This window comes from Zoogloea sp., from assembly GCF_028689785.1.
Taxonomy (GTDB): domain Bacteria; phylum Pseudomonadota; class Gammaproteobacteria; order Burkholderiales; family Rhodocyclaceae; genus Zoogloea.
This window is the reverse complement of record NZ_JAQVCN010000018.1, coordinates 1-57,361: the sequence shown is the minus strand read 5'-3', so window position 1 is coordinate 57,361 and position 57,361 is coordinate 1. Positions and strand designations below refer to the sequence as shown.

50 protein-coding genes, 1 tRNA gene and 1 pseudogene (1 of these 52 cut by a window edge) are annotated in these 57,361 nt (G+C 65.5%); 29 read left to right on the top strand and 23 right to left on the bottom strand.

Going from position 1 to position 57,361, the window contains the following annotated elements; all coding sequences use genetic code 11:
- Positions 1–5,888, top strand: the 3' portion of a protein-coding gene (locus tag PHI64_RS10310; RefSeq protein WP_299882294.1) for a CHAT domain-containing protein. Its footprint begins 151 nt before the window's first position; the window shows 5,888 of its 6,039 coding nt (coding positions 152–6,039); its start codon lies beyond the left edge, outside the window; it ends in the stop codon at positions 5,886–5,888.
- A gap of 177 nt (positions 5,889–6,065) precedes the next feature.
- Positions 6,066–8,798: a nitrate reductase gene (locus PHI64_RS10305; protein WP_299882292.1), complete on the top strand. Its 2,733-nt coding sequence runs from the start codon at positions 6,066–6,068 to the stop codon at positions 8,796–8,798.
- A 47-nt stretch (positions 8,799–8,845) separates the two neighbouring features.
- Here the strand turns inward: PHI64_RS10305 and PHI64_RS10300 are convergent, their stop codons facing one another.
- The 3 genes from PHI64_RS10300 to PHI64_RS10290 are packed head-to-tail and all read right to left on the bottom strand — an operon-like array spanning position 8,846 to position 10,851.
- Positions 8,846–9,733: a hydrolase 1, exosortase A system-associated gene (locus PHI64_RS10300; protein WP_299882290.1), complete on the bottom strand. Its 888-nt coding sequence runs from the start codon at positions 9,731–9,733 to the stop codon at positions 8,846–8,848.
- Entirely contained in the window at positions 9,730–10,575 is an 846-nt protein-coding gene (locus PHI64_RS10295; RefSeq protein WP_299882288.1) for a hydrolase 2, exosortase A system-associated, read from the bottom strand. The genes PHI64_RS10300 and PHI64_RS10295 overlap by 4 nt, the downstream gene beginning before the upstream one ends.
- Complete coding sequence (locus PHI64_RS10290) at positions 10,576–10,851, bottom strand: acyl carrier protein (protein WP_299882286.1); 276 nt, start codon at positions 10,849–10,851, stop codon at positions 10,576–10,578. It lies immediately after the preceding gene.
- 237 nt (positions 10,852–11,088) lie between these two features.
- Between PHI64_RS10290 and PHI64_RS10285 the strand changes: the two genes are divergently transcribed.
- From PHI64_RS10285 to PHI64_RS10260, 6 genes are all read left to right on the top strand, one after another.
- Positions 11,089–11,784, top strand: a complete 696-nt coding sequence (locus tag PHI64_RS10285; protein ID WP_299882284.1) for a GNAT family N-acetyltransferase — start codon at positions 11,089–11,091, stop codon at positions 11,782–11,784.
- Positions 11,785–11,916: 132 nt separating this feature from the next.
- Positions 11,917–13,167 carry a glycosyltransferase gene (locus tag PHI64_RS10280; RefSeq protein ID WP_299882282.1) on the top strand — a complete coding sequence of 417 codons (1,251 nt, stop codon included), beginning with the start codon at positions 11,917–11,919 and terminating at the stop codon, positions 13,165–13,167.
- A 125-nt stretch (positions 13,168–13,292) separates the two neighbouring features.
- Entirely contained in the window at positions 13,293–14,897 is a 1,605-nt protein-coding gene (locus PHI64_RS10275) for an acyl-CoA ligase (AMP-forming), exosortase A system-associated (RefSeq protein ID WP_299882280.1), read from the top strand.
- On the top strand, positions 14,894–16,138 hold the full coding sequence (locus PHI64_RS10270) for a pyridoxal-dependent decarboxylase, exosortase A system-associated (protein WP_299882278.1): 1,245 nt from the start codon (positions 14,894–14,896) through the stop codon (positions 16,136–16,138). The genes PHI64_RS10275 and PHI64_RS10270 overlap by 4 nt, the downstream gene beginning before the upstream one ends.
- A gap of 103 nt (positions 16,139–16,241) precedes the next feature.
- Positions 16,242–17,729 (top strand): lipopolysaccharide biosynthesis protein, encoded by a 1,488-nt coding sequence (locus tag PHI64_RS10265; RefSeq protein ID WP_299882276.1) that lies wholly within the window; start codon positions 16,242–16,244, stop codon positions 17,727–17,729.
- Between the two features lie 25 nt (positions 17,730–17,754).
- Positions 17,755–19,557 (top strand): asparagine synthetase B, encoded by a 1,803-nt coding sequence (locus tag PHI64_RS10260; protein WP_299882275.1) that lies wholly within the window; start codon positions 17,755–17,757, stop codon positions 19,555–19,557.
- Between the two features lie 299 nt (positions 19,558–19,856).
- On the opposite strand, the pseudogene PHI64_RS10255 reads toward PHI64_RS10260, so the two are convergent.
- From PHI64_RS10255 to serS, 8 genes and pseudogenes are all read right to left on the bottom strand, one after another.
- A pseudogene (locus tag PHI64_RS10255) lies at positions 19,857–20,204 on the bottom strand (transposase); the annotation flags it as partial.
- Positions 20,205–20,314: 110 nt separating this feature from the next.
- Positions 20,315–22,060 carry a flotillin domain-containing protein gene (locus PHI64_RS10250; RefSeq protein WP_299882274.1) on the bottom strand — a complete coding sequence of 582 codons (1,746 nt, stop codon included), beginning with the start codon at positions 22,058–22,060 and terminating at the stop codon, positions 20,315–20,317.
- Positions 22,061–22,110: 50 nt separating this feature from the next.
- Complete coding sequence (locus PHI64_RS10245) at positions 22,111–22,737, bottom strand: YqiJ family protein (RefSeq protein WP_299882272.1); 627 nt, start codon at positions 22,735–22,737, stop codon at positions 22,111–22,113.
- Complete coding sequence (locus PHI64_RS10240) at positions 22,734–23,402, bottom strand: PspA/IM30 family protein (protein WP_299882271.1); 669 nt, start codon at positions 23,400–23,402, stop codon at positions 22,734–22,736. Before PHI64_RS10240 ends, PHI64_RS10245 begins: the two co-directional genes overlap by 4 nt.
- 1 nt (position 23,403) lies before the next feature.
- Positions 23,404–23,904 carry a hypothetical protein gene (locus tag PHI64_RS10235; RefSeq protein ID WP_299882269.1) on the bottom strand — a complete coding sequence of 167 codons (501 nt, stop codon included), beginning with the start codon at positions 23,902–23,904 and terminating at the stop codon, positions 23,404–23,406.
- Positions 23,905–24,159: 255 nt separating this feature from the next.
- Positions 24,160–24,249: transfer RNA gene (locus PHI64_RS10230), tRNA-Ser, on the bottom strand.
- Between the two features lie 75 nt (positions 24,250–24,324).
- Positions 24,325–24,687 carry a carboxymuconolactone decarboxylase family protein gene (locus tag PHI64_RS10225; RefSeq protein ID WP_299882267.1) on the bottom strand — a complete coding sequence of 121 codons (363 nt, stop codon included), beginning with the start codon at positions 24,685–24,687 and terminating at the stop codon, positions 24,325–24,327.
- A 94-nt stretch (positions 24,688–24,781) separates the two neighbouring features.
- Positions 24,782–26,068: a serine--tRNA ligase gene (gene serS / locus PHI64_RS10220; RefSeq protein ID WP_299882265.1), complete on the bottom strand. Its 1,287-nt coding sequence runs from the start codon at positions 26,066–26,068 to the stop codon at positions 24,782–24,784.
- Positions 26,069–26,329: 261 nt separating this feature from the next.
- On the opposite strand from serS, the gene PHI64_RS10215 reads away from it, so the two are divergent.
- Positions 26,330–26,602, top strand: a complete 273-nt coding sequence (locus PHI64_RS10215) for a hypothetical protein (RefSeq protein WP_299882263.1) — start codon at positions 26,330–26,332, stop codon at positions 26,600–26,602.
- A 2-nt stretch (positions 26,603–26,604) separates the two neighbouring features.
- On the opposite strand, the gene PHI64_RS10210 is transcribed toward PHI64_RS10215, so the two are convergent.
- The 4 genes from PHI64_RS10210 to PHI64_RS10195 all read right to left on the bottom strand — a co-directional run bounded on the left by PHI64_RS10210 (position 26,605) and on the right by PHI64_RS10195 (position 31,682).
- On the bottom strand, positions 26,605–27,939 hold the full coding sequence (locus tag PHI64_RS10210) for a replication-associated recombination protein A (RefSeq protein WP_299882261.1): 1,335 nt from the start codon (positions 27,937–27,939) through the stop codon (positions 26,605–26,607).
- Positions 27,940–27,954: 15 nt separating this feature from the next.
- Complete coding sequence (lolA, locus tag PHI64_RS10205) at positions 27,955–28,578, bottom strand: outer membrane lipoprotein chaperone LolA (protein WP_299882258.1); 624 nt, start codon at positions 28,576–28,578, stop codon at positions 27,955–27,957.
- Positions 28,578–30,872 carry a DNA translocase FtsK gene (locus PHI64_RS10200; protein WP_299882256.1) on the bottom strand — a complete coding sequence of 765 codons (2,295 nt, stop codon included), beginning with the start codon at positions 30,870–30,872 and terminating at the stop codon, positions 28,578–28,580. Before PHI64_RS10200 ends, lolA begins: the two co-directional genes overlap by 1 nt.
- 138 nt (positions 30,873–31,010) lie before the next feature.
- Entirely contained in the window at positions 31,011–31,682 is a 672-nt protein-coding gene (locus tag PHI64_RS10195; RefSeq protein WP_296573677.1) for a cyclic nucleotide-binding domain-containing protein, read from the bottom strand.
- A gap of 234 nt (positions 31,683–31,916) precedes the next feature.
- Between PHI64_RS10195 and trxB the strand changes: the two genes are divergently transcribed.
- From trxB to PHI64_RS10170, 5 genes are all read left to right on the top strand, one after another.
- A complete protein-coding gene (gene trxB, locus PHI64_RS10190; RefSeq protein ID WP_299882253.1) occupies positions 31,917–32,876 on the top strand; it encodes a thioredoxin-disulfide reductase in 960 nt (319 codons plus the stop codon).
- 71 nt (positions 32,877–32,947) lie between these two features.
- Positions 32,948–33,946, top strand: a complete 999-nt coding sequence (locus tag PHI64_RS10185) for a Smr/MutS family protein (protein ID WP_299882251.1) — start codon at positions 32,948–32,950, stop codon at positions 33,944–33,946.
- A 296-nt stretch (positions 33,947–34,242) separates the two neighbouring features.
- Complete coding sequence (nosZ, locus tag PHI64_RS10180; protein WP_299882249.1) at positions 34,243–36,195, top strand: TAT-dependent nitrous-oxide reductase; 1,953 nt, start codon at positions 34,243–34,245, stop codon at positions 36,193–36,195.
- A gap of 178 nt (positions 36,196–36,373) precedes the next feature.
- Entirely contained in the window at positions 36,374–38,566 is a 2,193-nt protein-coding gene (locus tag PHI64_RS10175) for a 4Fe-4S binding protein (protein WP_299882247.1), read from the top strand.
- Positions 38,563–38,985: a transcription regulator gene (locus PHI64_RS10170; RefSeq protein ID WP_299882245.1), complete on the top strand. Its 423-nt coding sequence runs from the start codon at positions 38,563–38,565 to the stop codon at positions 38,983–38,985. The genes PHI64_RS10175 and PHI64_RS10170 overlap by 4 nt, the downstream gene beginning before the upstream one ends.
- Before the next feature lie 30 nt (positions 38,986–39,015).
- Here the strand turns inward: PHI64_RS10170 and PHI64_RS10165 are convergent, their stop codons facing one another.
- Positions 39,016–39,294 carry a type II toxin-antitoxin system HicA family toxin gene (locus PHI64_RS10165; protein ID WP_299882243.1) on the bottom strand — a complete coding sequence of 93 codons (279 nt, stop codon included), beginning with the start codon at positions 39,292–39,294 and terminating at the stop codon, positions 39,016–39,018.
- A 238-nt stretch (positions 39,295–39,532) separates the two neighbouring features.
- On the opposite strand from PHI64_RS10165, the gene PHI64_RS10160 reads away from it, so the two are divergent.
- The 7 genes from PHI64_RS10160 to PHI64_RS10130 are packed head-to-tail and all read left to right on the top strand — an operon-like array spanning position 39,533 to position 44,155.
- Entirely contained in the window at positions 39,533–40,765 is a 1,233-nt protein-coding gene (locus PHI64_RS10160; protein WP_299882326.1) for a nitrous oxide reductase family maturation protein NosD, read from the top strand.
- Positions 40,746–41,657, top strand: coding sequence for an ABC transporter ATP-binding protein (locus PHI64_RS10155; protein ID WP_299882241.1), 912 nt, complete (start codon positions 40,746–40,748; stop codon positions 41,655–41,657). The genes PHI64_RS10160 and PHI64_RS10155 overlap by 20 nt, the downstream gene beginning before the upstream one ends.
- Positions 41,658–41,670: 13 nt before the next feature.
- Positions 41,671–42,486 carry an ABC transporter permease subunit gene (locus tag PHI64_RS10150; RefSeq protein ID WP_366945174.1) on the top strand — a complete coding sequence of 272 codons (816 nt, stop codon included), beginning with the start codon at positions 41,671–41,673 and terminating at the stop codon, positions 42,484–42,486.
- Positions 42,483–43,007, top strand: coding sequence for a nitrous oxide reductase accessory protein NosL (locus PHI64_RS10145; protein WP_299882237.1), 525 nt, complete (start codon positions 42,483–42,485; stop codon positions 43,005–43,007). The genes PHI64_RS10150 and PHI64_RS10145 overlap by 4 nt, the downstream gene beginning before the upstream one ends.
- A 4-nt stretch (positions 43,008–43,011) precedes the next feature.
- A complete protein-coding gene (locus PHI64_RS10140) occupies positions 43,012–43,284 on the top strand; it encodes a hypothetical protein (RefSeq protein WP_299882235.1) in 273 nt (90 codons plus the stop codon).
- Positions 43,281–43,655, top strand: a complete 375-nt coding sequence (locus PHI64_RS10135; RefSeq protein ID WP_299882233.1) for a hypothetical protein — start codon at positions 43,281–43,283, stop codon at positions 43,653–43,655. The genes PHI64_RS10140 and PHI64_RS10135 overlap by 4 nt, the downstream gene beginning before the upstream one ends.
- Complete coding sequence (locus PHI64_RS10130; RefSeq protein WP_299882231.1) at positions 43,652–44,155, top strand: nitrous oxide reductase accessory protein NosL; 504 nt, start codon at positions 43,652–43,654, stop codon at positions 44,153–44,155. The genes PHI64_RS10135 and PHI64_RS10130 overlap by 4 nt, the downstream gene beginning before the upstream one ends.
- A 28-nt stretch (positions 44,156–44,183) precedes the next feature.
- On the opposite strand, the gene PHI64_RS10125 is transcribed toward PHI64_RS10130, so the two are convergent.
- From PHI64_RS10125 to PHI64_RS10100, 6 genes are all read right to left on the bottom strand, one after another.
- Positions 44,184–45,329: a hypothetical protein gene (locus PHI64_RS10125; protein WP_299882229.1), complete on the bottom strand. Its 1,146-nt coding sequence runs from the start codon at positions 45,327–45,329 to the stop codon at positions 44,184–44,186.
- A 26-nt stretch (positions 45,330–45,355) separates the two neighbouring features.
- A complete protein-coding gene (locus PHI64_RS10120; protein WP_299882227.1) occupies positions 45,356–45,856 on the bottom strand; it encodes a hypothetical protein in 501 nt (166 codons plus the stop codon).
- Entirely contained in the window at positions 45,853–46,656 is an 804-nt protein-coding gene (locus tag PHI64_RS10115) for a peptidoglycan DD-metalloendopeptidase family protein (protein ID WP_299882225.1), read from the bottom strand. The genes PHI64_RS10120 and PHI64_RS10115 overlap by 4 nt, the downstream gene beginning before the upstream one ends.
- Positions 46,657–46,852: 196 nt before the next feature.
- Positions 46,853–47,251, bottom strand: a complete 399-nt coding sequence (locus PHI64_RS10110; RefSeq protein WP_299882223.1) for a c-type cytochrome — start codon at positions 47,249–47,251, stop codon at positions 46,853–46,855.
- 120 nt (positions 47,252–47,371) lie between these two features.
- Complete coding sequence (locus PHI64_RS10105) at positions 47,372–48,718, bottom strand: fused MFS/spermidine synthase (protein ID WP_299882221.1); 1,347 nt, start codon at positions 48,716–48,718, stop codon at positions 47,372–47,374.
- 4 nt (positions 48,719–48,722) lie between these two features.
- Positions 48,723–49,574, bottom strand: coding sequence for an alpha/beta fold hydrolase (locus tag PHI64_RS10100; RefSeq protein WP_299882219.1), 852 nt, complete (start codon positions 49,572–49,574; stop codon positions 48,723–48,725).
- Between the two features lie 137 nt (positions 49,575–49,711).
- Between PHI64_RS10100 and pqqA the strand changes: the two genes are divergently transcribed.
- From pqqA to PHI64_RS10065, 8 genes are all read left to right on the top strand, one after another.
- The gene (gene pqqA / locus PHI64_RS23600) at positions 49,712–49,786 is read left to right on the top strand and encodes a pyrroloquinoline quinone precursor peptide PqqA (RefSeq protein WP_139379539.1); all 75 of its coding nucleotides are present in this window, start codon (positions 49,712–49,714) and stop codon (positions 49,784–49,786) included.
- Positions 49,787–49,852: 66 nt separating this feature from the next.
- Complete coding sequence (gene pqqB, locus PHI64_RS10095; RefSeq protein ID WP_299882217.1) at positions 49,853–50,770, top strand: pyrroloquinoline quinone biosynthesis protein PqqB; 918 nt, start codon at positions 49,853–49,855, stop codon at positions 50,768–50,770.
- Complete coding sequence (gene pqqC, locus PHI64_RS10090; RefSeq protein WP_299882215.1) at positions 50,767–51,480, top strand: pyrroloquinoline-quinone synthase PqqC; 714 nt, start codon at positions 50,767–50,769, stop codon at positions 51,478–51,480. The genes pqqB and pqqC overlap by 4 nt, the downstream gene beginning before the upstream one ends.
- An 84-nt stretch (positions 51,481–51,564) precedes the next feature.
- Entirely contained in the window at positions 51,565–51,840 is a 276-nt protein-coding gene (gene pqqD / locus PHI64_RS10085; RefSeq protein ID WP_299882213.1) for a pyrroloquinoline quinone biosynthesis peptide chaperone PqqD, read from the top strand.
- Complete coding sequence (gene pqqE, locus PHI64_RS10080; protein WP_299882211.1) at positions 51,840–52,982, top strand: pyrroloquinoline quinone biosynthesis protein PqqE; 1,143 nt, start codon at positions 51,840–51,842, stop codon at positions 52,980–52,982. Before pqqD ends, pqqE begins: the two co-directional genes overlap by 1 nt.
- 97 nt (positions 52,983–53,079) lie before the next feature.
- Positions 53,080–53,577, top strand: a complete 498-nt coding sequence (locus PHI64_RS10075; protein ID WP_299882209.1) for a hypothetical protein — start codon at positions 53,080–53,082, stop codon at positions 53,575–53,577.
- Between the two features lie 216 nt (positions 53,578–53,793).
- Positions 53,794–54,138 carry a GNAT family N-acetyltransferase gene (locus tag PHI64_RS10070; protein WP_299882207.1) on the top strand — a complete coding sequence of 115 codons (345 nt, stop codon included), beginning with the start codon at positions 53,794–53,796 and terminating at the stop codon, positions 54,136–54,138.
- 211 nt (positions 54,139–54,349) lie between these two features.
- The gene (locus tag PHI64_RS10065; RefSeq protein ID WP_299882205.1) at positions 54,350–55,921 is read left to right on the top strand and encodes a peptide chain release factor 3; all 1,572 of its coding nucleotides are present in this window, start codon (positions 54,350–54,352) and stop codon (positions 55,919–55,921) included.
- A gap of 206 nt (positions 55,922–56,127) precedes the next feature.
- Here PHI64_RS10065 and PHI64_RS10060 read toward each other — a convergent pair whose 3' ends face one another.
- Positions 56,128–57,123 carry an integron integrase gene (locus PHI64_RS10060; RefSeq protein ID WP_299882203.1) on the bottom strand — a complete coding sequence of 332 codons (996 nt, stop codon included), beginning with the start codon at positions 57,121–57,123 and terminating at the stop codon, positions 56,128–56,130.
- Between the last annotated feature and the right edge of the window lie 238 nt (positions 57,124–57,361).

The window sequence follows — 57,361 nt, the reverse complement described above, 5'->3', positions numbered from 1 at the left end:
AACGCAGCTGGACTCTCGCCCCCGCCAGCCGCAGCAGTGACGCCCCCGGGAGTGGAGCCCTGAGCGACGACACCGGCCTGCTGGCCCTCGAAGCCCAGGATGGCAGCACCGTCTTCATGCGCGCCGACGTACTCGCCGCCCAGCTCAGGCGCACCCGGCCTGAGCTGCTCGACCCGGACGGCGCCATCGATTTCGCCCGCTTTCGCGACACCACCACCACCCGTGGCGCCATGGACTGGATCTGGCGCAAGGTCAGCGAACTGGAGATCGGCCGGGACGAGATCATCGATGCTGCGCTGGAGCAGCTCCGCGACAAGCTTGAGGATAAAGCCGTCGACTGGGCCTCGCGCAAGGGCGCGAAAGCACTGATGGAGGCCATCGAGAGCCGCCTCGCCGGCCCGCCTGGCGTTTACGCCTGGCGCGGCGGCGAGCTGACTCCCGCCGACCGCTGCGCCGAGGGCAGCCCGCTGCTGGCTGCGGCCCTGGCCACCGGCCCGGCCCTGCTATTCATCCACGGTACAGGCTCCCACACCCTGAGCGGCTTTGGCGCGCTGCCGAGCAGCAAGGCCTGGCGGGAGATCGACGCCGCCTTCGGCGGCCGCATCTTCGGCTTCGAACACCGGACCTTTTCGGAAAGCCCCATCGACAACGCCTTGCGCCTGCTGCGCACCCTTCCCGACGACGCCCGCCTGCATCTCGTCACCCACTCCCGCGGGGGGCTGGTGGGCGACCTGCTGGCCCTCGACCCCCACGACCCGCAGTTGGACGACCTGATCGACCAATACACCCGCCCACCCCGCCCCGACGACGCCGAAGCCGAACGCCAGGACCCCGCCCTGAAGGCCGAACGCCTCAAGGGCGAAGCCCTCGAACAGGCCGCCCTGCGCGAGCTCGTCGGGCTGTTGAAGCAAAAGCGGCTGCGCATCGAACGCTACGTGCGGGTGGCCTGCCCGGCCCGGGGTACCGCCCTGCTCTCCGACAACCTCGATCTCTTCCTCAGCGGCCTGCTCAACGGCGTGCGCCGCTTCGGCGCCTGGGGTGCAGGGGCCCTGGTGGGGAGTGCCGCATCACCCATTGCCGGAGAGACGGCCAAACGCATCACCAACGAGGCTCTTCGCTTTCTCACCCGTGTTGTCCTGGAGATTGCCGACAAGCGCATCCAGCCCGGCGTGGTGCCGGGTATCGAAGCCATGCTGCCGGAAGCCCCCATCGGCACCCTGCTTGGCCGCGCCGCACTGGCACCCACGGTCCGGGTGGCTCTGATCACCGGGGACGTGGAGGGTGACCCCAACAGCTTCTTCCACCGGATCGGGGTGATGTTCGTGGACTGGGCCCTCTTCGACCGGGCCCGCAACGACCTGGTGGTGGACACCGACTCCATGTACGGCGGGCTGGCCAACCGGGCCCGCGATGTCCGCGCCATCTACGTACACGGCCCCCAGGTCAATCACTTCCGCTACTTCCGGGACGACGTGAAAAGCCGCAACGTGCCGCTGCCCACGGCCCTGCACCAGTGGCTGGTGGCCCCCGATCCGGACAAGCTCGAACCCTGGCAAGCCCTCGGCCTGCCTGAACTCGATACCGTGCGCCCGCGCCGGATAGGCCGGGGCGGCGGCGAAAGCCCCGCCGACAGCCTGCCGGTGGTGCTGTATGTGCCGGGCATCATGGGCTCCCACCTCAAGGCCGACAACCAGCGCGTGTGGCTCGCCCCCTTGGCCCTGGCCAGCGGCAAACTGACTCGCATCGCCATGGACAGCCGCCGCAGCGTCAGCCCTGACGGGCTGGTGGACCTGGCCTATGGCGAGCTGGCCGACTGGCTGGAAAGCAGTCACCGGGTCATCCGTTTCGACTACGACTGGCGCCAACCCATCCTGGATCTTGGCAAAACCCTGGCCGTCACCCTGCGCGAAGCCCTGTCAAAACACCCCAACCAACCGGTGCGCATCCTCGCCCACAGCATGGGCGGGCTGGTGACGCGCGCCGCCTTTGCCGCCGACCCCACCCTGTGGCGTGACATCGTCGCCCGCCCGGGCGGCCGCCTGCTGATGCTCGGCACCCCCAACAACGGTTCCCACCTCTTCGTCGAAACCTTGCTCGGACAGTCAGACACCATCCGCACCCTGGCCCGGGCCGACCTGCAGCACGACATGCAGGCCGTCCTCGATGTGGTGGCGGGCTTTCCCGGTGCGGTGCACCTGCTGCCTGCCCCGGGCTTCGTGGATACCGCCGGGGTTGCGGAACACGATTTCTACGCCGAGCAGACCTGGGCAGAGCTGGCCGCCCTCAACAACGACTTCTGGTTCGGCCGGCACCTGGCCGGGCGCCCGGCAAAGGCCACGCTCGAGAGCGCCGTCCACTTCTGGCAGGTGGTCTCCGACACCCGCTGGGTGCAAGAGGCACCGGAACGCATCGCCTACGTTTTCGGCCAGGCCGACAACACCCCCTGCGGCATCCTCATCCAGCGTGACGGCGACACGCCGGTAGGCGTCGCCCTGCGCGGCACCCCCAGCGGAGATGGCTCCGTCACCTGGAAATCCGGGCGCCTGACCGGCCTGCCCGAAGATCGCTACTGGTACATGCCCGCTGACCACATGGGCCTGACCAGCACCGAAAAGTACTTCAGCGAGATCCAGTCCCTGCTCGTCCAGGGCAGCGCCAGTCGCCTGGGGCGCCTGCCCGTCAGCCGCGGTGAGGCAGCGGCCGGGCGTCTCACCCGCTACCGGGGTGGTCCGCCGCCGGCCTACCCGACGCCCCTGGAACTCACCACCCGGGCCCTCGGCGGCCGGCCCAGGGTGCAAACCCGTGGCAGCCGTCGGGCGCTGGCCGTGTCGGTGCGGGCCATGGACCTGCGCTTCGTGCAGGTGCCGCTGATGTGCGGCCACTACCGGGGCGACCCGATCTCCGGCGCCGAGGCGGTCATCGATCGCTGGCTGGTGGGTGGCGCCCTGAGCCACCGCCAGCGCCTGGGCATCCACACCGGGGATCTGGGCAACGCCACCGTGGCCCTGGCACCGCGCAGCCGCGAAGAACGCCTGCGCGGCACCGGGCGCGGCGCGGTGGTAGTCGGGCTCGGCGAGATGGGCAAACTGTCGGCCGAAGGCGTCACCGAAGCCGTCCGCGCCGGTGCCCTGCGCTACCTGCTCCACGCCGCAGATCGCTACACCGAAGAAGCCATGGCCGACGGCACCCCCCAGGCCGACACGGAAATCGAGCTGAGCCTCGCCAGCCTGCTGATCGGCACTAACTCCGCCGCCCAGCTCGACGGCGCCGATGCGCTCAAGGCCATCGTACTGGGCGTGCTGCGGGCCAACCGGGAGTTCGCCGAAGGGGCCGTGGGCCGCGACGGCGCCCGCCGGGCGGTGATCACCCGGCTTGAGCTGGTCGAGGTTTACCGAGACGCCGCCCTCTCCGCCGCCCACGCCCTGCGCCGCCTCGACGAGGTGCTGGAGAGCGAGCTACAACGCCTCGAAACACGCCTGGACATCGCCGAAGAGCTTCAGACCGGCGAGGGCCTACGCCAACGCCTCAGCCTGACCCCCTTCGGCGACTACTGGCCGCGCCTGGCGGTCAGCGACGCCGACCGGGACGACGATGACTGCGGCAGCGCTGCGTTCGCGCCCACCCTGCGCAGCCCTGTTCCGCCGGAAACCCTGCGCCGCCTGCTCACCCTGTACGGCCGCCCGCCGCTGCCCGAAGACGCCCCGCTACCAGCCCTGGCAGGGCTTGACGGCGCCCCCGCGGTGCGCCACGCCCGGCGCCTGCGCTTCGTTTATATGGGGGAGAAGGCCCGCGCCGAATCCGTCATCCAGCAACGCCAGCCAGGCCTGGTGGAAACCCTGGTAGACACGACCCTGCGCGGCCCGGGCAGTACCCACTACTCACCGGACACCCGCTTTGGCAACACCCTCTTCCAACTGCTCGTACCCCTTGAGTTCAAGGCCGTCGCCCGCAAGACCAGCAACCTGATCCTGGTGGTGGATGAAGGCACCGCCAACCTGCCCTGGGAAATGCTGGAGGCCGACGGCAGACCCCTCATCCGCAGCATCCGGATGGTGCGTCAGTTCGCCACCACTGCCTTCCGCCGTGAGGTGATCCGCACCGACACCCTGAGTGCCTGCGTGATCGCCAATCCGAGCAGCGAGGGCTTTCATGCGCAGTTCGGCCCGCCGGGCTGGACGGCTACACCCAAGCCCGACGGCAGCGCGGGCTGTGACGAGCTCCCCAGTCTCGAGGAGGCCGCCCGGGAAGGCGAAGCCGTGGTCGCCGTGCTGGAAACCGCTGGCTACGACGTCAACCACGTCCCACCCGACGCCATGGCCACCCAGGTGTTCACCGGCCTCTTTGCCCGCCCCTGGCGGATCGTGGTGATCTGCGCCCACGGCATCTACGCCCGGCAGGCCCGGGACGGCAGCTGGCGCAGCGGCGTGGTGCTGTCCGACGGGCTGCTGCTGTCGGCCACCGAGATCGGCCTGATGGAGAACGTGCCCGACCTCGTCTATCTGAGCTGCTGCAACCTGGGCAAGGCCGGCATCCATGAGGGCGGTGGCAACCGCCTCGCCGCCAGTCTGGCCCGGGAGCTCATCGACATGGGCGTGCGCTGCGTGGTCGCCGCCGGCTGGGAGGTGCGCGACGACGCCGCCCGGACCTTCTCCGAGACCTTCTTCGGGCAGATGACGATTCACGGCGCGCGCTTCGGCGATGCCATCTTCAAGGCCCGCAACGCCACCTTCGACGCCCACCCGGACTGCAACACCTGGGGCGCCTACCAAGCCTACGGCGACCCTGCCTTCCAGCTGCGGCAGGCGCCCCGGGCAGAGCGGGACGACGCGCCCCTGCAGGCACCGGACGAGCTCATCGACTGGCTGGAGCAACGCCGGCTGGACTGCAGGCTGCCCGGTGGTGGCGGTGATTTCAAGACCCTGACTCGTCGGCTCAACGCCCGCCTGAACGCCGTTCCGTCCGCCTGGCAGGCCCGGCCCGACGTCCAGGCGGCCCTAGGGCGCCTCTACGCCGAGTACCAGGGCGCCGGCTTCGAGGCCGCCCGCAGCGCCCTGCTGCAGGCCGTCACCGCAGATTCGTCCCTGCACGCTGTTCCCATTGCCTGCATCGAGCTGCTCGCCAACATCGAGGCCCGGGAAGCTGTCCGCCGCAGCGAGACAGGTTCCCCCTCCGATCCGCAGCGCCTGGCCGAGGCCCGCACCTTGCTCGACACCGCCATCGGGCGACTCGAAGCCCTGCTGACCCACCTCGCCCCATCTACCCCCAACCCCGAACGTCAGTTCCTCCTCGGCAGCGCCCTCAAACGCAAGGCCCTGCTCGCCGCCCGCGGCAAGCAGGGCTGGGCAGAAGTTGCCCGACTGCTGGGCGAGGCCCGGCAAGCCTACGCCACCGGCGAGGGCGACCCGGCCACCCCCGGCTGGAACCCCTACGGGCGGATCAACCGCCTGCAGCTCGACGCCCTGCTCGGCCAGCCCGGCGCCATCGACGCTGACGTGGATATCTGCGTTACCGCCACGCGGGCACGCTTCCGGCAGAGCTTCGACTTCTTCGATGCCGTGATGCAGGCCGATGCCGCCCTCGCCCTGTGGCTGGGGGCAGATCACCCGCCCCCCGGCGCAGGCACCCCGGCCGACTACCTGCTGGGCATCTACCGGAATGCCATCCAACCCCTGGCCCCCCTGCCACGTGCCATCGATTCGGTCGTGTGCCAGCTCGACCTGCTATGCGAATTTCTTGCATGCCGGAAGCAGACCGGTGACACGGACAAGGCTGCGGTGTTGCGGGCGGTGGCAGAAGGCCTGAGCGGCCGACCCGGCACGGCCGAAGACAACACGGCTGTCACCAGAAAGCCGCGGCGACGCTCGGCAAGCACCAAGGCAAGCTCCTGAAAGCCGGGCCGGCCCCACCCCGGCCCATGCCCGCAGATGGTGCGTGCCCACCAGGCATGCACCATCCCCGCGCCGGCACACCCCGCCTTGGTGCAGTCAAAGCCCCAAAGGACGCCCGAACGGCCCTTCTGCTGCATGGCACAAGCCTTGCTAATTCCTGCCATCAGAGGAGTCGTGATGGCAGAAACCAAATCTACCTGTTGTTACTGCGGCGTCGGCTGTGGTGTTTTGATCGAACATGAAGCCGGGCGCATCATCGGCGTCAAGGGCGACCCGGACCATCCGGCCAACTTCGGCCGTTTGTGCACCAAGGGTTCGACCCTGCATCTGACCAGTGCCCCGGAAACCCTGATCGCCCGGGCGCTGCACCCCGAACTGCGCGATGACCGGGCCCAACCCCGCGAGCAGGTGAGCTGGGACGCGGCCCTGGACGCCGCCGCCGAGCGTTTCGCCGCCATCATTGCCCAGCACGGCCCCGATGCCGTCGCCGTGTATGGCGCCGGCCAGTTGCTGACCGAGGACTACTACGTCTTCAACAAGCTGGTGAAGGGCCTGATCGGCACCAACAACCTCGACACCAATTCCCGCCTGTGCATGTCCAGCGCCGTGGCCGGCTACAAGCTGAGCCTGGGTGCCGATGCGCCGCCTTGCAGCTATGAGGACATCGCCCACACCAGCGCCCTCTTCATCTCGGGGAGCAATACCGCCTTTGCCCACCCCATTGCCTTCCGCCGCATAGAGGACGCCCGCAAGGCCAATCCGGACATGCAACTGGTGGTCATCGACCCTCGCCGCACCGACACGGCCGAGGCCGCCGACCTGCACCTGCCCCTGCTGCCCGGCACCGACATCGCCCTCTATAACGCGATGCTCCATGTAATGCTGTGGGAAGGCTGGGTGAACCGGGACTATGTGGAAGCCCATACCGAGGGATTCGATGCCCTGAAGAGAACCGTCCGCGAATACACGCCGAGCATGGCGGCGGCGATCTGCGGCCTGGAGCGCAAGGCCATTGAGCAGGCGGCGCAGATCTTCGCCACCTCCCCGGCCACCCTGTCCATGTACTGCCAGGGGCTGAATCAGTACAGCTTCGGCACCCACAACAACTCGGCGCTGATCAACCTGCACCTGGCCACCGGCCAGATCGGGCGCCCCGGCGCCGGCCCTTTCTCCCTCACCGGCCAGCCCAACGCCATGGGGGGGCGCGAAGTGGGTGGCCTCGCCAATCTGCTCTCCGCCCACCGGGACATGGCCAACCCCCAGCACCGGGCCGAAGTCGCCGCCTTGTGGGGCGTGGAACAAGTCCCCGAGAAGCCGGGCAAGAGCGCCGTCGAGCTGTTCGAGGCGCTGCAGTCCGGCGAGGTCAAGGCGGTGTGGATCGCCTGCACCAACCCGGCCCAGTCCATGCCCGACCAGGCCCTGATCCACGACGCCCTGCAGAAGGCCGAGTTCGTCGTCGTTCAGGAAGCCTTCGGCCATACCGAAACCTGCGCTTACGCCGACCTGCTGCTCCCCGCCACCACCTGGGGCGAGAAGGAAGGCACCGTCACCAACTCGGAGCGAGCCATCAGCCGCGTCCGAGCCGCCGTGTCCGCGCCGGGTGAAGCCCGCCACGATTGGGCGATCGTGGTGGATTTCGCCCGGCGTCTGGGCATCCGCCTGGGCAAGGGCGAACTTGCCGCGCGGATGTTCCCCTATACCACCCCCGAGCAGATCTGGAACGAGCACCGGGAATCCACCCGCGGCCGCGATCTGGACATCACCGGCCTCAGCTACGCCCTGCTCGAAAACGCCGGCCCCCAGCAGTGGCCCTTCCCCGAAGGCGCCAGCCGGGGCAAGGTCCGGCTCTACGAAGACGGCATCTTCCCGACGCCTTCCGGCCGGGCCCGCTTCGTCGTCACCGAGCACCGCATCACCGCCGAATCGCCAAACGCCCGCTACCCCCTGCACCTCAACACCGGCCGCCTGCGTGACCAGTGGCATGGCATGAGCCGCACCGGCCTGGTCGCCCGCCTCTACAGCCACGAAGCCGAACCCCTGCTGCACATGCACAAGGACGACATGGAGCGGCGCGGCCTGGTGAGTGGTGATCTGGTGCAGGTGAAGAGCAAGCGCGGCGCCGTGGTGCTGAAGGTGGTCGAATCCGCCACCCTGCGCCCCGGCCAGACCTTCCTTCCCATGCACTGGGGGGGCAACACCATGGGCGGCCAGGGCGTCAACGTGCTGCTGCCACGCAATTTCGACCCCTCTTCCAAGCAGCCCGAACTCAAACACGCAGCCGTGCAGGTCGCCAAGTACACCGCCGGCAAGGCGCTGGTGGCCATGCGCCGCTCGGAGCCGGACGCTGACGGCCGCCTGCAACCCAACCCCCTGGATGTGATGGACAAGCTGCGCCGCTGGCTGCCGCACTTTCCCTACGCCAGCCTGACCCTGTCAGGACGCAATTCACCCGTGGTGGTGCTGAAGGCCCGCGGCGAGGAGCTCGCTCCTGCCCTGCTCGAAGCCCTGGACCGGGATCTGGCCCTGGACGACCCCACCCAGGTACTGTCCTATCAGGACAGCCGCAAGGACGTGGCCAAACGGGCGCGGGTGACGGGCGACTCCCTGAGTGCCGTGCGTCTGGCCGGAGAAACCAAGGCCGCCGAATGGCTGGCCGACATGATGGTACAAGGCCACTCCGCCGCTGCGGTGCGCCCCTGGCTGCTTGCCCCGCTGACCCAGCCACCCGCCGGGCAGGCGGCACGGGGCAAGGTGATCTGCAACTGCTTCGATGTGGCCGAAGACGACATCCTCGCCGCCTTCCGCAGCGGTGAATCCCTCGAAGCCCTGCAGACCCGCACCAAGTGCGGCACCAACTGCGGCTCCTGCCTGCCCGAGCTGAAGCGGCTTGGGCAAAGCGCGAAGCACTGAGAAGGAAGGGCACCGGGGCGAGTGCTTACTCGCCCCCGCGGATAGAATCAGCGGGCCAGGCCCCTGGCCTGCAGCCAGGCATGGGTGGCCTCAGCAACGGCCTGGGCCTCTCCGGGGCCGGAGAAGGTATGGTCGGCTTCCGCAAAGCGGGTGATGTCCAGGTCGGAACGCGCCAACGCCTTACGCCACTCGGCATTCGACTTGCACGCATCATCGAACTCCCGTGCCACGTAGTCACGTCCACTCAGAAAAATGGCCAGCGGGCCCTTGCGTGCCAACAGCCCCCGGGCCATACGCTCGGGAAAAGCACCGCCCGCGTCACTGACAACATCAGTGGCGGTGTCGGCCGGCGCCTTGCGTGCCGCACGGAAAAAGGAAAACAGGCTGCCGAAGGATTTCAGAAAACTCACCTGACCGCTGCCGAGCTTCTTCCAGAAGGAAGGATCGGTGATGCGCTGCAGGTAGTAGTGCTTGAGGAAGACCTTGGCCTGGCCCGCCTGGGTATGCACCCAGGGGTTCAGCAACACCGCCGCGGCCACCCGCACATCCTGCTGGGCGGGGTACAGGCACACGGCGCTGGCCCCGTCACACAGGCCCCACAACACCACCTGGCGCAAACCCGGACACGCCTTCAGGAAAGCGCCGATGGCGGCATCCACGTCTTCGCTGACAGATTCGAAATCCCGAGCCGGGCCGGTGGAGTCGCCCATGCCCCGGTAATCGAAGCGCATGCAGGGCACCCCCTGCGCGGCCAGGTAACGCGCCAGCAGCACGAACTGACGGTGGGAACCGGCACGGTACTGCGGCCCGCCCACGATAACGAGCACACCGGTTTCCGTCGCCGCTTCGGGCACCGAGACGATGCCCACCAGGGATTCCCCGGCGCAATCGAAAAGCACGGCACGATCCTGCCAGCTGCGCGGTGCGGCCGTCATGAAAAATCCTCCAGCACCCTCACGGATGCCTCGATCAGCCCCGGGCACAGCTCGATCTCCTGGGTTTGCCAGAAAGCCGGGCCCGCCACCGCCTCGGCGCGCACCTGTACGCCCGCCTTCGACCAACGCTCCACCAGCACCCGCAGGGCCGGAGAAACCTCGGTACGATCAGGGGGGCCGACTTCGAAAGCAGCCACCGGCGCCCCGTAGGCAGCCGGCAGACTCAGCGTTGCTGCCTCCATGCCGCTCGCCAGAGCTGCAGACAGGCTGTAACCGGCGATCTCCACTGCATCGCCAGCCTGCAGGCTGGCGCGGATGGCCTCCATGGACGCCTTGGCATCTGCATCGGCAAGCATCTCGCCAGCCGCCTTGAGACGCAGGAACTGGGTAAGGTGCTGACGGCCATTGGCCACGGGTTGCCACAGCAGCAAGGGGGCTACAACCCCGCTCGCACGCAGCCAGTCGGACAGCACCAGCGCACCGCTGCGCAGGCTCCACAGGACCAGCGGACCGGAAAGGTGCTCTGCGGCCCAAGCCCAGGCATCCTGAAGATCCCCTTTCCAGGCCGCCCAACTGGCATCGCCAAAATCACCGTCGCTGTCACCACAACCGGTGAGGTCCACCTGCAGGGTATTCCAGCCACATCCGGCAAACGCAGCCGCCGCGAGGGCCACCATCCGCCGGGACTTGTTCATCTCCTCGGCGAAGGCATGGACGAATATGACAGTGCCTCGGGGTGCTTCAGCGCGGGTCAACAGACAGAAACGCGGGCAGAAGCGACCTCCTGCCGTCGCCCCGCCCGGGAGGAAGAACGCCTCCCGCCGGGGCAGGATAGCTGTCACTCAGGCAAGCTTTCCGTTCACGAAATCGACGAGAGAGCCAACCGTTGCAAAGGTTGACCCGTCAATCTCGTCGTCTTCCACGACGAAGCCGAAGCGCTCTTCCATCATGTTGATCAAACCGACGACCGCCATGGAGTCAAGATCGGGCAGGGCACCCAGCAGCGGGGTATCGAGCTCGAATTTGGCAGCAGCGCCACCCAGACTCAGGACTTCGTCGAGAATCGACAACACTTCGTTCTTCGTATCCAAAAGCAGACTCCAGTCGGAAAAATCCATTTATGCAGACACAAGTCCAAGGCCGGCAAAGCCGGAAACAGCAGGCTTGATATCATCGCATTATATGCGACAGGCCCCTCCGGGGCACCGTGAAGTAGGTTGCAGAGCAGCAAGCTCGGTAACAATCAGGACAAATTATCCTTGTTTTGCATTTTTCCACAGTCCCTGGCAGGCATTGCGGTTACCTTTCGCGCCAGCCAGCTCCCGGCACCCTCGCTTCATTGATCTCGCCCGATAATGCCCTTTCAACGCATCCGCACCACCTACAAGCAGTTGGGCGCCCTTGATGGCAGCCTCTACTACCTGAGCCTGCTGCTGGACAAGGGCAGCCTCGGTCATGTCCGCCTGGTCCGCTACTACCTGGTTGCCCAGCCGATTCACGGAGAGGCTGCATGCCGCCCGTCGGTGAAGAACCCGATTGTCGAACTCACCCCGGACAATCCTTTGATTCCTCGCTTTCCCCGCCCGCCCGAAGTCATCGCCCGGCGCATGCGGGACAAGGCCCAGTGCTTCGTAGCACGCTCCGGCGACGAGTTCGCCGGCTTTCTGTGGCTCGCCTACGGGGCCTATGACGAAGATGAAGTGCGCTGCCGTTACGAGCTGGCAGACACCGCCACCTGCGTCTGGGACTATGACGTTCATGTGGAACCCAAGCACCGCATCGGGCGCACCTTTGCGCGCCTCTGGGACGCCGCCAACAGCCACCTGGACAAGCGCGGCATCCGCTGGAGCATGTCGCGCATATCGGCCTACAACCCGACCTCCCTCGCCGCCCACGGCAGACTGGGCATCCACAAGCTGTGCAGTGCCACCTTCCTGTGCATCGGTCCGCTGCAGATCAGCTTCATAGGCACGGCGCCGTGGTTCCACATCAGTCTTTCGGCCGCGTCCCGCCCCACCGTCAAGCTCGCGCCACCACAACACGGACAATGACCGACGGAAGCACTATTTGGCAAAATTTGTGAAGGGTGTCGGTTACACTCCGCGCCTCAATTCAAAGTAAATTTTCCGGCATCCGTCGAAGCCCAGGCCTGGCCGGGCGGGCGCTCCGGATGCACAGTATTCATGACCGACAAGCGTGTGCTGATGATTGCCTACCACTACCCGCCCGTACGGACGAGCAGTGGTATCCAGCGAACCCTGAAGTTCTCGGAATACCTGCGGGACCACCACTGGGAACCGATGATTCTCACCGTATCCCCGCGGGCCTATGAAGCAGTCAGCAACGACCAGATGGGCGAGATCCCGGCCGGCATGGTGGTGGAACGGGCCTTCGGCCTGGACACCGCGCGGCACCTGTCCCTCAAGGGGCGCTACCTGCGCTGGATGGCCCAGCCCGACCGCTGGGTCAGCTGGTGGCCGATGGGGGTGATCCGGGGCATGCAACTGATCCGCCGTTACCGGCCCAAAGCCATCTTCGCAACCTTCCCCATCGCCACCGCGCCGATGATCGGCCTGACCCTGCACCGGCTGTCGGGCCTGCCCCTGGTCCTCGACTTCCGGGACGGCATGACCGAGCCCGGCTACCCGGTCAACCCCAGCACCTGGAAGATCCATCGGCGCCTCGAATCCCGACTCATTGCCGCCTGCAGCCGTGCCATTTTCACCACCCGGGCCACCCGGGACATGTACGCCGAGCGCTATCCTGACAAGCCGGCCAGCTGCTGGGCAGTGATCGAGAACGGCTTTGACGAGGACAACTTCCGCGACGCCGAACAAGGCCTCGACACCCGCCGCCTCGGCCCCGAGGGCCAGATGGTGCTGGTGCATAGCGGCGTGCTCTACCCCGCCGAACGCGATCCGCGGGCCTTCTTTGCAGCCCTCCAGGCCATGAAGCGCGCCGGCGAGATCTCCGCAGCAAGCCTGCGCATCGTCCTGCGGGCCACCGGCACCGACGATTACTACAGCAAGCTGCTGGCCGAATACGGCATCGACGACATCGTGGTGATCGAACCTGTGGTGGCCTACCGCAGCGCCCTCCAGGAAATGATGCGCGCCGACGGCCTCCTGCTTTTCCAGGCCGCCGCCTGCAACAAGCAGATCCCGGCCAAGCTCTACGAATACGCCCGCGCCGGCAAGCCCATCATCGCCCTCACCGACTTTGCCGGCAACACGGCGGGCACCCTGAACACGCTCCAGGCCCCGTGGATAGCCGACATCACCGATGCAGCGCAGATCCGCGAGATGCTCGGCACCATCATCGCCCGCTGGAAGGCCGGCACCCTGCAAGGGGTCGAACGCCAGCTTGCCGACACCTGCTCCCGCCGCTCGCGCACCGCCGAGCTGGCCAGGCTGCTCGACAGCCTGCCCGCCTGAGCCACTGAATCACCCCGGCTGTGATCCATCACGCGTATTCGGTCATGAAGCTCAGATAGACTGACAGCCGCAGTCCAACGGTGGCTTTGCCCGCTCAACCGGTTCGCAGAATTCACTCCACACCCATGCACACGACGACTCTCCTCCACGAACTGATCTCCGCCTCGGCGGAGCGTGCCCCCGCCTCCGCCGCCCTCACGGCGGGCGCAATCACCCTCAGCTACCAGGAACTCGACACCCAGGTGGCCGGCTTTGCCGCCGGGCTGATGGCCCTTGGTCTGGACCGGGGCGAGCGGGTCGGCATCTTCCTGGACAAACGCATCGAGATGGTGGTGGCGAGCTTTGGTACGGCCCGGGCGGGTGGCGCCTTCGTGCCGGTCAATCCCATCCTCAAGGGCGAGCAGATCGGCCACATCCTGCGTGACTGCAACGCCCGCGTGCTGGTGACCTCCCCCGAGCGCCTGCCCCTCCTGGCCGACACCCTCAATCACTGCCACGACCTGCGCCAGGTGATCCTCACCGGCCCGCTCACCAAGCCCGTCGAGCTGCAGTCGGCCAGCCTGCACCAGTGGTCCGAGGTGCTGGCCAGCGCACCCTGTACCGGCCACCGGGTTGTTGACAGCGACATCCTCTCCATCCTGTACACCTCCGGCAGCACCGGCCGCCCCAAGGGCGTGGTGCTGTCCCACCGCAACATGGTGGCCGGCGCCAAGAGCGTCGCTTCCTACCTGGGCAACAACCAGGGCGACACCCTGCTGGCCGCCCTGCCCCTGTCCTTCGACGCGGGCTTCTCCCAGCTCACCACCGCCTTTCACTCCGGCGCCCGGGTCGTGCTGCTCAACTACCTGCTGCCTCAGGACGTGCTCAAGGCCATGGTCAAGGAGAAGGTCACCGGCCTCACCGCCGTACCGCCCCTGTACATCCAGTTGGCCCAGCTCAAGTGGCCAGAAACCGTCACTGACCACCTGCGCTACTTCGCCAATACCGGCGGCCGCATGCCCCTGGAAACCCTCAAGGCCCTGCGCGCCCACCTGCCACGCACCCAGCCCTTCCTCATGTACGGCCTCACCGAGGCCTTCCGCGCCACCTACCTGCCCCCCGACCAGGTGGACACCCGCCCCGACTCCATTGGCAAGGCCATCCCCAATGCCGAAGTGCTGGTGCTGCGCGATGACGGTACCGAATGTGCCCCCAACGAACCGGGCGAGCTGGTCCAGCGGGGCGCCCACGTGGCCATGGGCTACTGGAACGATGCGGAGAAGACCGCCGAACGCTTCAAGCCCCTGCCCGCCACCGCACCAGGCCGCCAGAGCGGCTTCGTGCTGCCCGAGATCGCCGTGTTCTCCGGCGACACCGTGCGCCGTGACGAGGAAGGCTACCTGTACTTCATCGGGCGCCGCGACGAGATGATGAAAACCTCCGGCTACCGGGTCAGCCCCACCGAGGTCGAGGAGATCCTCTACAGCACCCAGATGGTGGGCGAATGCGTCGCCTTCGGCGTGCCCCACCCGGCCCTTGGTCACTCCATCTGCGTGATCGCCACCGGCAAGGACGGCGCCGCCCTCGACAGCGCGGCCCTGCTGGCCGAATGCAAACAGCGCATGCCCGCCTACATGGTGCCCTCGGTGATCGAAGTGCGGGACGGCCCCCTTCCTCGCAACCCCAACGGCAAGATCGACCGCAAGACCCTTTCCACCGAATTCGAGAACACGCACAAGGTGCAGCAATGAGCGATACCCCCCGCGAAAAGCCGGTCCATGCCCCCACCGACCAGTTTCCCGTCCAGGGCAACGAGCTGCTGGTGGGTGGCATCCCCCTGACCCGCCTCGCCGCCCGGGTTGGCCAGACCCCTTTCTACGCCTACGACCGCGCCCTGCTGACCCGCCGCGCCACCGAGCTGCGCGCCGCCCTGCCGGCCGGCATCAAGCTGCACTACGCCATGAAGGCCAACCCCATGCCCGCCGTGGTCAACCACATGGCCGGCCTGGTGGACGGCATCGACGTAGCCTCCGGCCTTGAGCTCAACGTCGCCCTCGACAGTGGCGCCGACCCCCGCGAGATCAGCTTCGCCGGCCCCGGCAAAAGCGACGCAGAGCTGCACAAGGCGGTGGCCGCGGGCATCCTCATCAACATCGAATCCTTCCGCGAAGTCGGCGTGCTTGCCGCCATCCAGCAGCAAACGGGCTGGACGGCCCGGGTGGCGGTGCGCGTCAACCCCGACTTCGAGCTGAAGAGCTCCGGCATGAAGATGGGCGGCGGCCCCAAGCAGTTCGGCGTAGACGCCGAACAGGTGCCCGAGCTGCTGGCCGAGATCGGCAAGGCCGGCCTGGGCTTCGAAGGCTTCCACCTGTTTGCCGGCTCCCAGAACCTGCGCCCCGAGTCCATCGTAGAGGCCCAGCGCAAGTGTTTCGACCTGGCCCTGCGCCTGGCCGAATCGGCCCCCGGGCCAGTCAAGTTCCTAAACCTGGGCGGCGGCCTCGGCATTCCCTACTTCCCGGGTGAGCAGCGCCTCGACCTCACCAGCATCAGCGCCAACCTGGCCGCCATCCAGGAAGACGCCCGCCAGAAGATGCCCCAGGCCGAGATCGTCATCGAGCTGGGCCGCTATTTCGTTGGCGAGGCCGGCATCTACGTCTGCCAGGTGGTGGACCGCAAGGTCTCCCGCGGCCACACCTACCTGGTCACCAACGGCGGTCTGCACCACCACCTGTCCGCCTCCGGCAACTTCGGCCAGGTGATCCGCAAAAACTACCCGGTGGCCATCGGTAACCGCGTGGATGCGCCGGCTGGTGAGGCCGTGTCCGTGGTCGGCCCCCTGTGCACGCCCCTCGACATCCTGGGCGACCGCATGAACCTCCCCGAGGCCCAACCCGGCGACCTGGTGGTTGTTTTCCAGTCCGGAGCCTACGGCGCCAGTGCCAGCCCCCACGGCTTCCTGAGCCACCCGGATCTGGTCGAGGTCCTGGTCTGAGCGACCGGAGCTCAAACCGCGGCATCACCAGGCCTGGCCCGATGCCGCAGCTGTCCGCCCTCACCTGCGCCCCTCCCGGACGTCCCCTTTCCTCTCCGAGTTCATGCCACCTCCCCAGAGAAGCCTCTTTGCCAACGCCCTGATTGTGGTGGCCATGCGCTGGACCGATCGCCTGATCGGGCTGATCAGCACCCTGATCCTGGCGCGCATCCTCACCCCCGAGGATTTCGGCATCATCGCCATGGCTTCGGTGCTGGTCGGCCTGGTGGACGTACTGCTGGACCTGGGCGTCAACATGGCGCTGATCCAGAACGCCAACGCCGACGACGAGGACTACCACACGGCCTGGACCATCCGCCTGATCCAGTCGGCAGCGGTGGGCGCCATCATCTTCGCCCTCGCGCCGCTGGCCGCCGACTACTACCGCGACCCGCGGGTGGCCGACGTGACCCGCCTGATGGCCGTGGGCATGCTGGTGGGCGGCTTCGAGAACATCGGCGTGGTGTGCTTCCAGAAGAGCATGGCTTTCGGGCAGGACTTCCGCTTCTTCTTCATCCGGCGCCTGGCGGGCTTTCTGGTCACCATCGCCCTTGCCGTCACCCTCGAATCCTACTGGGCCATGCCCCTCGGCGCTCTGGCCGGTCGTTTCACCGGGGTGGTACTGAGCTACACCATGCACCCCTTCCGGCCGCGCTTCTCCCTGTCCCGCGTCCGGCACCTGTGGTCCTTCTCCCAGTGGGCCCTGATCCGCAGCATCGGCGTGTATTTCGACACCCAGTTCGACCGCTTCCTGGTCGGCCGCATCTCTGGTGCGTCCACCATGGGGGCCTACACTCTGGCCACCGAAATCGCCCAGATGCCCTCCACCGAGTTGCTGCAGCCCCTCGGCCGGGTGCTCTTTCCGGCCTTTGTTGCCACCAAGCACGACCCGGCGCGGCTGCGTGAAGCCTATCTGGTTGCCCTGGCCGTCCAGGCGCTGCTGGCGATTCCGGCCGGGGTGGGCCTGGCCTGTGTGGCCGACCGGGCCGTGATGATCATGCTCGGTACCCAATGGGCGAGCGCCATCCCCTTCGTCCAGACCCTGGCCCTGGTGTTTTCCCTGGCGGCCCTGTCCCACGCGGCGGGCTACCTGCTCATCACCATCGGCAAGATCCGCACCCTCAGCCTCTTCGTGTGGGTCCAGAACATTGTCTTCCTGTCGATCACCGGCCTGATGTTCTCGTCCCTCAGTGCCCTCGACATCGCCCACCTGCGCCTGGGCGTGGCAACCCTCGGCCTCGGCCTCTTTCTCGGCGTGATCCTGCTGGAAGTACGGGAGCTGCGCGCCACCGACCTGCTGCGCGCCATCTGGCGCCCGGCCACGGCCGCCGGCCTGATGGCTCTGACCGACACGCTCGTCAGCTTTCCCGACAGTCTGCCCCTGTTGCTCGCCTTCCTGCTGGAGGTGGCCCTGGGCGCCCTGTCCTATTCGCTCGCCCTGCTCGGGCTATGGGCCCTGAGTGGCCGCCCCCAGGGCGCCGAAGCTTACATCCTCGCCAAACTGAAGCTGTCCCGCTTTCTGCCGGCCGCCCAGCGCAGCGATGTGCAGTAAATCCACGATTTGAACGGAGTCAGAGTTGGAAAGCAAAACCTTGATCCACGCCCGCCTGACGGCACCCCGCAGCGGCATTGCCCCCGATCTGGCCATCCAGCCCTCGCCCGAAGGGTGGTCCTGCAGTTGGGCCGGCGGACGGATGAACGTGAGCAAGCCGGCCACCCTGGCCGAGCGTAACGGCATCCTGTGCGTCAGCCGGGGCGCGCCGCGCTTTGCCGAGGCCGGCAACAATGCCGCCGAGCTCTGGCTGACCCGCTTCGAACAGCGGGGCGCCAAGGCCGTGGACGGCGTGAAGGGCCGCTACGCGGTGGCCTTCATCGACACCCGCAGCAACACCGTCACCCTCTTCAACGACAAGTTCGACACCGAACCCTGGTGCTACGGCGTCGAGAACGGCGAGCTGGGCCTGGCCGACCGGGCCGACGGCGTGCCTCTCGAAAAGCGCACCATCAGCGCCCAGACGATCTTTGACTACCTGTACTTCCACGTCATCCCGTCGCCGCTGACCATATTCAACGAGGTCCATCGCCTGCCTCCCGCCAGCCAGCTCCAGTGGAGCGGCGGCAAGGCCAAGATCAGCAAGCACTGGCTCCCCGAGTTCGGCGAGACCCCGGGCATCAGCCTGGCCGAGGCCAAGGGCCGCTTCCTCGACATCGTCCGCGAATCCGTGCGCAACGAATACGCCGGTCCCGACACCGGCTCCTTCCTGTCCGGCGGCACCGACAGCTCCACCGTGTCCGGCATGCTGTGCCAGGTGGGCGGCGCCCCGGCCCGTACCTACTCCATGGGCTTCAACGCCACCGGCTACGACGAGATGGAGTACGCCCGGATCGCCGCCAAGCACTTCAAGACCGACCACCACGAGTACTACGTCACCCCCGAAGACCTGCTCGAAGGCATCCCCCTCGTGGCCCGCAGCTACGACCAGCCCTTCGGCAACTCGTCCGCCGTGCCCGCCTGGATCTGCGCCAGCCGCGCCCGCGCCGACGGCATCACCAAGCTGCTGGCCGGCGACGGTGGTGACGAGCTCTTCGGCGGCAATTCCCGCTACGCCAAGCAGAAGGTCTTCGGCTGGTACGACACCATTCCGTCCCTGCTGCGCAGCACCCTGGTGGAGCCCCTCTCCGGCCTGCCCGGCTTGGGCAGCATCCCGCTGGTCAAGAAGGGTGTGAGCTATGTGGAACAGGCCCGTGTGCCCATGCCCGACCGCATGGAAATGTACAACCTGCTCCACCGCCTGGGCATCGACACCGTCTTCGAGCCCGGCTTCTGCCGCCGCGTTGACCTCGACTCCCCGGGCAAGCTGCAACGCGCCACCTGGGGTGAAGTAAAAAACGCCAGCCTGGTCAATCGCATGCTGGCCTTCGACTGGAAGTACACCCTGGCCGACAACGACCTGCCCAAGGTCATCGGCACCACCCGCCTGGCCGGCGTGGACGTAGGCTTCCCCTTCCTGTCAGACGAGCTGCTGGACTTCTCGCTCACCCTCCCCACCGAGTGGAAGCTCAAGGGCCTCAAGCTGCGCTGGCTGTTCAAGGAAGCCCTGCGCGGCTTCCTGCCCGACGAGATCATCACCAAGAAGAAGCACGGCTTCGGCCTGCCCTTCGGCATCTGGGCGGTCAAGCACCCGGGCCTCAGCAAGCTGGCCACCGAAAACCTCGAAGCCTTTGCCGCCCGCGGCGTGATCCGCCCGGGCTTCATCCGCGAGCTGCACGAAAAGTGGCTGCCCGAGAGCCCGGGCTACTACGGCGAGATGGTGTGGATCATCATGATGCTGGAGCAGTGGCTGCAGGCCTATGCGCCGGACTGGAAGATGGACAAGTAAGCCCGAAATCATAAGCCCGCGTCAGCGGGCTCAGACTGCTGACGAACCCCCGGTTTTTCCGGGGGTTCGTGCTTTCTGACGCCCTCTCGGACGACAGGAAACGCCCGGTAGCGGCCTGAGCCCGTGGCGCTCATCTGGAGAAAGAGGAGATGTTGGCCGCGTAGAGCGCTTGTGAGGGCGTGGTAAAGCCGGAATTTCGGGCCAAAAAGGGCGGCGGCCCGGTGGCTGGGGCGGCCGTAGCCCATCTCCCCATACAGGCCGCGCCCGCCGATGAGCTTGTGCTCGATCCCCGTCCCGGCAAAGCGACGCCGGCGGTTCTGGCTCAGCGTGGATGCGTCGGGAACCTTGTAGGTCAGGCGCAGCCCGAGAAACCAGCGGTAGGCCACATTGACCTCGATCTCGCGCACCAGCCGACGCTCGGAGTGCACCTCGACCAGCTAGCCGACGAACAGCATCTTGAACAACACCACCGGGTCGATTGCCGGGCGGCCGTTGTTGGCACAGTAGAGACCTTCGGTCTTCTCGCGGATGAAGTCGAAGCGGATGTGAGTGTCGATCAGGCGAAGCAGGTGATCACGCAGAACCAGTTGGTCCAGCGTCACCCTCTCCAGTTCGGTCTGAGCGGTGGCGGCAGCAGGCTTGAGCATGCCGATATTATGAAAAACAAGCCCCCGGCGGGCGGGGGCTTGGGGCTTTGTCAGCAGTCTGAAGACCCCGCCTCGGCGGGCTTTGGATTTATCTGGCGCTCAGGCGCAGATCAGGCATTCGCGGCCTGCATCGCACCGTCCGCCTCCTCCGGCTTCACCAGCATCCCGCCCAGGGCCTGGGCGATCCCGGTGATGCCTTCATTGGAAAGGCCAGCATCCTTCATAACCGCATCCACAATCGGCTTGGCCAGTTGGTACTGCAGCGCCGAGTTCATCACCTGCTCCGGAAACGTGGCCCCACCTGCGCCGCCGACGCCCGGGCTGCCGGACGTGCTGCCCGGTGCGCCGGGCACGCCGCTGACCTGGAGGATGCGGATCGAGTCGATTTTCTCCATCGGCCGCACTGCCTGCTCAAGGATGTCAGGCAGTTGCTGGAGCAGCAGGGTGCGCACCTGCAGATCCACCTGCGCCGCCGACAGGGTGTTGAGCGCTTCGTTGATGGCCCGCTTGCCGGCGGCTTCCGCCAGGGCTGCGGCCTGACGCGCCGTGGCTTCGATGGTGATGGCATCGGCCCGGTCGAGGGCCGCTTCCTTTTCGGCAGAGGCCGACACCTTGATGGCAATGGCGCTCTGCTCGGCCTCCTTGGATGCCTCGATCAGCTGGATGCTCTTTTCCCGCTCTGCCACCGCCACCTGACGGGCGGTATTGACCAGTTCCTCCGCCTTCACCGCCTCGGCCCGGGCCAGGTTGGCGGCCGCGTCGGCATCGGACTGCTCGCGGGACTTGGTGGCGATGGCGATCTGGGTGTCCTGCCGGGCAATCTCCACCTGCTTGCGCTGCTCGGCCCTCTGCATCTCGGTCTTGCGTTCGAGCTCGATCTCCCGGGTCTGGACAGCCAGATTCTTGTCGATCTCCCGCGTCTGGATGGCCAGGTTCTTGTCGATCTCGGCGGCCTTGATCTCCCGCTCCGACTCAATGCGCTTCTGGCTGACCTGCAGCTCCGCATTGATCTTGGCGGCCTCGGCCTCCCGGTTGCGCTCGGCCTGCTGGGTGGCGATCAGGGCCGCCTGTTCGGCGCGGCTGTTCTCGATTTCGCGCCTCTGCGACAGGGACGCAAACTCCTCATCCTTCTCGATGGTGAGCTTCAGGCGCGTCGCTTCCAGGTTCTTGGTGCGGACCAGGACTTCCGTGTCCTGCTCCACGTCATTACGCTGCTTGCGCCGTGCCTCGGTCTGCTCGGTAAGGCGGGTCAGGCCCTCGGCATCAAAGGCGTTGTTGGGGTTGAAGAACTGCTTGTCTGTCTGATCCAGGCTGGTCAGGGATACAGACTCCAGCTCAAGGCCATTCTTCTCCAGGTCTTCCGCCACCGCATTCTGGACCGCCTGTACAAAATCCCGGCGCTTGTCCTGGAGCTCCTGGATGGTCATGGTAGCCGCCGTGGCCCGCAGAGAATCCACGAACTTGTCCTCCACCAGAGTCTTCAGCTCGTCAGGGCTCATAGTGCGTGCACCCAACGTTTGCGCGGCAATGCTGATCGACTCTTCGGTCTGCTTGACCCGCACGAAGAAGGCGGCCGTCACATCCACCCGCATCCGGTCCTTGGTGATCAGACTCTCCCGTTCCCGTCGCAACACCTCAAGCTTCAGGGTGTTCATATTGACGAGCACCCGCTCATGAAACACCGGTAGCACGATGGCGCCGCCATCCATGATGACTTTCTGCCCACCCAGGCCGGTGCGCACAAAGGCGGTTTCCTTGGTTGAGCGTTTGTAGAGGCGTGCAAACACGATGCCGACAGCCAGCAACGCGATCAGCACGATGCCTGCCAGACCCAGCATTTCGATCAAGTTGGTCATTCGAAGATCTTTCTTGGAGGTTTGAAAAGGTGCAGCGCCAGCGGCGGCGCCTAGATCAGGGTGGGATGAGGGTTGGCGATGCAGCGATGGAAGGCACCCACCTTGCTCACGATAAGCACCTGCGTCCCGTCTTCGAGCACAGCGTCATCCAGGTCGGGTTCGACCATCAGGTAGTGGGAGCGCCCAAGGCCATCCCTGACGCGGGCCTGGGCGGCGAGCCCGCGGCGGGCCGTACCACCCACGATCACGCCAACACGCCCGATCAGGGTCTGCTCGCTGACACTGCTGGTCTCGTCCCGGGGGATGATGTGGGCCACCAGCGCGCCCAGGCCGCGCACGGTTGCCAGCCCGGACGGCACCGCCAGCACGCCCGCGATCCAGGCCGGCAGGTAGCCCCCGAAGAGCCCCCGGGCCACAATCTGCAGGCCGTAGCCGAAGAGCGTGTAACCGGCCAGAAACAGCAGTAGCAGGACCAGCGCCGGCACCTTGCCCAGGTGCAGCCAGCCCAGCACCCGATCCAGCCCGCTGTCACCGTCGATCTCGGGAATGAGGTCGTCCAGCATGTTGCTCGGGCTGAGGGAGATCAGCATGCCGATTCCCTCAAGCAAGCCAATGCCGATGATCAGGGCAAAGGCGATCCCAAAAGGCAGGGTTTGCTCCGCAGCGAAAAGACTCACCCCCGGCCTGCCTTGAGCTGGGCGATACGCTCGGCGATCTTGTTGTCACGCACAAGCTCGTCGAGCTCCCTGAGCTGCGCGGCCTGCTGCAGCGTGCTGCCCCAAGTGGAGGCGGTGAGCCCTGTCTGGCGCTCGTAGAGGCGGTCAAAGGCGTCGCTGACCACACCAATGCGCTGCTCCGCGCCGGCAGCCCCCGTCTTGACGCCTGTTTGCGCCACCGCGGCACGGCTCTTGCGGAATTCCGAGAGCGCCTCCGCCATCTCGCGCTTCTTGGCCAGCAGGGCAGCAACGAAGCCCTGCAGCTCGCGCTCCTGGAGGGCGTGCTCGGACAAGGTATTTTCAAGCACCGGGAGCTGGGCCTCGATATCGAGCTGCCGCGCCACCCCGGCGCGCACCAGCTCGTCGCGGCCCTCGGCCATGGCCTGCTCGATCTGTTCAGCGAGGCGGGCATGCTGGGCGTTCAGGCTGGCATGTTGCTGCTGGGACAGATGGCGGTTGGCCGCGACGATTCCGAGCTCATGGCGCACGTCCTCGATCACCTTGTCGGCCTCGCGCAAGGTCTGCTCCATCACAGCTTCCGGAGCCTGATCCTCCAGGCGATCCAGCAAGGCATGCACACCCCCGGCAATCACGCGACCAACACGGGTTTTCAGGGAATCCGCCATTTCAGGCTCCTTTCTTGAGGGGAAGACTCGTAGCAATCTCGACAGTAGCGGCCACATGGCGCCGGATGACCTCGCGGTCGTGCGCAGCAGCCGAGGCTGTGAGGGCCTGTCGCAGCAAGGTTTCGCACAGGGCAAAGCTCCTCCGGACGAGCGTGTCCTCAAGCCTGGCAGCCTGGCTGGCGTCTTTCGGGGCCTGACTGACGATGGCGGCCAAGGCAGCCGTCGTGAAATCCAGGATGGCGCCCAGCACTTCCGAGTGCGTCTCCCCCTGCCCTTCAAGCACAACCAGAGATTCCCGCAGCTGCCCCGTCAGCTCCCGCGCCCAGGCATGGGCCGCGGCATAGTCAAGGGCACCGTCATGCTGGCGCTTGAGCTGGCCGAGCAGGACACGCAGTTTGTCGCTGTTGGTGGACGCACCATCGACACGCAGCTGGGCCAGCCACAGATACAAATCGCCGGGTATGCGTGCGGAGATCGGCTCCATGCCACCTGCCTGACTCATACGCCTCTCCATGCACATGTCACATTGAACACAATTGTATTCACATGAACACAAAAGTCAATTCAGATATTCCGAATGGAAAATTCGAAAAACCTCTGCGTGCAAGCAGGTGACGGATCGGCAAGCCGCTGTCCAAAATACGAGGCAAACGGATTCAAGTCGATTGGAGAAGCGCCACGCCGGGTGGCAGACGGCGCAAAACAGAGAGGCCGGCCAAATGCAAAAAAGCCCTTGATTTCTCAAGGGCTTTTTATCTGGCGGAGAAGGAGGGATTCGAACCCTCGATACGGAGAACCGTATACCGGATTTCGAGTCCGGCGCATTCGACCACTCTGCCACCTCTCCTGGTGCCTGGCTTTCAGCAGACGCTGTCGGCTGATCGAAGGCAGAGATTATATATCAAATCGCAGGAAATACCAGTCATTCGGCGGGTTTGGCCGCGGCGGTAAATTCGTCGTAGGCGCGTACGGCCTCTGCCGCATACATCAGGCTCGGGCCGCCGCCCATGTAGGTACAGATGCCCAGAGTTTCCATGAGCTGCTCGCGGGTCATGCCGAGGCGAATCAGGGCCTTGACGTGAAAGCCGATGCAGCCATCGCAGCGTGCCGACACGCCGATAGCCAGGGCGATGAGCTCTTTCTGTAAGGCCGACAAGGCGCCTTCCTTCATCGCCTCCTTGGCCATGCCGGAAAAGCCCTTCATGGTATCGGGGATCTCGGCATGGAGGGCCTTGAGGCCCTTGTTCAGGTCTCCGGTGATCTGGACGAAGGACTTGCTGCTCATGGTGAAAGCTCCAAACAAATTAGAGCTTTCTAATATACAGAAAATCTGATGCTCCGAAAACCGGAAAGCGAGGCTTCCCGGCTAGCGGATCACGTCACAGAGGCGCGGCGAGCACAGTGAGACCGCCCATGTAAGGCTGCAACGCGGTGGGGATACGCACCGAGCCGTCGGCCTGCTGGTAGTTCTCCAGCACTGCCACAAGGGTCCGCCCCACCGCCAGACCGGAGCCGTTGAGGGTGGCTAGCGCCTCGTTCTTGCCCTGAGCGTTCTTGAAACGAGCCTGCATGCGGCGGGCCTGGAAGCTCTCGAAGCACGAGCAGGAGGAGATCTCCCGGTAGGTGTTCTGAGCCGGCAGCCACACCTCCAGATCGTAGGTTTTGGCCGCGCCAAAGCCCATGTCGCCGGAGCACAGCACGATCTTGCGGTAAGGGAGCTCAAGCTTCTGCAGGATGGCCTCAGCGTGGCTGGTAAGCTCCTCCAGCGCGTCCCAGGCGTTCTCGGGGCGCTCGATGCGGACGAGTTCGACCTTGTCGAACTGGTGCTGGCGGATCATGCCGCGGGTATCGCGGCCATAGCTGCCGGCCTCTGAGCGAAAGCACGGCGTGTGGCAGACGAACTTCATGGGCAGGGATTCGGCCGGGACGATTTCATCACGGACGATGTTGGTCACCGGCACTTCGGCGGTGGGGATGAGATAGAACTTGCCGCCATCGGCCTTGGGCACCGAAAAGAGGTCTTCCTCGAACTTGGGCAGCTGGCCGGTACCGTACATACTGTCGGCGTTGACCAGGTAGGGCGCGTAGAGCTCGGTGTAGCCGTGCTCGGCGGTGTGGGTGTCCACCATGAACTGGGCCAGGGCCCGGTGCAGGCGCGCCAGACCGCCCTTCATCAGGGTGAAGCGGGCACCGGAGATCTTGACTGCAGTTTCAAAGTCGAGTCCGCCCAGGCGGGTGCCGATATCCACGTGGTCACGCACTTCGAAATCAAAGCTGGGCACGGCACCCCAGCGGCTCACCTCGACGTTGTCGGCTTCCGACTTGCCTACCGGCACACTGTCGTGGGGCAGATTGGGCAGGCCGGCCACGAAGGCGTTGAAGCGCTCCAGCAGCTCGGCCAGGGCGGCTTCGTTGGCCTTGAGTTCGTCTCCGATGCCGGCCACCTGAGCCAGCACGGCGGAGGCGTCCTCACCCTTGCTCTTGAGTTGCCCCACCTGCTTGGACAGGGTGTTGCGCTGCGACTGGAGTTCCTGGGTGCGAGTCTGACGGGACTTGCGCTCATCTTCCAGGGCCTGAAAGGCGGCCACGTCGAGGCTCATGCCCCGGGTGGCCAGCCGCTCTGCAACAAAGTCCAGACGGGTGCGTAGCAGTTGTACGTCAAGCATGAGAATCCCTATTCAAATCAGAAAATTAGCCTATCAAAACAGCAGCGGCCCGGAAATTGCTCAAACACTACCACTATTTTTCGGTTATATTGCGCCGCAGCATGCATTTAACGCATGACGCGTTAGAAACAATAGAAATCAAGAAGTTAATAGCAGCGAAAGCCGGAAACTTTTCTTGATTTCACAAACTCAAATGTCACAATTGTAGAGAGGCGTGCAAAAGACTGCGCCATTCCAATGCGACCACCGAAGGAGACCCCGATGTTGTCCATTCGAGACTGCCTGGATTACTGCGACCTGACCGACGAAGATGTCGCCATCATTGCCGAACACCATGACATCCCCGATGCTGCAGCAGCCCAGATCGCCTGTGGGCTTGTCCAGACCCGCGAAGGCACCTTGATGCTCACCCAGTTCATGCTCGACCTGGTGGATGCCGCCGAAGAGCGCGGTGATCGGGCCAAAGCCAAGCGCTTCCGGGATGCCTGCGCCCGCTTCATTGCGGCGCACCCCCTTCCCTACGAGCAACACTGAGATCACTTCCCGCCTGACGGGTTTCCTTTCCGGGCTTCGTACTCCCGGTCGAGTTCCCGCAGGCGCTCCAGTTTCTCGGCGATCTTTGCTTCCAGCCCGCGGCCCGTCGGTTCATACCAGCCAGGCCTCTGCATGCCTTCAGGCAGATACGATTCGCCGGCCGCGTAGGCCCCCGGTTCATCATGGGCGTAGCGATAGGCCTTGCCGTAGCCCAGTTTCTTCATGAGCTTTGTCGGCGCGTTGCGCAGGTGTATCGGCACGGGCCGGGAAACATCCTGCTTCACAAATTGACGCGCCGCATTATACGCCTTGTAAACCGCATTCGATTTGGCGGCACAAGCCAGAAAGACTGCCGCCTGGCCCAGGGCCAACTCCCCTTCCGGTGAGCCCAGGCGCTCGAAGGTCGCACAGGCATTGAGGCAGATATCCAGCGCCCGGGGGTCCGCCAGGCCGATATCCTCGATCGCCATACGCACCAGCCGCCGCCCCATGTACAAGGGCTCGGCACCGCCGTCGAGCATGCGGCACAGCCAGTAAAGAGCCGCGTCCGGGTCCGATCCGCGGATGGACTTGTGGAGTGCCGAGATCTGGTCGTAGAAAGCCTCGCCCCCCTTGTCAAAACGCCTCAGGTTGCGCGACAGGGCTTCGTCGATGAAGGCCGGCGTCACTGGGTTGACCCCGGCGGTAGTGGCCGCCGTGGTCACCTGCTCCACCAAATTGAGCAGGCGGCGGGCATCGCCATCGGCAAAGCCCGTCAAGCGGTCACGGGCATCGTCCTCGAAGGCCAGCGCAGGGCAGGCCACATGCCGCGCACGCTCGAACAGTTCGGCCAACTCCGCCTGGCTGAGGGATTCCAGCACATACACAGCAGCCCGGGACAGCAGCGCCGAGTTCACCTCAAAGGAAGGGTTCTCGGTCGTTGCTCCGATCAAGGTGACCAGGCCCTGCTCCACATAGGGCAGAAAGGCATCCTGTTGCGCCTTGTTGAAGCGATGCACTTCATCCACGAAGAGGATGGTATGACGCCCCCGACTACGCTGGGCCTCGGCACGGGCGATAGCCTCGCGGATATCCTTGACGCCCGAGAACACGGCGGAGAGAGACTCAAACTCTGCATCGAAGGCGCGCGCCATCAGCCGCGCCAGGGTGGTCTTGCCCACCCCCGGCGGCCCCCACAGGATCATGGAATGGGGTTTTCCTGACTGAAAGGCCAGGGCCAGGGGCTTGCCCGGGCCGAGCAGGTGCTTCTGCCCGATCACGTCGGCGATGGTCTGCGGACGCATGGCCTCGGCCAGGGGCTGACGCGGCGGATCGAGGGTGTCGAACAGGTCGGCCATGGGCAGCGGTGCAGCCTAGTCGCCGATCACGTCGGCGCCCTTGGGCGGCACGAAGCGGAACAGCCCGGCATCAAGGGACGGATTGCGCTCCATCTGCAGGAAGTTCAGGGAGGTGGTCTGACCGAAGTTGTCGTGCAGCACCATGGCTTTGAGCTGACCACCGGAGAAACCCATGCGGATGCGCTCGAAGCTGCTGTCATCGGCCTTGGGCCGGGCCTCGACCCATTCCATGCCATCGGCGGCACCATCATCCTGCAGGGTGAAATTCTTTTCCAGCGAATTGTCACCGGCCAGGATGGCCGCCGGGGTACTACCCAGGGCCTGGCCCAGCTTTTTGGTGGTGACCTGGTTCAGCTCCTGGTCCCAGGCCCACAGTTTGCTGCCATCCCCCACCAGCAACTGGGCATAGGGCTTCTCGTAAGTCCAGCGGAACTTGCCCGGCCGCGAGAAAGCAAAAGTGCCGCTGGCCTGCTGGGGCTTGCGCCCCGATTTGGAGAACACCTGTTGGGTGAAGCTGCCCCGCGCCGAGCGGGTACCATCCATGAACTGCTTGAGCTGTGCCAGGGCATCGGCGTGGGCGGTGCCGACGGCGAAAAGCAGCGAAGCCAGCAGGACGCCTAGCGTGCGGGTACGAATCATCACTCTCCTTCACGGGGCGGCGTCACCACCTCCCGGTTGCCATTGCTGCCCATGGCCGAAATCAGGCCCGAGCGTTCCATCTGTTCGATCAGCCGGGCCGCCCGGTTGTAGCCGATGCGCAGGTGGCGCTGTACCAGCGAAATGGACGGCCGGCGAGTTTTGAGGACGATCTCCACGGCCTGATCGTAAAGGGGATCGGCCTCGCTGCCCTCACCACCGCCTTCTCCGCCACCCAGCAGGTCCCCCCCCTCTTCATCCGAAGGCGAGAGGATGCCGTCGATGTAGTCGGGTTCGCCCAGCGCCTTGAGATGTTCGACCACCCGATGCACTTCATTGTCGGCCACAAAGGCGCCATGGACGCGAATGGGCAATCCGGTACCGGGAGCCAGGTAGAGCATGTCGCCCATGCCCAGCAGGGCCTCAGCCCCCATCTGGTCGAGAATGGTGCGGGAGTCGATCTTGCTGGATACCTGGAAGGCCATGCGGGTCGGGATGTTGGCCTTGATCAGGCCGGTGATCACGTCGACGCTGGGACGCTGGGTAGCCAAAACCAGGTGAATGCCGGCTGCCCGGGCTTTCTGGGCCAGACGGGCAATGAGCTCCTCGATTTTCTTGCCGACCACCATCATCAGGTCGGCAAGCTCGTCGATGATGACCACGATGTAGGGCAGCTTGTCGAGGGGCTCGGGATTATCAGGGGTGATGGAGAACGGATTCTTGAGGGGCGAACCGACCTTTGCCGCCTCCGCCACCGCCTTGTTGTAGCCAGCAAGGTTGCGCACGCCCAGGGCCGACATCAACTTGTAGCGCTTCTCCATCTCGGCCACACACCAGTTGAGCGCGTTGGCCGCATGCTTCATGTCGGTCACCACCGGCGCCAGCAGGTGCGGAATGCCCTCGTAGATGGACAGTTCCAGCATCTTCGGGTCGACAAGGATCAGGCGCACATCCTCGGGTTCTGACTTGTAAAGCAGCGACAGGATCATCGCGTTGATACCCACCGATTTGCCCGAACCGGTAGTACCGGCCACCAGAAGGTGGGGCGTCTTCGCGATGTCGGCCACCACCGGCTGGCCGCCGATGTCCTTGCCCAGGGCCACGGTGAGAGGCGAATGCATGTCGTGGTAGGCCTTGGAACCGAGGATCTCGGACAGGCGCACCGTCTGGCGCTTGGGGTTGGGCAGTTCAAGGGCCATGCAGGTCTTGCCGGGCACCGTTTCCACCACACGGATGCTCACCACCGACAGGGCCCGGGCCAGATCCTTGACCAGGTTCATCACCTGACTCCCCTTCACACCTACCGCTGGCTCGATCTCGAAGCGGGTGATGACCGGCCCCGGATAGGCCGCCAGCACCTTCACCTCAACGCCGAAGTCAGCCAGCTTGCGTTCGATCAGGCGGGAGGTGAACTCCAGCACTTCGGCAGACGGCGGCTCCACATCGTGGGCAGGCTCGTCAAGCAGGGCCAGGGGCGGCAGTGCGCCGCCGGGAAGCTCGGTAAAGAGGGGCGTCTGGCGTTCCTTCTCGACCCGCTGGGACTTCTCGACCTCCACAATGGCCGGCTCGATGCGCACCGGCGGCGGGGGAGCAACGCCCTCCTTCTTGCGCTTGGTCTCAACCACGGCTTCGCGTTTCTGGGCCACCTCGCGGCCGACACGGCGGTCCTCCCAGGTCTGGACCCCCTGCGTGGCAAACAACCAGACCCTCTCCAGGCCGGCGCCCAGGGCTTCGGAAGCTTCGAGCCAGCTGACACCAGAGAAGAGGCTGAGGCCGCCGGCAATCAGGGCAAGCAGCAGCAGGGTTCCACCCGTGAAACCCAGGTATTGCAGCACCAGGTTGCCCAGCTCAATACCAATCACCCCCCCCGGCTCCATCGGCAAGCTGGCCTTGAGGGAATAGAAACGCATGGCCTCCAGGCCACTGCTGGCCAGCAGCACGACCAGGAAACCGATGACAACCACTAGAAAGGAGCGCCGGTCGGCACCAAAGACGAGCTGCAGACGGCGAAAACCGATGGCCAGGCCAAGGCCGAGAAAGACCACCCACCACCAGGCCGACAAGCCGAAGAGATACAAGAGCAAATCCGACAACCATGCCCCGAAGCGCCCCCCCGGGTTGCTCACGTGCTCTACCTGCACAGCGTGAGACCAGCCCGGATCAGCCTTGGAATAGCCGAACAGGACCATCGCAACATACAGAGCCAGCACGCCCAGCAGCATCCAGCGCGCCTCCTGCAGCAGGCTGGCAATTTTTTCAGGGAGGGGGAGCGGTCTGGTGGAAGGACGATTGAGCATGGATGGGTGTTGCCAAATACGGATGGAGCCTGAAACGCAAAAGCGCGGCAAGAGGCCGCGCTTTGATTATAAACCAGGGTCTCTGGTCGGCTCTTCCTCCCCTGGCTCCAAATGGGTAAGGAAGGATTTCCGGACCACTCACAAATCGTAGATTTTCTCGCGCAGGATCACGCCGCCATCGGTTTCCTCGATCAGGCCCCGCAGACCCAGATCCTTCATCACCCGGCTGACCATCTCGCGGGAGGCGCCGATCATCTTGGCGATATCCTGCTTGGAGATCTTCTTCTTCACCACCTTCAGACCGTCCACCTCTTCGGACATCTCGAGCAACAGGCGAGCCACCCGGCCGTAAACGTCCATCAACGCCAGGCTTTCGATCTTGCGGTCGGCGTCGCGGAGGCGGCGGGTGAGGTTGCACATGACGTGCCAGGAAAGCTCGAAGTTCTCCTGCATGAGGCGCTTGAAGTCGGTCTTGGCGATGGTCACCAGGTCGGACGGGGACACGGCGACCACCGATGCGGAACGGGGGCTGTCATCGAGGACGCCCATTTCACCAAACATCTCGCCCTGGCCAAGAATGGTCAGGATGACTTCGCGTCCATCCTCGTCACTGACCATGACCTTCAGATTACCGGTAAGCACGAAATAGACGAAATCAGTGCGGTCGCCCTCATGGACTACCGCAGAGCCTCGGGGTACGCGGCGCATCATTGCACAGCGCGCAACAGCCGCCAGCCGGTCATCGCCCAGGCCCTGGAAGATCGGGAAGGTCCGCAGGGCAATCGTGGACACGGAGCTGGTAACGGTCATAAGGCCTCTCCTAAGCAGGATGCAGATTAATTGGCAAGCGGCACAAGCTGGCCGTCATGCGCAGACAACGGCAAAGTATAAATCAAACTTGAGGCGCATCTAAGGACATGGGTACATAGCGCCCCGGCCGGAAGCAGCGAAGCCCGTCCCTTTCCCGGGCCGGACTGCCCCCCGGGGAACGGAGCGCCTTATAATCTGTCTCCCTTGCTCCAGACACTCGAAAGACCCATCAAGATGGCCACACGTCACATCAAGCTGCTCATCCTCGGTTCCGGCCCCGCCGGCTATAGCGCTGCTGTCTACGCCGCCCGCGCCAACCTGAACCCCGTGCTCATCACCGGCATCGCCCAGGGCGGCCAGCTGATGACCACCACCGAAGTGGACAACTGGCCCGCCGATGCGGACGGTGTGCAAGGCCCGGAGCTGATGGCGCGCTTTGAAAAGCACGCCCTGCGCTTCAACACCGAAATGATCTTCGACCACATCCACACCACGCATCTGGCCGAAAAGCCGATCCGTCTGGTGGGCGACGCGGGCGAATACACCTGCGACGCGCTGATCATCGCCACCGGCGCCAGCGCCCAGTACCTCGGCCTGCCCTCCGAAGAGGCCTTTTCCGGCAAGGGCGTATCCGCCTGCGCCACCTGCGACGGTTTCTTCTACCGCAACCAGGAGGTCTCCGTTATCGGTGGCGGTAACACCGCCGTCGAAGAGGCGCTGTACCTGGCCAATATTGCCAGCAAGGTGACCCTGGTGCATCGCCGCGACAAGTTCAAGGCCGAGCGCATCCTGATCGACAAGGTCATGGAGAAGGTTGCCGCCGGCAAGATCGTGCTGGAGCTGGACTCCACCCTGGATGAAGTGCTGGGCGACAAGACCGGCGTGACGGGCATGCGCATCAAGAGCACCAAAACCGGCGCCACCAAGGACATCGACCTGAAGGGCGTGTTCATTGCCATCGGCCACAAGCCCAACACCGACATCTTCGAAGGCCAGCTGGAGATGGAAGGCGGCTACATCGTCACCCAGAGCGGCCGCAAGGGCAACGCCACCGCCACCAGCGTCCCCGGCGTGTTTGCCGCCGGCGACGTGCAGGATCACATCTACCGTCAGGCCGTCACCAGCGCCGGCACCGGCTGCATGGCCGCACTGGACGCCGAGCGCTACCTGGACAGCCTCGGCCTCGCCAGCTGAAGCCATCACCCCACATGACGGACCGGGCCTCCCGGTCCGTTTCCATTTTCCGGACCCCCTTTTCGCAAGCCATGGGCAAGGACAAGCACAACCCCGGACTCGACGCTCTCAAGGCCATCAGAAAACAGGTGCCCAGCAAGGCCGTCGTCAAGGCCCTTGCCGGCAAGCCGCGCCGCGTGCCGGAAGCAGCCCGCCCGCCCGCAGAAGCGGACGACGCCAGCCTCTTCCGTCAGCAGGTGGGAGCCGTCCAACCGGTGCGAGGGGGTGGTCAGGCTGATCTGGCCCGACCCAAGCCGGCTCCCGTGCCGCGCCCCCGGCTTGCAGAACCCGAACCCGAGGCCTCCCAGCGCCCCCCCCGAGTCGACGAGAGCGACCCGATAGCCGTGTTCCGCGCCAGCCTCGGTGAAGTCGCCCCGATCAAGGACTTCAACCGGGTAGACCTGAGCCTGCAACGCCAGCGGGCCAACCCTCAGGTCCGCGCCGTTGACAGCTGGGTGCCGCCACCCAGCCTGCTCGACGAGCAGCTCACCCACGACCCTGCCGAACTTTTCCGCCAGGTGGCCGGGGCCGTTGCCCCGTTGAAGGACCGTAACCTGGCCGACGTTGAGCGCCCGGCGCCCGCCCCGCGGCCACGCCAACGCGAGGAGGACGAGCGTGAAGTACTGCGTGAGGCCATCGAAGCCCCGCTGAGCTTCGAAGACCGCCTCGATACCGGCGACGAGGCTGCCTATCTGCGCACCGGCCTGCCCCGCCGGGTGCTCACCGACCTGCGCCGGGGCCGCTGGGTCGTCCAGGGTGAGCTGGATTTACACGGGCTGACCCGCGACGAGGCCCGCGCCAGCCTGGCCCAATTCATCGCCCTGGCTCTGCAGCAGGGACGGCGCTGCCTGCGTGTCATCCATGGCAAAGGGCACGGCTCACCAGGCCGCATGCCCGTGCTCAAACACCTGTCCCGGGGCTGGCTGGCCCAGCGGGAAGACATCCTCGCCTTCTGCCAGGCCAGGCCCCACGACGGTGGCGACGGTGCATTGCTGGTCCTGCTGCAGGCCGGCAGCACCAGCCGTAGCTGACGGCTCCTTCCCTGCTACAGGCATGGCGAAGCACCTTTCTGCGGCAAAATTATCCTTATATTTCAGCATTTTCTAATAGAGATCCGGAAAATTCGCTGATTTCCGGTGGTCATTCGCGATTCTTGCCCAGCGTCAATTTCTTTCGGGTCTCCCACACCTAGAGTGCGCTGCGACGGATTGTCGCAGGGGCAAAACACCGCACCCCGGCTCCACCTCTCCTGCGCCGTCCATCCAGCAACGCCCGCCCCGCGGCGCGGCCTATTCGCCCTCGGCTTAGGGGCACACGGAGACCCGCAATGAGCACACAAGACATCAAGCACGACGACCAAGACATGGTTCCGGGACGCCGCAAGTTCCTGAATACCGCCGCCCTCGCCGGCCTCACCGGCGCCGGCCTCTCTGTGGGACTGTCGGCGTGCAAGCAGGAGTCTGCTCCGGTTGCCCCCCAGCCGGGCGCCGCGGCAGCACCTGCCGCCCACGCTGGGGCTGCCGGCGAACTCAACCTTCACCCGGCACCAGGCCAGCTGGACACCTACTACGGCGTCTGGTCAGGCGGCCACTCCGGCGAAGTGCGCATCCTCGGCCTTCCGTCCGGCCGCGAGATCAAGCGGGTACCGACCTTCAACATCGACTGCATGAGCGGCTGGGGCATCACCAATGAATCGAAGGCCATCATCGGAACCCGAGCCGACGGCAACCTGAGATACAAGACCGGCGACACCCATCACGTCCATGGTTCCTATACCGATGGCACCTATGACGGCCGGTATTTCTGGGTTAACGACAAGATCCACGGCCGGGTCGCCCGCATCCGTGGCGACATTTTCGAGTGCGACAGAATTACCGAGATCCCCAACATCCAGGGTTTCCACGGCATCTTCCCGGACAAGCGCGATCCGGTGGATCAGTCTGTAAACCGCACCACCCGGGTGTTCTGTGGCAACGAGTTCCACATCCCACACCCCAACGACGGGCGGGACATGGACGATACCTCCAAGTACGGCACCTTGTTCACCTGCGTCGACGCGGAAACCATGGAGGTGCGCTGGCAATGCCGCGTCGATGGCAACATGGACCTGGTCGCAACCTCGTACAACGGCCGCCTGGCCGCCGCCAACCAATACAACGTCGAGGGCGGCGCCCACTACGAGGACATGATGTCCGCCGAGAAGGACGCCTGCGTGTTCTTCGATGTAGCGCGCATCGAAAAAGCCATCAAGGACGGCCGCTTCACCACCATAGGCGACAGCAAGGTGCCGGTGGTCGATGGCACTCGGGGCGCCAACAAGGACCCGAAGACTGCGCTCACCTGCTATGTCCCGGTCCCGAAAAACCCCCACGGCGTCAATGCCAGCCCGGACGGCAAGTATTTCATCTGCTCCGGCAAGCTCTCGCCCACCGGCACGGTCATCGAACTGGCCAAGGTGGAAGCGTTTCTGGACGGAACGCTCGACGACATCAACAAGAGCATCGTTGCCGAGATCGAGCTCGGCCTTGGCCCTCTCCATACCACCTTCGACGGCCGCGGCAACGCATTCACCACCCTCTTCCTCGACAGCCAGATCGTCAAATGGAACGTGGATGCCGCCATCAAGTTCCACGCGGGCGACAAGAACATCAAATACGTGGTTGACCGCATCGATGTGCAGTACCAGCCGGGACACATCAGCGCCGACATGGGCGAGACCAAGGAAGCCGGTGGCCAGTTCCTCGCCGTGGGTTGCAAGTTCTCCAAGGATCGCTTCTTGCCCGTCGGCCCCCTGCACCCGGAGAACGAGCAACTCATCGACATCCGCGGTGAGAAGATGACGATGCTGGCTGACCACCCGGTTTACCCCGAACCCCACGACTTCGTGATCGTCAAGCGCGAAAAGATCAAGACCCGCCAGGTATTCAACGTCGATGACTTCCCCAATGCCGTCAAGGACCCCAAGGAGTCCGGCGTATTCCGCAACGGCAACAAAGTCACGGTCAAACTGGTCTCCCAGGCCCCGGCGTACAGCCTGCGTGAGTTCAAGGTCAAGAAAGGTGATGAAGTCACGCTCATCCTCACCAACCTGGACAAGGTGGAAGACCTCACCCATGGTTTTGCGATTCCAAAGTACGACATCAACTTCATCGTCAATCCCCAGGAGACCAAGTCGGTCACCTTCAAGGCCGACAAACCCGGGGTGTATTGGTGCTACTGCACGCACTTCTGCCATGCACTGCACCTCGAGATGCGTACCCGGATGATCGTCGAGAGGTAATCGGCACTCGTCAAAAAGGTCGATAAATGAAGTACTTGGGGGAGGCGTTCGCGTCTCCCCTTTTTTCGTTTCCGCTGCGGGCCCCAGGCTGCTGTGGCAAATTGACTCAGCTTAAGGTGAGCGCCCGGCCGAATCATCAGAATCCGCGCACATTCTGATTGAACAGCGGAGTCCTCCGATGAAAGCCCTGCGCCTCCTGAGCGCGATTGCCGGCAGGCTGGCCCTATGCGCCACCCTGCTGCAACCTGCCGCCTCCCAAGCGGACACCTACGAGGTCAAGCTGCCCCCGGAGCTCGCCACGGCCCCCCGCATGTGCGACTACGCGCCGTGCAAGGACGTCATTCCCGGCGCCACCACCTTCTCCGAGCGCAAGGGCCAACCCTGGTACGTGGAAGCCTACAAGGACGAAGCCGGGCAGAAGAAGCTCCTCGGCTACGTGATGCTATCCACCGACATCACCGACATCCCCGCCTACTCCGGCAAGCCGGTGGTCACCCTGATCGGCATGGACACGGCGGGCAAGTTCACCGGAGTGAAGATCCTCAAGCACTCCGAGCCCATCCTGCTGCTGGGCATCCCCGAGTCGGCGCTGGTCAAGTTCAACAACCAGTATCTGGGCAAGTTCGTGGGCGACAACATCGAGATCGGCAAGTCACGCCCCGAGGAAAACCTCATCGGCCTCGACGCCATCACCGGCGCCACCGTCACCGTCATCGCCCAGAACCAGGTGATGATGACCAGCGGCAGCGAGGTGGCCAAGCAGGTGGGCATCCTCAAACCGGTCAACCGCCCCCAGGCCCGCTTCCCGGTATCCACCGCCACACCCTCTTGGGCCGACCTGGTGGCCGACGGCAGCGTCCAGCGGCTCACCGTGAAGCCCGAAGAGGTGGGCCTGAAGAGCGATGGACGCCCCTACATGGACCTGTGGTTTGGCTATCTCAACCAACCCACCATCGGCCACGCAATCCTCGGCAAGGACGGCTACGACAGCCTGATGGGCCGCCTCAAGGAAGGCGAGCACGCCATCTTCATCGTCGCCAACAACAGCATGGACTCCTTCAAGGGCTCCGGCTTCGTGCGCGGCGGCCTTTACGACCGGGTCCAGGTGCGCCAGGACAAGGACGGCTTCACCTTCCGCGATCTGGACTACGTGAACCTGTGGGGCATTTCGGCCGCCGGCGCCCCGGCCTTCAACGAGTCCGCCATCTTCATCATCCGCGGCAAGAGCTTCTCCGCCGCCTACCCGTGGAAGCTGGTCTTTCTGGGCAACAAGATCGACAAGGAAACCGCCGCCAAGACCTTCGCCAACTTCGACCGGGAATACTGGCTGGCCGACAAATACCTGGAAGGCGGGCGGCCCGTGGTGGTCAAGCCCGACCCCACCTGGCTGAAAGTGTGGAAGGACAAGGTCGTGGAGATCATCGCCTTCACCGCCCTGCTCCTCGTCATCGCCGCCGCCTACGCCAGCCGCGACAAGCTGGTGCGCCGGGCCGATCGCAAGAACAAGTGGCCGGTGAACGCCTTCAAATACACCGGCTGGGTGCTCAGCATCGGCTTCGTCGGCTTCTACGCCATGGCCCAGCCGTCCATCACCCAGGTGCTCACCTGGTTCCACAGCCTGCTGTTCCAGTGGAAGTGGGAGCTCTTTCTGTCCGATCCGCTGATCTTCATCTTCTGGATCTTCATCATCGTCACCGTGTTCGTGTGGGGCCGTGGACTGTTCTGCGGCTGGCTGTGCCCCTTCGGCTCCCTGTCCGAGCTGCTCTACAAGATCGGCCAGGCCGTCGGCCTCAAGCGCTTCCAGTTCCACCTGCCCCAGGCGCTGCACGACAAGCTCAAGTGGGTGAAGTACGCGGTGTTCTTCGGCCTGCTGGCGGTGTCCTTCTTCAGTATGGGGCTGGCCGAACAGCTGGCCGAGGTCGAACCCTTCAAGACCACCTTCCTGGTCGGCCTCTTCAACCGCAGCTGGCCCTACACCCTGTTTGCCGGCGGCCTGCTGGGCCTGTCCATCTTCACCGAGCGGCCCTTCTGCAAATACCTGTGCCCCCTGGGCGCCGCCCTGGCCATGCCCACCACCTTCCGCTGGTTCGGCCTCAAGCGGAAGGACGAATGCACCAGCTGCAAGGCCTGCGCCAAGGGCTGCGGCTCCCTGGCCATCGACACCAAGGGCAACATCGACCAGCGCGAATGCATGCTGTGCCTGGACTGCATGGTGCTTTATTACGATGACCACGCCTGCCCACCCCTGGCCCAGGAGCGCAAGCGCCGTGACAAGGCCGGCCAGCCGCTCACCCCCATCAATGGCAAGGGCTATTTCATCCCCATCCACCCGGCACCGGCGAACACGAAAAAAGAAGGAGCGGCCGCATGACCATCGCAGACAAGAACGAACTGCGCCACCCGCCCTACGACCAGGCCAGCGGCTTCGGCTGGCTTCTTGCCGAACTCCGCGACCACCTGTGGCCCTGGGCCGGCAAAGGCCAGCCCGCCCGCAAGGCCATCCAGGGCGCTGGCTTTGCCCTGGCCCTGGCGGCCACCGTCGCCTGGGTGATGGCCGCCCTGGGCCACCTCTCGGCCGGCGCCATCATTGGCTGGTGGTTCGGTTGGAGCGTATTCGAGGTGCTGGTACGGCTGGACGCCAAACCCTACGTGAAGGAAGGCCCCTGGTGGGGCCACTTGTATCGCAGGGCCTCGGTGATGGACATGCTGTGCTACGTGAGCTTCAAAAACCTGCTCATCGGTGCCGCACTCTTCATCGGCCTCAAGAGCGCCGGCATCCTGCAGCTGTAGCCCGGGAGGCGCAGCGCGCCTCCGCAGCCTTCAGCGCCCGGCCTCGGTGTAGGCCGAGGGCGTTACCCCTGATGCCGCCAGGCATTCCCGCAGGTGCTTGACGTCCTGCTTGCCGAACTCATTACCGTGATGGGGGTGATGCAGGAAGAACTCATGGCCATTCAACACCACCCGAAAGCGCGCTCCGTGGCCAGGCTCGACCAGGGCATCCAGGTGATGTAGCAGGGATTCCACCTCCCGCCACTGGATGTTGCTGCTGATGGGCTCCCTGAAGATTGACTCCAGGAGATGCCGATGCTTGTTGCTCATGGTCTTCTCCTTTGCAGTCCCACTGCATCCATGGCGACATTGTCCTCCCTTGCAGCCCCCACGGCATCCCCTTGATGCATCATGGTGTGATCGCCGCAACGACTTCACCTGCATCAAGGCCAGCCGCGACATTCCGCCGCACACTGCGGCCCAGTCAGCTCCACATTCCGTCATGCCCCCAGCCCCCACCTCCTCGTACCGACCCCGCTACAGCCTAGCCGCCGTGACGCTGGCCGCCATGCTGGCAGGACACGCCGGTGTTGTCTCCAGCGCCGAATGGCAGGTAAAACCGGGTGACTCCATCCAGGCAGCCATCCAGAAGGCTGCTGCCGGCGACACCCTCCGCGTGGCCCGTGGCCACTATCCTGGCAATCTGCGCATCGACAAACCCCTGCGCCTGATCGGCGAGGGCCGGCCCACCATCGACGGCCTCGGCAAGGGCGACACCCTCCGCGTGGCCGCCGAGGATGTGAGCGTCGACGGCTTTATCCTCGCCGACTCCGGCGCCGATCTGGGCGAACAGAACGCCGGCATCTACATCCAGCCCGGCAGCCACCGGGCACGGGTAAGCCGCTGCGACTTCACCTACACCCTCTTCGGCCTGTGGATCGAGAAGGCGAAGGATGTGGTGATCGAGGACAACCTCATCACTGGCAAACGCGATCTGGACTCGTCCCAGCGGGGCAACGGCATTCAGCTCTACAACACCACTGGCGCCCGTATCCTGCGCAACAACATCAGCTTCGTGCGCGATGCCATCTATGTGGACGTGTCCCACGATGCCATCTTCCGCGGCAACCGGATGCACCACAGCCGCTACGGCACCCACTACATGAACTCCTACCGCAACCTGTGGGAAGACAACGACACCTACTACAACCGGGGCGGCCTGGCCCTGATGGAAGTGCGTGACCAGGTGGTGCGCAACAACCGGGCATGGGGCAACTCCGACCACGGCATCATGCTGCGCACCATCCAGGACGCCGTGGTGGAGAACAACATCGTCGCCGGCAACGCCCGGGGCTTCTTCATCTACGACGCCGAATACAACACCCTGCGCGGCAACCTGGTGGTGGATAACCAAGTGGGCATGCACGTGTGGGCCGGCTCGGTACGCAACGTAGTGGAGAAGAACGATTTCATCTCCAACCGCGAGCAGGTGAAATACGTCGCCTCCAGGGACGAAAAATGGGGCGCCGAGAGCGGCAACCACTGGAGCAACTATGTGGGCTGGGACCGTAACGGCGACGGCCACGGCGACGTGCCCTACGAGGCCAACGACATGGTAGATCGCCTGTCCTGGCGCCACCCGATGGTCAAGCTGCTGTTGGCCAGCCCGGCCATTCAGACCCTGCGCCTCATCGCCCAGCAGTTTCCGCTGCTGCGCGCCCCCAGCATCGTGGACCCAAAACCGCGCATGCGCCCCGAACATTCCGACTGGAGAAACTGGCTTGGCAAGCACTATCGTTGAAGCCCGCGGGGTGACCAAGGATTTCGGCACCATTCAGGCCGTCAAAGGTGTCGATCTATCCATCGCCCCCGGCGAACTCTTCGGCCTGATCGGCCACAACGGCGCCGGCAAGAGCACCCTCTTCAAGATGATGCTCGGCCTGATCCCCGTTACCTCAGGCACCATCCACCTCGACGGCGAACCCATCACCGGCCCGCGCTTTCGCGAGACCCGGCGCAAGATCGGCTACCTGCCGGAGAACGTCGTCCTCTACGACAACCTCACCGGCCTTGAGACCCTTTATTTCTTCGCCGACCTCAAGGCCGTGCCGCGCCGTGAATGTGCCGGCCTGCTCGACAAGGTCGGCCTGGCCGAAGCCGCCAGCCGCCGGGTTCGGGAATACTCCAAGGGCATGCGCCAGCGCCTCGGCTTTGCCCAGGCCCTGCTCGGCCAACCCCGCCTGCTGTTTCTCGACGAACCCACCACCGGCCTCGACCCCGGTGCCATCCGCGACTTCTACCGTATCCTGCGCGAGTTGCGGGACGAAGGCGTAACCATGGTCCTCACCTCCCACATCCTGGCCGAGATCCAGGAGCGGGTGGACCGCCTGGCCATCATGGAAGGCGGCCAGATCCGCGCCACCGGTACCGTCCAGGCCCTGCGCGAGGCCATGAACCTGCCCCTCACTCTCGAGATCGCTGGCGGCGCCGGCCTGCGCGAGCAGGTCGCCCGCGCCCTGGAAGGCCTTGCCATCGAAGGCATCTTTGATGCTGGCAGCGTGCTCCACATCCGCCTCGCCCGGGACGCCAAGATGCCCGCCCTCACCCGCCTGGCCACCCTGGGCGACACCCTGCGCGACCTCCACGTCCGCGAGCCGTCCCTTGAGGACGTGTTCTTCGGCTACCGGAACTGAGCCCATGCTTTCCATCGACTTCAGACAGATCGGCATCGTCGCCGGCAAGGAGTTCTGGGACCGCATCCGCAACCGCTGGGTGCTGGCGGTCTCCATCGTGTTCACCGTTTTTGCCCTGGTCATCGCCTACTTCGGCGCTGCCCAGCAGGGCGCGGTGGGCTTTCGCTCCATCGACGTGACCATCGCCTCCCTGGTCAGCCTGGTTATCTACCTGATCCCCCTGATCGCCCTGATTCTCGGCTTCGACGCCATCGTCGGCGAGCGCGAACGCGGCTCTCTCGACCTGCTGCTCACCCTGCCCATCACCCGCAAGGAGCTGATCCTCGGCAAATACGCCGGCCTCGGCGGGGCGCTGGCCTTCTCCACCATCGCCGGCTTCGGCGCGGTGGGCGTCATCCTGTCCCCCAGCCTCAGCCTGGGCGCCCTCTTCCACTACATTGGCTTCATGGCTTCGGCCATTCTGCTGGGTTTCGCCTTTCTGAGCCTGGCCGTGATGCTGTCGGTGTTCGCCGCCGACCGCACCCGGGCCTCGGGCCTCGCCATCGGCACCTGGTTCTTCTTCGTGCTGGTCTTCGACCTGCTGATCCTCGGCGCCCTGGTCGTCACCGCCGGAGAATACGGCGGCGCCGTGTTTCCCTACCTGCTACTCCTCAACCCCGCCGACGTGTTCCGCATCCTCAACGTCTTCAGCCTGGATGAGGTGCGCACCCTGTACGGCCTTGCCACCGTCTTTCCCGAAGCCCTGAGCAACCCCGCCACCCTCGGCGGCGTCATGCTCGCCTGGATCGTCGGCCCCCTCGCAGTGGCCATCTGGAGATTCGAACGATGAAAATCCCGCCCCTCGTTGCCCACACCGCCGTGCTGCTGGTGGCGGCCAGTCTGCTCGCCGCCTGTGGCCAGTCCAGCACCACCAGCATCACCCCCAGAGAGATTGCCCAGGACACCTATTGCGCCCTGGACGGCATGCTCCTCGCCGACTACCCCGGCCCCAAGGCCCAGATCCACTACGCCGGCCAGCCCGAACCCGAGTTCTTCTGCGACACCACCGAAATGTTCTCCCTGCTGCTCAAGCCCGAGCAAGCGCGCAAAGTGGCCGCCGCCTACGTGCAGGACATGGACAAGGCCGACTGGGCTGCCCCCAAGGGCGCCTGGATTGATGCCAAAGCCGCCTTCTACGTGGTCGGCTCGAAGAAGCGTGGTGCCATGGGGCCCACCATCCCGTCCTTCGGCACCCGGGAAGGCGCCCAGAAGTTCGCCACCGCCGAAGGGGGCAAGGTCTATCCCTATGTCGAGATCACCCCCGACATGGCCCGCCTCGACGGCGGCGCCCTCCACGACCAGAGGATGTAAGCCGATGGACCCGTTCTACAACCAACTGCCGCCCGACGATGCCATGGAGATCGAGCAGATCGCCCGGCTCATGTACGAAGTCCGCGTCGCCCGCGACAAAATGCTTGCCCGCCTGGGCGCTGCTGATGCCGCCCAGGCCCTCGACCGCATCCGCCGGGGCGAGCTGCCCGAGCATCCGTCCTACGAGCACTACCTGTCGGCCCGCATCCTCACCGACCTGGGCACCCAGGTGCGCGCCGATCTGGCCGCCCGCATCGAAGAGAGCCAGGGACGATGAGCATGCACCCCGATCTGGCCGTGCGCATTGAAGAGCACTTCGGCGAACACCTGGAAGGCGCCGTGGAGCTCAAGCTCGATGCCCTCATCACCCACCTCGCCAACGGCGTCAGCCTGGAAGCCCGGGTGGCCGACCCCCACGCCTACGCGTTCACCTGGGTGTGGGGAGAAGCCGAGCTGCGCATCGACACGGCCCCCCTGCACGCCGATCTGGCCACCTACCCCAACCACCTCCACGGCGCTGACGGCATGCTGCACCACGACCCACTCACCGTGCCTGGCGCCGCCCCTTGGGACAACCTGCAACGGCTCATCACCGCCATCCTGGCCGATCCGCTGCTTGGCACCTCAACCGGAAGCCCCCAACCATGATGCTCCGCCTCCTCTGCGCCGTGCTCGCCACCACCCTCCTCGGGCTGGCTCCGGCCACCCCCGTTGCCGCGGCCGACCTCTCTCCCCAGTACGTACAGCGCTCCACCCGTTGCCCGGTGTGCGGCATGTACCCCTACCGCACACCCCAGTGGATGGGGCAGATCGTCTTCAACGACCAGACCGCCAGCACCTTCGACTCGCCAGTGGACATGTTCCGCTTCCTCAACAACATGATCGTCTTCGACAAGCAGCACAAGCCCGCCGACGTGGGCGCGATCTGGGTCGCCGACTACGCCACCAAAGCCTGGGTCGATGCAAAAAAAGCCTTCTACGTTCAGGGCTCCAAGGCCCTCGGCCCCATGAACGACCCCAACCTCCCCGCCTTCGCCACCCGCGAAGCTGCCGACGCCCACATTAAGGCCCAGGGCGGCAGAGTGCTGCAATACCCCGACATCACCCGGGAGCTCATCAAGAGCCTGAGCGGCGCACACCGCCACTGAACCACGCAACAGGAACAAACCCCTTCCCCTACAGCAGATACTGCTCGATCCGGCTCACCGGGGCATTGCGCAGCAGGTAGAGCTGGGGGTTCTCGCGCTCGGCAGATTTGCTGCTCAGGCTCACCACCACCGGCCCCCGCTCCAGGATGCACAGGCGCCGGCTGACGCAATCGGCGCGCCATTCGGGCAGTGCCGTCTTGCCCCGCTCCTCCACGGCGATGCGGGTCAGTGCAAATTGATCGGTGGGGCCTTCCCGCTCCACCCGCGCCCGGATCGCGTCCCGGGCCTTGTCCAGGCTGCCCTGCTGTACGCACAGGTCGTACAGGGACGCCAGGCAGCGCAGGTTGTCGATGCGGATCGGCTTGAGGCCATGCAACCACGACAGGGCGGCGATGAGCTTGCGCCCGTACACGTCGTAAGCATAAGCCAGGGTTTCTGCATAGAAATCGGGCGTACGCCCGACCGCCTGCAGGGCCGCCTTCCAGGCCGGGTCGAAGTCGGTCTTGCGCCCACCCCGGCTCAGGGCGTCGGCCCAGGCGATCTGCCTGGCCCGGCTGGGCAGGCGCAGCATGGCCTGCCACGCGGGCCACAGGCCGCCGAAACAGGCCTGCAGGGCCGGGCCGTTGCGGGCCTCGAAGCGCCGGAACAGCTCCTGCAAGGTGCCGGTCTTGAGATTGACTTGCAGGGGCCCGAAAGACAACCCCGCCCCATCGAAATTGCCGGTCACCTGCTGAAACGGATCGCCACTGGTTTCGAAGGCAGCCGTCACCCGCAGGGCGTTGGCAATGGCCAGCTCCGGGCGCATGGCCGGCAACGCCGCAGGATCGGGCATTTCCAGGTAGATCCGCCCGCCCCGGAGCTCCACCTGCCGGAAATGCCCCTCCTGGGCCAAGCGGCTGGCCGACTTGTGCACTTCTGCCAACCGTGCCGCCGTCACCCACACGAAGCGCCCTTCCAGCCCGGCCCCCAGCCCCTCGGCCGGCAGCACCGAGTCGATCTGCAGAGGCATGCCTATAGCATCCCGCAGCACCTGGACGGCGCCCGCAAGCTCTCTGTGGATGTAGACGGTCCCGTCGTGGCGGGCGTACTCGCGCAGCTGGAAGCTGGGCGTCAGCTGGGCCGCCCCCGGCCCGCCGATGATGAAGTCCCGGGCATACTTGAATTGCACAGGCATGGCTCTTTCCTCCCTCAAGTGGAGCCTCAGGGCAGATCGCGCCCCAGGGCAATGCGGGGCTGACGGCCGTCCCAGTAGAGCAGCAGATCAGGCCCCGCCTCGGTCCCCAGCAGCACGCCCTCTCCCCGCCAGCCCCGAGTCATCCCCCGCCAGGCGCGGGCCTGGGCCGAACTGCGCTGGAGAACCCCGACAGGCGGCGGCCCGTCCTCCCAGATCGGGGTGGCAAAAAAGCGCCGGTTCTGGATCAGCACGCAGGCGGCGCTGCCCCGCCCCCTGTCCACCACCAGCAGCGCGGCGTTCGGATCAAGGGAGCGCTGCACCCGCCGCCACGGGTCGGCGGCCCGCCCGCGGGCATCCGGCAGGGCACCGGCAGGCAGGAACCACACCCGGTCCTGCCTGCCGTCACCGTCAAAATCCAGCAGCAGGACAGCATCCCCGGCAGCGGCCGGCGGCCCCGACTCGCAGGGCGAGGCGGCGAGCAGCGGGCCGGCCAGCAGCCACCCAACCAGCGCAAACACGGGCCTCATGTGCCCGCCAGCCATTTGCGCCATTCGTTGAGGAAAGGAGTCGGGTCCAGCAGATCGGCACGGCGCAGGAAGGGCACACCGTCGGCGGTGCGCGCCGACAGCTTCTCGGTCACCGTCAGACTGCCCGAACCACTGCCGTCGTACATTTCCAGGTGCAACATGGCACTGGGCACCTGGATGCCCACCAGCAACCCCACCCGCGCAATCACCTGCCCGGCCGTCACCTGCTCACCCTTGCGCAGGGCGCAATCAGGCTTGATCTCGCCGTAGCGGATCACAAAATCCCCGTGGTCGATCTCCAGCGCGTCAGTCTGAGCATAGAAGGCATAGGGGTCGCGGATCACCACCCCGTCCCGCACGGCGTGGATGGCACGCCCCACCGGGGCGTACAGATCGCAGCCCGCATGGGCACGCCGCCCTCCGCTGCGCCGCGAGCCGAAGGAACGGGGTGGGTGGGTCCAGTCGGCCACGGCCGGTTTGGCGAAGGGGAAAACCACGTCGCCACCGGGTGGCCGCGGTGTGTCTGCCAGCAACTGCACCAGCCGGCGCCAGCCATCCCCCTCCGGCGTCAGCAGTCCACTGGCCTCCAGCCCTGCCGCCGCCTGAAAGGCCCGAATGGCCTTCACTGTGGCCGACTTGCGCGGTGGGCGGGCAATGCTCCCGTCCACGCCCTCCGGGTCGGCGCCCTCCCAGCCGGGCTGACGGGCCAGTCGGGTCAGGGCCGACTGTACGGTTTCGACGTCCTGACGCTGGTTCTGCGCGCCTCGCTCCCAGGCCCCTACCGCCGCTTGGATCTCCATCTTCGCCTCCCGTGTCGTCCGAGCATGTTGCCGGCTCCGAATCTCAGGATAGTCGCCGGATAGCGGCTGTCATCGTCACCTGCTGGCGACAGGCAAAAAAAACCGGCCGCATGGTGGCGACCGGGTCTGGGCGCGTGGGGGGTTACGCGCTGAGGTGAGAAAGAGACAAGGATCTGATCGGCGGGCGCAGCGCCTCTTACTGGGCCTTGGCAACCATGAAGTTCACCACTTCCTTGATTTCATCGTCGCTGAGGGACGGGCTGCCTCCCTTGGGCGGCATGGCACCCTTGCTGCCGTTGAAGCCCTCGATGGCGTGCTTGTAGAGCGTGTCATTGCCCTGGGCAATGCGCGGGCCCCAGTCGGCCTTGTCGCCGAGCTTGGGTGCTCCGGCCACGCCAGTCTGGTGACACATGGCGCAGGTCTTCTTGAAAATGTCGGCGCCCTTTCCGCCATCGGCAGCAGCGGGGGCGGGAGCCGGCGCTGCGGCTACCGGCGCGGGTGCTGCCACAGGCGCGGCGGCGGGCGGCGCTTCAGACTTGCCGCAGGCGGCCAGCAGACCAACGAGAATCAGGGGGAGGAGTCGGGGCGTCAGCATGGGGCTCTCTTTAATTGAATGTTGGGTATCGGAAAACCCGTCCAGCGGGTTGTGGAGCGGATCGTATGCCGCCCTGCCCCACCGCCTCATTGACCCGAATCAATTACCCAGAATCGCTGCTCATCGGGAGCGTGCCAGGTCCATATCGGCCCCGTTGCGCTCATCGGAATAGAGAGTGATTTCGCCCCGCCGGCTGCTGGCGTAGCAACTCACGATCACATTGGAGAGGGGCCGGCCCCGGTGCAGCACGTCCACACCACAGCGCCCGAACACGCTCTCGATGGTTGCCAGCAGGTTGCGGGCATAGGGCGTTTCGAGCTTGCCGTCGAGAATCAGGTTGGCCACCAGCACCCCCTCCGGCACCAGGGCCCGGCGGGCGTCCTGCCAGAACTCCCGGGTCACCAGGTGGCCGGGGATGGAGGTATGGCTACTGAACACATCCACCACCACCGCGTCGTAACGCTCGGCCGTGGCGCGCACGTAGCGCCGGGCATCATCCACCACAAATTCGCCGCGGATCGGCGCCCTGAGGAAGCGCGTCTCGGCGATCTCGCGGATCTTCGGGTCGATGTCCACATAGGTGTAGCGGTTGGTGGGCTCCTGGTGGGACAGGGTGAAGCCGCCGGCCCCCAGCACCAGCACCGAGCGCCCTTCGAAGGCCAGATCCTCCAGCAGCAGTTTGCGCAGGTGCTGCACGTAGCGGGCGTAGCGCGGCGGCGCGCTGTCGTCCACCAGGGATGCCAGGGAGTTGTTGACGAAGAAGGCGCGGGGATCGGTGTGGTCCGCCAGACTCACCCCCTCCACGGCATAATCGGCGTAGGCGGTATCCAGCACCGCCGTAGGCGGAAACAGGTTGATGGCTGTGGCCGCCAGCCCGGTGCTCATGGCCAAGCCCCAGCGTCGCCACCCCGCTTCGGCCAGCTGCAGGCTGCCCACCGCCAGCAGCAGGGCACACACCAGCACCGCCACAGACACTCCCAGCCACTGCATCACCAGCAGCGACAGGCTCACCGACCCCAGGAAGGAGCCGAGGGTGGACCAGTACAGGGCGTAGCCGCTGGCCTCGCCGGTGCGCATGTGCTTCATCAGGTTGGTGAGCACCGGCACGGTCTGCCCGAGCAGCCAGGCCACCGGGCACAGCACCCCGCCGATGAACAGCAGATAGGCCACCCCCACCGGCTGCAGGTGGGCAAACAGGCCATCCACCGTCACCCGGGCCAGGCCCAGGCCTACCAGCAGGGCCGACAGCAGAAAATTGCGCGCCACCACGGTGGTGAAGCGCTCACTCACCCTGGCCCCCGAGGCATAGCCCAGTGCCAGGGCCAGCAGAAACAGGCCGATGGTGGGTGCGGTGATGACGATGGCGCTACCCACATGGGGCACCAGCCGGCGAAGGGCGATGACCTCGGCCCCAAGAGAGCAAAAACCCTCGATGAAGACGATCAGGTAAAGCAGGTGTCGGGGCATGGTGTCATGGTCGGGGCTGCAGAGCCGCCCGCCAGGCAGCCTGCATGGCGGTGTGAAAGGGGTCGTGCCCGCAGCCTTCCACCCACACCAGACGGCTGCCGGGCAAGCGGGCATGCACCCACAAGGCATTCTCTGGCGGACACACCCGGTCATCACGGCCGTGGATCAGAGTGACAGGCAGGGCCTGATCGGCCAGGCGGGCACAGGCCGCGTCAAAGCCGGCCTCGCCCAGAAAGCAGTCGGCCAGCAGGTAGTGGGCCTGGAGCCGGTACTTGAGCACCAGGCGCTCAAGGGCCGATGTGTCGGGCGGGGCCGGGATCGAGGCCCCGCTCATGGCCGCCTCATGCTGCCACCAGGCCAGGGCCGCCGCCCGGGCCCGCGCGGGATTAGGCTGGTCGAGGCCCGCCGCCAGCACCTCCAGGGAAGGCCCGCCCGCAAAGAAGGCATCCACCCGCGCTCGCGACGGAACAAACACACTGCGCAACACCAGATCGATGACCGCCTGCGGATGGGCCGCCGCGTAGGCCATGGCCAGGGTCGCCCCCCACGATCCGCCAGTCACCCGCCAGCGGGCAAGACCCAGATGGCGGCGCAGGGCTTCCAGATCGGCAACGAGGTGCGTGGTGGTGTTGGCGCCGAGCCCCCCTGCCGGCGTCGACCGCCCGGCCCCGCGCTGATCGGGCAACACCACGTACTGCCAGGCCAGGTCGTAGAGCTCGGCAAAGCGCGGGCTGCAGCCACTGCCGGGCCCGCCATGCACCACCACCACCGGCTCGTGACCGGGCTGGCCGAGGGTCTGCACCCACAGGCAATGCCCCTCTCCCACGGGCAAATGGAAACCGGCTTCGACGGACATGGCGATCGGCGGACGCGGCACACACCGCGAATCATGATTTTCGTGAGGCGGGAGTATGCCGGCCTTTGCAACACTGCGCTCCACGGTCATGCATCGCGCTGGCCGGATCAACCCAACTCAAATACTGGAGACTGACCATGACCTGGACCACCCCCCAAGCTTGCGACCTGCGTTTCGGCTTCGAAATCACTATGTACATCGCGGCCAAGTAATCCGCATCCGGTGCCGGCCTCGCCCCCCGAGGCCGGCACCCCCTCCACGCCATCTCCCCGCTCCCCATGAAAATCCGTGTTCTCGGCTCGGCCGCAGGCGGTGGCTTTCCCCAGTGGAACTGCAACTGCCGCAACTGCAAGGCCGTGCGTGAAGGCCACAGCGCCTTTCAGCCTCGCACCCAGTCATCCATTGCCGTGAGCGCCGACGGCGCCCGCTGGACCCTGGTCAACGCCTCCCCCGACATCCTCCAGCAGTTCCAGGCCTTTCCGGGCAGCTGGCCCACGGGCGGGCTGCGCGGCTGCGGCATCGAATCCATCGTGCTGGTGGATGCCCAGATCGACCACACCACCGGCCTCTACATGCTGCGCGAAAAAGGCAGCCCCTGGCCCGTGTGGTGCACCGACCCGGTCCATGAAGACCTGACCCGGGGCAACCCCATCCTGCATCTGCTCGAACACTACTGCGGCATCGACCGCCGGCCCCTGCCCGCCCATGGCGCCCCCTTCCACCCGGAAGGCAGCGAGGGCCTGGACTGGCAGGCCCTCCCCCTGCTGTCGGCCGCCCCGCCTTATTCGCCCCACCGGGGAAGGCCGGAGCCGGGCGACAACGTGGGCCTGTGCATTCACGACCCGATCACCCGCCGTCGCGTGTTCTACGCCCCCGGCCTCGCCGAGGTGGACGATGCGGTATTTGCCGCCATGCGCAATGCTGACTGCGTGATGGTGGACGGCACCTTCTGGACCGACGACGAGATGATCTCCATGGGCCTGTCCACCAAGCGTGCCCGCGACATCGGCCACCTGGCCCAGAGCGGCCCCGGCGGTATGATCGAACAACTCGCCCGCTTGCCCCGGCACATCCGCCGCGTCCTCATCCACATCAACAACACCAACCCCATCCTCGACGACCGGTCGGCGGAACGGGCAACCCTCACCGCCGCCGGAATCGAGGTGGCCTACGACGGCATGGAGATCGACCTGTGAGCCATACCTCCCCTCGCCCCTGGACGCCGGAAGAGTTCGAAGCGCAGCTGCGCGACAAGGGCAGCGCCTACCACATCCACCACCCCTTCAACGTCATGCTCAACACCGGCAAGGCCACGCAGGAGCAGATCCAGGGCTGGGTGGCCAACCGCTACTACTACCAGATCATCATTCCCCAGAAGGACGCGGCGGTGATGTCCAACTGCCCCGACCGGGAAGTGCGGCGGGAGTGGATCCAGCGCATCCTCGACCACGACGGCCACGGCGACGACGAGGGCGGCATCGAGGCCTGGCTGCGCCTGGGCCAGGCCGTCGGCCTCAGCCGCGAAGAGATCGTCGACCAGCGCCACGTGATTCCCGCCGTGCGCTTCGCCTGCGACGCCTACCTCAACTTCTGCCGCCAGCGCCCCTGGCAGGAATCGGTGTGCTCCAGCCTCACCGAACTCTTCGCGCCCACCATCCACAAGCAGCGTCTGGCCAACTGGCCCGAGCATTACCCGTGGATCGAAACCGAGGGCCTGCAATATTTCCGCAACCGCGTCACCCAGGCCCGCCGCGACGTGGAACAGGGGCTGGCCATCACCCTGGCCTATTTCGACACCCGCGCCCAGCAGGAACGCGCCCTGGACATCCTCAAGTTCAAGCTCGACATCCTGTGGTCCATGAACGACGCGATGATGATCAAGTACGGGCTGGCACAGACCGCCTGATCGCATCCCCGTGGGGTCGAATTCATTCGACCGTTTTTCCGATGATCCACCTCCGAGGTCGAATAAATTCGACCCCACGCTGCCATGACTGCCGACTCCGCCCGCCCCGCCATCAACCGCCTGTTCCGCTTTCAATGGGAGCCCGCCCAGCAGGCCCATGTGCTGCTCTACCCCGAGGGCATGGTCAAGCTCAACCAGAGCGCGGGGGAGATTCTCAAGCGCTGTGATGGCGCACGCACGGTGCCGCAGATCGTCGCCGACCTGGAGGCCGCCTTCAACGCCAGTGGGCTGGCCGCCGAAGTCGAGGCCTTCCTTGAGATGGCCGACGCCCAGAACTGGATCACCTGGAACACCGACTGATGGACACCCTGCTCGTTCCGCCCGCCGCCCTGCAGCGCCGCCCCGGCCCCCTGTGGCTGCTGGCCGAGGTCACCTACCGCTGCCCCCTGCACTGCGCCTTCTGCTACAACCCGGTGGACTTCGCCCAGGCCGGGCCCGAGCTGTCCACCGACGACTGGCTCAAGGTGATCCGCGAGGCCCGCGCCCTGGGCGCCGCCCAGTTCGGCATCTCCGGCGGCGAGCCACTGGTCCGGGACGACATCGAGATCCTCGTCCGCGAAGCCCGTCAGCTTGGCTTCTACACCAACCTCATCACTTCCGGCGTGGGCCTCACCGAAGCCCGCCTCGCCGCTCTGAAGGACGCCGGCCTGGACCACATCCAGCTCTCCTTCCAGGACGCCACCCGCGAGGCCAACGACCTCATCACCAACACCCGCACCTTTGACCTGAAACGCAAGGTAGCCGCCATGACCAAGGCCGCCGGCTACCCCACGGTGATCAACTGCGTGCTGCACCGGACCAACATCGACCACCTTGACCGCATCATCGAGATGGCCGTGGAGATCGGCGCCGAATACCTGGAGCTGGCCAACACCCAGTACCATGGCTGGGCCTTCCTCAACCGGGAAGCCCTGATGCCCACCGCCGCCCAGCTGGCCGAGGCCGAAGCCGTGACCGAGCGCTGGAAAGCCCGCCTGGGCAAGAAAATGCGCATCCTCTTCGTTACCCCCGACTACCAGACGAAGAAACCCAAGAAATGCATGAACGGTTGGGGTGAAGTCTTTCTCTCCGTCACCCCCGACGGCCTTGCCCTGCCCTGCCACACCGCCCGCATGCTGCCGGGGCTGACGTTTCCCAATGTGCGCGATCACGGCATCGACTGGATCTGGCACGACTCGCCCCTCTTCAACCGCTTCCGGGGTACCGCCTGGCTGCCCGAGCCCTGCCAGAGCTGCGAAGACAAGGACAAGGACCACGGCGGCTGCCGCTGCCAGGCCTTCATGCTCACCGGCCAAGCCGACGCCACCGACCCGGTGTGCCCCAAATCCCCCAACCACCGCCTCATCGAAACCGCCCTGGCCGACGCGGAAAAGCCCGGCACGGTGCGCCCCCTGGTGTTCCGCGATCCAAAGAATTCCGCCCGTCTGGCCCGCCCCTTCTGAAGCCGGCGCCGGGCCGCCAGCCTCCCGCCCGCACTTGTATCGCTCCAGGGGAGACAGCCGGGCATGCTAAGATCGCGCGCTGCCAAGCCTGCGACCCATGACTTCAAGCGCTTTCCGCCTCTCTCTCGCCGCCGCCCTGACGACCTGCATCCTCGGGGCCTGCTCCACCGCGCCCGTCACCACCACACCGGACGCCAACCCCGCAGCCACCGGCAGCAGCCGGGACGACGCCACATCGGGCAGCGCCACCCGCCCCGCTCCCCCCCGGCCCAAGGCCCCGTCCCGCCCCGACAAAGCTCCCGACAAGGCCCCTGCCAAGACGGACAAACCCGCCGCCACCAAGGGCCCCGAAATCATTGTCGAGGAAGCACCGCCCGAGCCGCCCCTCACCGGCCCGGCCTGGCTGTCCCAGTGCATCAACCGGCAAACGGAAGGCGGCGTGATCCGCTGCGATGCCGACAGCTTGCTCACCGAGCCCTCGGCCCACGTCAAGGTCTATACCCGCGAACCCGGCGCCGCCGGCCGCACCCGCACCGGCCCCATCCAGCTGCGCAGCAACCTCCCCCGCAAGTATCGCTTCTTCGTCGTGCCCTGAGCGCCTGCCCACCGAGCGCACCGCAACACGGCTGCAACATCGTGCAGCTTCAATAGCGTCCAGCCCGGCCACCCGGCAGGCAAGGAGATCGCTATCGACACCGCCGCGCCCAAGGGCGAACTGCACATCAGCCCCCTGGAGGCCACCGACTCCGCAACACGTGAGGCGGCGGCCCACATCCTGCTAAGCGCCTTCGCCGACCCCGAGCGCTACGGCATGACGCGCATTCTCGAACAGCTGCAGACGGCAGCACCGCCCTTCTATCGGCACTTCTTCATCTGCCGCCAGCACGGCGAAGTGGTGGGCGTGGGCGGCATCAAGGCCGCCGATTGGGCCAGCGACACCCACATCCTTTACCTGTCGGCCGTCGCCGAGCATGCCCGCGGCCAAGGCATCGCCCGCAGCCTTATCGCCACACGCATCGCCTGGGTGATGGAGAACTACCCCAGCGGCCGACTGCTGGTATCCACCGCTCGCAGCCGCCGCTTCGCCCGCCTCGGCTTCCGCCTGATGGGCAAACGGGAGGCTGGCGGACGGCGGCTGATGCTGATGGAGTTCTGAAAGCCGCGTTCCACGTCATCTGACCGCCAGCGCGACGGCTCCCGTGGGGTCGAATTCATTCGACCTCCGTAGCTTGAGCCACAGGCAAGCCGATCACCGGAAGTCCGCGGTCGAATGAATTCGACCCCACAGCCCCCCTCGCCGCGACAGGCTGGGGAGATCACGCAAGGCCTTGTATAATCGCGGGCTTTTCAGCATTCCGCAGCGCATCATGTCCGCCACCCAGGAAATCGCCCGCCGTCGCACCTTTGCCATCATCTCCCACCCCGATGCGGGCAAGACCACGCTGACCGAAAAGCTCCTGTGGTTCGGCGGCGCCATCCAGGTGGCCGGCGAAATCCGCGCCCGCAAAGCCGCACGCCATGCCACCTCCGACTGGATGGAGCTGGAAAAGCAGCGCGGCATCTCGGTCACCTCATCGGTGATGCAGTTCCCCTACCGGGAGTGCGTCATCAACCTGCTCGACACCCCGGGCCACGAAGACTTCTCCGAAGACACCTACCGCACCCTCACCGCCGTAGACTCGGCGGTCATGGTCATCGACTCGGTGAACGGTGTTGAAGCCCAGACCATCAAGCTGCTCAACGTCTGCCGCCTGCGCGACACGCCCATCATCACCTTCATCAACAAGCTCGACCGGGAAGGCCGCGAGCCCATCGAGCTGCTCGATGAAATCGAATCGGTGCTGGGCATCCAGTGCGCCCCCATGACCTGGCCCATCGGCATGGGCAAGCGCTTCCGCGGCGTGTATCACCTCTACAACGACAGCGTCCAGTTCTTCGACCCCCAAGCAGAAAAAGGCACCTCCGAGATCATCCAGGGCCTCGACAACCCGCGCCTGGATGAACTGATCGGCGACCAGGCCGACGAACTGCGCATGGACATCGAGCTGGTGCGCGGTGCCTCCCACACCTTCGACCGGGAAGCCTACCTGGCCGGCAAGCAATGCCCGGTGTTCTTCGGCTCGGCAGTCAACAACTTCGGCGTACAAAGCCTGCTGGACGCGGTGGTGGACCTCTCCCCCGCCCCCCTTGCCCGCCCCTCCAAGAGCCGCCAGGTGCAGCCCGACGAGCCCAAGTTCTCCGGCTTCGTGTTCAAGATCCAGGCCAACATGGACCCGAAGCACCGCGACCGCATCGCCTTCATCCGCGTCTGCGCCGGCCGCTTCGAGCGCGGCGGCAAGCTCAAGCAGGTGAGCACCGGCAAGAGCCTCGCCATCAACAACGCCATCACCTTCATGGCGCAAGACCGCAACACCACCGACGAAGCCTTCGCCGGCGACATCATCGGCATCCCCAACCACGGCACCATCCACCTGGGCGACACCTTCACCGAAGGCGAAGACCTGCAGTTCACCGGCATCCCCAGCTTTGCCCCGGAGTACTTCCGCCGCGCCCAGATCAAGAACCCCCTGAAGATGAAACAACTTCAGAAGGGCCTCGAACAGCTCGCCCAGGAAGGCGCCACCCAGCTCTTTCGCCCCACCACCACCAACGAACTCATCCTCGGCGCCGTCGGCACCCTGCAGTTCGACGTGGTGGCCCACCGGCTGGAGTTTGAATACGGCGTGGACGTGATGTTCGAATCCTGCAGCTACGCCACCGCCCGCTGGCTGCGCGGCTCCGACGCCGACCTGCGCACCCTGGCCGACAAATCCCCCGCCAACATGGCCTTCGACGGCAACGGCGACTACGTATACCTCGCCCCCAACCGGGTGAACCTGCAAATGGCCCAGGAACGGTTTCCGGACATAAAGTTTCTGGAGACGCGGGAGATTTACTGAGCCCAGACCCCCGGCGAATCGGGGGTTTTCTTTTGGCGGGGTCGAAGTCATTCGACCTCCCCGTACACTGCCCAGCCAAGCCCCAATCAGGCCCGGCGGGCGAATGCTCCCCCTACAACGCCCACACGATCTGATGCCTTTGTAGGGGCGAATTCATTCGCCCACGCCCGCCCAGCTGCACCACACCAAAGCCCCCGCCAACACACTCACCGCACCGCATCGAGCGGACTCACCACCCCGCGCCCACCGCGATTGAGCACATGGGTGTAGATCATGGTGGTCTTCACGTCGGCGTGCCCCAACAGCTCCTGCACCGTGCGGATGTCGTAGCCCGACTCCAGCAGATGCGTGGCGAATGAGTGACGAAACGTGTGCGGCGACACCATTTTGACGATGCCGGCGACTTCTGCCGCCTTCCTGACCGCCCGCTGAACCCGCCGCTCATCCAGATGATGGCGGCGCACCGCTCCATTCCGCGGGTCACTCGAAAACCCCGCCGCCGGAAACATGTACTGCCAACCCAGCGCCCTGGCCGCGCCCGGATATTTGACTGACAGTGCATCAGGCAACCACACCTCCCCATGCCCGTTTGCCAGATCCCTGGCATGCAGTTGTCTGACCGTTTCCATCTGCACCTGCATCTGCGGCACCAGGCTTTCCGGCAGCATCGTGACCCTGTCCTTCTGCCCCTTGCCATCGCGCACCAGAATCTCCCTCCGCGACACGTCCACATCCTTCACCCGCAAACGCAGGCATTCCAGAAGCCGCAGCCCACCGCCATACAGCAGCCGTGCAGGAAGTACGACGTCCGGATCATCCATCGCACCCAGCAGGGCCGACACTTCGGAGCGGGTCAACACCGAGGGCAAGCGCTTGGGTTTCTTCGCACGCACCAGATCATCCAGCCAGGGCAACTCGATACCCAACACATCCCGATACAGAAAGAGCAGCGCCGACAGAGCCTGGGTTTGCGTGGCCGCGCTCACGTTGCGCTCTACTGCCAGCACGCCCAGAAACGCCTCCACCTCCACCTTTCCCATGTCCCGCGGATGCCGCTTGTCATGAAAGAAGATGTAGCGTTTAATCCATCCCACATAAGCCTGCTCGGTTCTCAGGCTGTAATGCTTGACCCTGATCCGCTCCCGAACCTGATCCAACAAGCGGGGCGACGAGGGGGGAGCCGCAAGAAGGGTAGACGACATGATGACGCAAAACTCCTTGATTACTGTATTTATATACAGCAACTTAGCACATCTTGGCGGCTTATGCGACAGTCGTGTAAGACGCCAGAGGCGACATTTGTCGTCTACTTCACGTTGAACTAAACCGCTGACGCGGTGGCCGGTGCGCAAGGCATTTGGGATTTCCATCGTGCTTGGCGAGCACCGTCTTTCGAGCAGTTTTCCCAGCAAACTTCGCCGCTTGATCGATCCTAAAACC

Bases quoted from the DNA above. Each gene is read 5' to 3' on its own strand.
- nosZ (WP_299882249.1), top strand. From the start codon at position 34,243: ATGAGCACACAAGACATCAAGCACGACGACCAAGACATGGTTCCGGGA.
- PHI64_RS10140 (WP_299882235.1), top strand. From the start codon at position 43,012: ATGGACCCGTTCTACAACCAACTGCCGCCCGACGATGCCATGGAGATC.
- PHI64_RS10195 (WP_296573677.1), bottom strand. From the start codon at position 31,682: ATGACCGTTACCAGCTCCGTGTCCACGATTGCCCTGCGGACCTTCCCG.
- PHI64_RS10110 (WP_299882223.1), bottom strand. From the start codon at position 47,251: ATGCTGACGCCCCGACTCCTCCCCCTGATTCTCGTTGGTCTGCTGGCC.
- PHI64_RS10275 (WP_299882280.1), top strand. From the start codon at position 13,293: ATGCACACGACGACTCTCCTCCACGAACTGATCTCCGCCTCGGCGGAG.
- PHI64_RS10125 (WP_299882229.1), bottom strand. From the start codon at position 45,329: ATGCCTGTGCAATTCAAGTATGCCCGGGACTTCATCATCGGCGGGCCG.
- PHI64_RS10065 (WP_299882205.1), top strand. From the start codon at position 54,350: ATGTCCGCCACCCAGGAAATCGCCCGCCGTCGCACCTTTGCCATCATC.
- PHI64_RS10100 (WP_299882219.1), bottom strand. From the start codon at position 49,574: ATGTCCGTCGAAGCCGGTTTCCATTTGCCCGTGGGAGAGGGGCATTGC.
- PHI64_RS10200 (WP_299882256.1), bottom strand. From the start codon at position 30,872: ATGCTCAATCGTCCTTCCACCAGACCGCTCCCCCTCCCTGAAAAAATT.
- PHI64_RS10290 (WP_299882286.1), bottom strand. From the start codon at position 10,851: ATGGATTTTTCCGACTGGAGTCTGCTTTTGGATACGAAGAACGAAGTG.
- PHI64_RS10225 (WP_299882267.1), bottom strand. From the start codon at position 24,687: ATGAGCAGCAAGTCCTTCGTCCAGATCACCGGAGACCTGAACAAGGGC.
- PHI64_RS10215 (WP_299882263.1), top strand. From the start codon at position 26,330: ATGTTGTCCATTCGAGACTGCCTGGATTACTGCGACCTGACCGACGAA.
- PHI64_RS10075 (WP_299882209.1), top strand. From the start codon at position 53,080: ATGACTTCAAGCGCTTTCCGCCTCTCTCTCGCCGCCGCCCTGACGACC.
- PHI64_RS10070 (WP_299882207.1), top strand. From the start codon at position 53,794: ATGACGCGCATTCTCGAACAGCTGCAGACGGCAGCACCGCCCTTCTAT.
- PHI64_RS10210 (WP_299882261.1), bottom strand. From the start codon at position 27,939: ATGGCCGACCTGTTCGACACCCTCGATCCGCCGCGTCAGCCCCTGGCC.
- PHI64_RS10235 (WP_299882269.1), bottom strand. From the start codon at position 23,904: ATGAGTCAGGCAGGTGGCATGGAGCCGATCTCCGCACGCATACCCGGC.
- PHI64_RS10160 (WP_299882326.1), top strand. From the start codon at position 39,533: ATGCTGGCAGGACACGCCGGTGTTGTCTCCAGCGCCGAATGGCAGGTA.
- PHI64_RS10145 (WP_299882237.1), top strand. From the start codon at position 42,483: ATGAAAATCCCGCCCCTCGTTGCCCACACCGCCGTGCTGCTGGTGGCG.
- PHI64_RS10300 (WP_299882290.1), bottom strand. From the start codon at position 9,733: ATGACGGCCGCACCGCGCAGCTGGCAGGATCGTGCCGTGCTTTTCGAT.
- PHI64_RS10280 (WP_299882282.1), top strand. From the start codon at position 11,917: ATGACCGACAAGCGTGTGCTGATGATTGCCTACCACTACCCGCCCGTA.
- PHI64_RS10135 (WP_299882233.1), top strand. From the start codon at position 43,281: ATGAGCATGCACCCCGATCTGGCCGTGCGCATTGAAGAGCACTTCGGC.
- PHI64_RS10060 (WP_299882203.1), bottom strand. From the start codon at position 57,123: ATGTCGTCTACCCTTCTTGCGGCTCCCCCCTCGTCGCCCCGCTTGTTG.
- PHI64_RS10175 (WP_299882247.1), top strand. From the start codon at position 36,374: ATGAAAGCCCTGCGCCTCCTGAGCGCGATTGCCGGCAGGCTGGCCCTA.
- PHI64_RS10265 (WP_299882276.1), top strand. From the start codon at position 16,242: ATGCCACCTCCCCAGAGAAGCCTCTTTGCCAACGCCCTGATTGTGGTG.
- pqqB (WP_299882217.1), top strand. From the start codon at position 49,853: ATGAAAATCCGTGTTCTCGGCTCGGCCGCAGGCGGTGGCTTTCCCCAG.
- PHI64_RS10305 (WP_299882292.1), top strand. From the start codon at position 6,066: ATGGCAGAAACCAAATCTACCTGTTGTTACTGCGGCGTCGGCTGTGGT.
- PHI64_RS10240 (WP_299882271.1), bottom strand. From the start codon at position 23,402: ATGGCGGATTCCCTGAAAACCCGTGTTGGTCGCGTGATTGCCGGGGGT.
- PHI64_RS10250 (WP_299882274.1), bottom strand. From the start codon at position 22,060: ATGACCAACTTGATCGAAATGCTGGGTCTGGCAGGCATCGTGCTGATC.
- PHI64_RS10115 (WP_299882225.1), bottom strand. From the start codon at position 46,656: ATGGAGATCCAAGCGGCGGTAGGGGCCTGGGAGCGAGGCGCGCAGAAC.
- PHI64_RS10285 (WP_299882284.1), top strand. From the start codon at position 11,089: ATGCCCTTTCAACGCATCCGCACCACCTACAAGCAGTTGGGCGCCCTT.
- pqqD (WP_299882213.1), top strand. From the start codon at position 51,565: ATGACTGCCGACTCCGCCCGCCCCGCCATCAACCGCCTGTTCCGCTTT.
- lolA (WP_299882258.1), bottom strand. From the start codon at position 28,578: ATGATTCGTACCCGCACGCTAGGCGTCCTGCTGGCTTCGCTGCTTTTC.
- pqqE (WP_299882211.1), top strand. From the start codon at position 51,840: ATGGACACCCTGCTCGTTCCGCCCGCCGCCCTGCAGCGCCGCCCCGGC.
- PHI64_RS10270 (WP_299882278.1), top strand. From the start codon at position 14,894: ATGAGCGATACCCCCCGCGAAAAGCCGGTCCATGCCCCCACCGACCAG.
- PHI64_RS10185 (WP_299882251.1), top strand. From the start codon at position 32,948: ATGGGCAAGGACAAGCACAACCCCGGACTCGACGCTCTCAAGGCCATC.
- PHI64_RS10165 (WP_299882243.1), bottom strand. From the start codon at position 39,294: ATGAGCAACAAGCATCGGCATCTCCTGGAGTCAATCTTCAGGGAGCCC.
- PHI64_RS10120 (WP_299882227.1), bottom strand. From the start codon at position 45,856: ATGAGGCCCGTGTTTGCGCTGGTTGGGTGGCTGCTGGCCGGCCCGCTG.
- PHI64_RS10170 (WP_299882245.1), top strand. From the start codon at position 38,563: ATGACCATCGCAGACAAGAACGAACTGCGCCACCCGCCCTACGACCAG.
- trxB (WP_299882253.1), top strand. From the start codon at position 31,917: ATGGCCACACGTCACATCAAGCTGCTCATCCTCGGTTCCGGCCCCGCC.
- serS (WP_299882265.1), bottom strand. From the start codon at position 26,068: ATGCTTGACGTACAACTGCTACGCACCCGTCTGGACTTTGTTGCAGAG.
- PHI64_RS10105 (WP_299882221.1), bottom strand. From the start codon at position 48,718: ATGCCCCGACACCTGCTTTACCTGATCGTCTTCATCGAGGGTTTTTGC.
- PHI64_RS10130 (WP_299882231.1), top strand. From the start codon at position 43,652: ATGATGCTCCGCCTCCTCTGCGCCGTGCTCGCCACCACCCTCCTCGGG.